The following is a 56,269-nucleotide window of genomic DNA, read 5'->3' as shown; positions in this document are numbered from 1 at the left end:
GGTGGCCGCACCGGGCAGCGCGCCCATCGCGTCGTCGACCAGCCCCGGGCGGTCGGTCAGCCAGCGCTCGGGGTCGGCGAGCAGCGCGGTGACGTCGGCGGCCGCGCCGGTCGGGTCGCTGACGGCCCGCCCGGCAGTGCCCAGGACGAGGGCCGCCGTCGTGACCGGCCAGAGGCAGCCGGCCGCCCACTCCAGGTCGTCGGCCAGCTCGGCGAGCGCGCGGTCGGCCGCCTCGTAGGCCGCGGCCGCGTCCTTCAGCGCGACGGCCCGCGCCGCGAACCGCACCGCGAGCGCGGTCAGTCCGCGCGGACCGTCCAGCGCCTCCAGCAGGGCGGCACCCACCCGCGCCACGCCCGCAGGGTCCAGGAGCGCGGAGGCCAGCAGGTCGGGGTCGGCGAGCACCAGGTGGCACGCCGCGCTGGTGCGGGCGAGCAGTTCGGCCAGGCCCGCGCTGCTCCGTCCCAGGGTGACGAGGTCGGCGAGCTCCGCCTCGACGCCGCCGGCCCCGCCGCTGACCGAGAGCTCGGGGGCGGTCACCACAGGCCCGCGCCGCTCAGCCGGGCCGGCACCGCGCGCCAGGCGTCGGCACCCGCCTCGGGGAGTTCGCCCAGAACCTCACCCACCTGCTCGAGCGCGTTCTCCCCGCGGGCGGCCCGCTCGGCCAGCCACGACCGGACCGCCCGCTCCGCCCGGGCGATCGCGGCGAGCCGGGCGCGCACCTCGTCGGCGTGCCGGCGCAGCAGCTCCGCGGCCCGCTCGATCGCCTCGGCCGCGGCGTCGACGTCCGCGCAGTCCCGCGCCTGCTGGCGCCGGTACGCCGTGGCGGCGTCGGACACCCACTGGGCCCGCCGGCCGTCGCGCCGGTGCTCCTCCCCCGCTTCCCGCACCTCCCGCGCACGCCGCACGAGCTCGGCCGCCAGCGCGTCGAGCGCCTCGGGGTCCCCGTACCGGATCACCGCCGCTCCTCCCCTGGTCCCGCGATCGAGGCGGAGACGTCGAGGCGGAGGCTAGGAGCGCGGGCGCACCCCGCGACGGGCTCCGGTCGGGCCTGTGGGAAGCCACCGGGGCTGTTGATGGATGCTGACCGGGTGACCGGCGAACCCGTTACCGACGCCCACGTGCAGGCCGTCCTGGACATCCCGCTCCACCGGTTCCTCGGGGTGGAGCTGCGCGACGCCGGGAACCCGGCGGCCGGCATCCGCTTCCCGGTGGGCCCCGCCGCGCAGAACCCGGCGGGGCTGCTGCACGGCGGCGTCGTCTACGCCCTCCTCGACGTCGCCTCGTTCCTGGCGCTGCTGCCCTCCCTCGGCGACGGCGAGCACGCGGTCACCCACGACGTCTCCGCCTCGCTGCTGCGACCGGTGGCCGCCGACTCCACCGTGGAGGTGACGGCGACCGTGCTGCGCCGCGGCCGGGCGGTCGCGTTCATGCGGGCGGAGGCCACCGTGGACGGCGTCCTCGTGGCGACCGGTCAGGTCACCAAGACCGTCGTCCCCCCTCGCTGAGGGGCCTCACCACAGCGAGAGCGACCGCCGGAAGATGCCGGCGAGGTCGTCCTCGGTGACGGCGCGCGGGCAGGTGGCCAGCAGCCGCTGCTGCTTCATCGCGCCGTCGACGAGGTCGGGGACGTCGCCCTCGCCGAAGCCGACGGCACCCACCCCGTTGGGGATGTCGATGTCGCGCATCAGGTCGGCGAGCACGGTGGGCAGGAACTCCGCCAGGTCCGCGGGGCGGTCGGCACCCGGCGCCAGCAGCTCGGCCGCCCGGACGTGCCGCTCCGGGGACGCCTCGAAGGTGAACCGGAAGGCCTCCGGCGCGGTGAGGGCGACCGACATCCCGTGCGGGACCATCGCCTCGTCGCCCGGGTAGTCCTTGGGGTGGAAGTCCTTCACCTGCCCGGCGATGGGATAGGCATTGGCGTGCGGGATGTGCACGCCGGCGTTGCCGAAGCCCATGCCGGCGAAGGTGGCCGCGATCGCCATGTCCGACCGCGCCTGGACGTCGTCCCCGTTGCGGACGGCGGTGCGGAAGGACCCGGCGAGCAGGGTGAGCGCCTTCTCCGACCACATGTCCGAGATCGGGTTGGAGCCGCAGTAGGGCACCCGCTCCTCGGGGGACTTGTGCTCGTAGGTGGTGTACCAGCGGGCGGTGTAGCTCTCCAGCGCGTGGCAGAGGATGTCCATGCCCGACGCCGCGGTCACGCCGGAGGGCTGGCTGCGGGTGAGGTCGGGGTCGATGACGGCCAGGGTGGGGCGCAGCCGGGCGTGGCTGATGCCGGTCTTCACCCGGGCCGAGATCACATCCATCACGCAGATCGTCGTGCTCTCCGACCCGGTGCCCGTCGTCGTCGGGACGGCGACCAGCGGCTTGAGCGGCTCCGACGGCGCCTGCCCCTTGCCGACCGGGACGTTGACGTAGTCCATCAGCTCACCGGGGTTGGTGGTGAGCAGGTTGATCGCCTTGGCCGTGTCGATGCTCGACCCGCCACCGACGGCGACGAACGCGTCCCAGGGACCCGACGACCGGGCCTCGTCGATGGCAGCGACCAGGCTCTGGTCGGTCGGCTCGACGTGGACGCCGTCGAACACCCGCGCCTCGATGCCGAACTGCGCCATCTGGTCGGCCACCCGCTGCGGGTGCCCGGTGGCCGCGACCCCCGGGTCGGTCACGACGAGGACCCGCCGCACGCCGTACCGGCTGAGGTCGAAGCCGATCTCGTCGGAGGCGCCGTTGCCGAACTTCAGCTGCGGAGCCCCGTAGGTGAAGACGGACTCGGGGTTGCCGGGCACGGTGCTGGTGGTCAAGGGGGCTCCCTGCGGCTCGGTCGGCGTCGGTTGCACCGAATGTTGCACGCCGGTTGTGGTCGGCACCACAGCGGCGAATAGTCCAGGTCACCGCCCCGCCCGTCGACGGACGGGCCCCTCGACCAGCCCGGAGGCCTCTGTGACCGACACCCCCGCGACCGCGCCCTACCTCGGTGAGCTCCTCAAGGACGCGCCCACCAACTGGGGCAAGTGGGGGCCCGACGACGAGGTCGGCGCGCTGAACTACCTCGGTCCCGAGCAGGTGCTCGCCGCGGTCAAGCTCGTGCGCTCGGGCAAGGTCTTCACGCTGCAGCGCCTCATCGGTGACCCCAAGGGCGACCCGGTGTGGCCCGGCCGCACCCCCGCCGTGCGCACCCAGGTGCTGGACGAGAGCGACTGGGACGAGGGGGGCAAGGGCGCCCAGTACCCCGGCGGCCTGCACTACGCCGACGACAAGATCGACGCCTACCTCCAGGGCTCCACCCAGTACGACGCCCTCGGCCACCTCTGGTACGACGGGAAGATCTACAACGGCTACGACGCCCGGACCACGGTCGGCGGGCTGGAGAAGGCCAGCGTCGCGCCGATCGCCGAGCGCGGCGTCGTCGGCCGTGCCGTGCTCCTGGACATGGCGCGCTTCCGCGGCAAGCCCACCCTCGACAAGGGCGAGACCTTCACCCACGAGGACCTCGTCGCCTGCGCCGAGGCGCAGGGCACGCCCATCCAGAAGCGCGACATCCTCGTCATCCGCACCAACTTCCTGCAGCTCTTCCACGAGCAGGGCGAGGCCTTCTACGAGGGCTTCAACGAGCCGGGGCTGGTCTACTCCCCCGAGCTGGTGCGGTGGTTCCAGGACATGGAGATCCCCAACCTGGTCACCGACACGATCGCCAACGAGGTCACCTTCGACCCCAACAACGGCGTCGCCCTGGTGCTGCACAACGCGCTGATGCGCAACCTCGGGGTCACCCTCACCGAGATCGCCGACCTCGAGAAGCTGGCCGCCGACTGCGCCGAGGACGGGCAGTACGCGTTCCTGTACGTCGCCGCCCCGCTGAAGGTCGCGAAGGCGGCCGGCACCCCCGTCAACCCCGTCGTCATCAAGTGAGGCCGCGGTCGTGACCGGCTACGACGACCGGCCCTGGCTGGCGCTCTACGGCGACCAGCCGGCCGACTACCCGATCGAGTACGACACCGCCCTGGACATGTTCCGGGCCGGGGTCGAGCGGGACCCGCTGGGCGTCGCGCTGCGGTACTTCGACGGGACGATCACCCGCCGGGAGCTCGACGAGCTCAGCGACGCGCTCGCCGTCGGCCTGCTCGAGCGCGGGTTCGGGCCGGGCGACCGGCTGGCGGTCTACCTGCAGAACGTGCCGCAGTTCGTGATCGCCATGGTCGCCGCCTGGAAGGCCGGCGGGATCATGGTGTCGATCAACCCGATGAGCCGGGCCCGCGAGCTCTCCTACCTGCTCGCGGACTCCGGGGCCACGGTGCTGCTGGCCCTGGAGACGCTCTACGACGAGGTCGCGCGCGAGGTCGTGCCGGACACCGACGTCCGCCTCGTCCTCACCACGAGCGAACTGGAGTTCCAGACGCGGGACGACGAGCGGCTCTTCGCCGGCATCAGCCGGCAGCGGCACGAGGGGACGACGGACTTCGCCGAGTTCGTCGCCGTCCACCGCGGCCGGGTGCCACCGCCGGTCGGCCTGCGCTCCGACGACGTGGCGTTCCTGACCTACACCTCGGGGACCACCGGCGTGCCCAAGGGCGCGATGAACACCCACCGGAACGTGGTCTTCACGGCACAGGTCTACCGCGACTGGGTGCACGCCGGCCGGGACGGCGCGATCTTCGGCGTCGCCCCGCTGTTCCACATCACCGGGCTGATCGGGCACATCGCGGTCAGCCTGCTGGTGCCGGCGCCGCTGGTGCTGGCCTACCGGTTCGAGCCCCAGGTCGTGCTCGACGCCTTCGCCGAGCACCGCCCGGCGTTCACCATCGGGGCGATCACCGCGTTCAGCGCACTGCTCAACGCCCCGGGCTTCACGCGTGACCACTTCGACTCGTTCACCTCGATCTACTCCGGCGGTGCGGCCATCTCGCCGACCGCCGAGCAGAACTTCCTGGCCGCCACCGGCAAGCAGGTGCACAACGCCTACGGCCTGACCGAGACGACCTCGCCGATGACGGTGACGCCGTTCGGGTCGCCGTCGCCGGTGGACCCGGTCTCGGGTGCGCTGTCGGTCGGTGTCCCCGCTCCGAACACGGTGGTGCGCATCCAGGACGACGACGGCCGCGACCTGCCCCTGGGCGAGATCGGCGAGATCGTCGCCGAGGGGCCGCAGGTCGTGGCCGGCTACTGGGGCAAGCCGGAGGAGACGGCGGCCGGCCTGCCCGGCGGTGCGCTCAAGAGCGGCGACGTCGGCTTCATGAACGACGAGGGCTGGGTGTTCATCGTCGACCGCAAGAAGGACATGATCAACGCCTCGGGCTACAAGGTGTGGCCGCGGGAGGTCGAGGACGTGCTGGCCGAGCACCCCGCCGTCCGCGAGTCGGCGGTGGTCGGCGTGCCCGACGAGAAGCGCGGCGAGACCGTGAAGGCGTTCGTCAGCCTCAAGCCAGGGGCGAGCACGACGTCGGAGGAGCTGATCGCGCACTGCAAGGAGCGCATGGCCGCCTACAAGTACCCGCGCAGCGTGGAGCTGGTCGACGAGCTGCCCAAGACGGTGACCGGCAAGATCCTGCGCCGGGAACTGCGGGGTCGGTGACGCCTCCGAGAAACGAGGGCGGTGCCGTTTCGGAAGCCCTCCCGGATCGCCCACCGGACGGCTAGCGTCCAGCTGCTCCTTCCCGGCCGTTCCCCCGGCTCGTCGATCCTGGCGGTGATGACGATGACCACCCCGCCCCAGCCCCCCGCCGGGGATGTCCCGGTCCCGGGGGTGGATGCCGCGGCACCCACCTTGGGCGCCCCCGGGGTGCGGCGGCCGTCGCCGGTCCCCCGGGATCCCTCGGCCGTCCGGCACGCGGCGCCGGCACGCGGGCGCTTCGTGCCGAGGCGGGCGACGGCTCCGACCTCGCCATCGACCCGCCGCGCCGCGGAGGCGGCGGCCCTCCGCCGGTTGCGTGCCCTGGGCGTGGTGACGGGCGGGCTCGGGTCCGCCGCGCTGGTCGCGCTGAGCGGGGCCGGCCTGCCCGCGGCCGGGTCCGCCGGCCTGCAGGTGGCGGCGGACGACCGGGCGGAGACGCGGATCTGGCTGCTCCCCCCTGAGGGAGGCAGCGGCATGGGGCCGCTTGTGATCCCGACCATCGGCGCTCTCCCACCCGGCGACGAGGACTGGTTCCTGCCCGGTGCTCCCACCGCCGGCGTTCCCCGCCCCGTACCGCCGGCCCCCGGGGACGCGGGAGGGCGGCCCGCGCCGCCGTCTCCGTCGCCGTCGCCGACCCAGACGCCGGAGCGATCCCACGACGACCCGGGCGAGCCGCTCGACGAGGAACCCGCCGGCGACCCGGTCCCCGCCGCCGTCGAGGCCACACCCTCCCCCGGCCCCACGTCAGCTCCGTCCGCGTCCCCGGACCCGGCGTCCTCGCCACCGCTGCCCGCCCCGGCACCCCTGACCACCCCGGCATCGCCGGCGGTGCCGCCACCCGGCGAGCCGCCCACCGAGCCCCCCTCACCGCCGTCCACCGAGCCACCACCCACCGAGACGCCCGAGCCACCACCCACGGAACCGCAGCCCACCGAGACCCCCGAGCCACCACCCACCGAGACGCCCGAGCCACCACCCACCGAGACCCCCGAGCCACCACCCACCGAGACCCCCGAGCCACCACCCACCGAGACCCCCGAGCCGGCCGTGGTCCTCGTGCCCGGTGCGCCGCTGGAGGTGCGGGATCCCGCGACGAGCGACCTGGTCCTCACCGTCACGGTGGAGGAGGTGCTGCCCGGCGTGAGCTGCGCCGACGCCGCCGTCGTCCCCAGCAACGGGTCGCTGGTCGCGGTCCGGATCACGGTGACCACCGGCGCCGACCTCTCCGCGTTGGGGAGCGAGCGCAGCGTGGCGGCCGGGGACTTCCGCCTGGTCGGGGACGACGGCACGGTCGTCGCCGGCGGCTCCCCGGCCGGGGTGTGCGACACCGGCGCGGCGCCCTTCCCGGCGGCTCCGCTCGGACCGACCCAGGAGCTCACCGGCACGGTGGTGCTGGACGTGCCCGGGCTGTCGGGGACCGTGCTCTACCGCCCGGGGTGGCTGGCCCCCGGAGACGAGTGACGACCGGGGGGCGGCGGGCGCCGCACTGCGGCAGGGTGGGGGCATGACGACGGAGCACGAGACGCCGCAGCCCCGCGACATCGCCCTGGAGCAGGAGTCGCCCGAGATGGCGGCATCCCTGGAGGAGCAGAGCGCGCCCCGCGAGGCCCCGCAGGGCGACGAGGGCGACGTCGAGGGCCACCCCTCCTAGGTGCGCCGGACGGCGGTCAGCTGCCGGGCCGGGATGCGGCCGGCCGCGACGTAGTACAGCGTCGTCCCCACCGCGAGCGGGGTGTCCCAGGGCGGGCTCACCGCGAGCCCGTCGGGGCCGCGCACCGCCAGCACGGTCGCCCCGAAGGCCTCGCCGAAGTGCCGCTGGCACTCGCCGAACGTCGCGTGCGGGAAGCCGGCCGGCACCGTCAGCGAGTAGGTGTTCCGCCCGCCGTGGGTCATCAGCTCGCTGTAGACCTGGGTGATGCCAGGGTCGTTGGCCTCCTCGGTGAGCAGGGACGGCATGTGCCACTGGACGCCCTGCACGCCGGCGCTGACGTAGCGCAGCGTGTCTCGCCGCTCGAGGTCGCGCAGCGCCGCGACGAGGTGGACCCCGGGGTGGGCGTGCTCGGCGGCCACCACGACGGCGAGCGTCTCGTTGTCATCCCGCACGTCGACGACCACCGTCCGGGCCCGCGGCACGCACGCCCGCTGCATGACGTCCTCGTGGGTGAGGTCGCCGCGGACGAAGTGCACCGCCGGCTGGTCGGGCATGGGGTTCTCCATGACGTCCTCCCAGGCGCACAGCGCGACCTGGGTCCGCCCCTCGGCGGTCAGCTCGGCGACGATCCGCTCGGTGCGCCCGGGCCAGTAGCCCAGCAGCACCACGTGGTCGGACAGGTCCAGGGGAACCACACCTCTCAGACGGCGGCCCCGCAACGACTGCAGGGCCTCGGACAGCCGGGTGAACAACAGGGTCAGGGTGACGATGCCGCCCACGATCACGTAGGCGCCGATGACCCGGCCGACGACGGAGCTGGGGAAGACGTCGCCGTAGCCCACGGTCGCGGCGGTGACGAGGAAGTACCACCAGTAGGTGCCCGGCGCGGTGATGTCGCTGCCCACGGGCTCGACCAGCGCCATCGCCAGCCAGCTGGAGAGGAAGACGAACACCGCGACCGCCAGCGGCAGCCGCCAGCCGGTCAGGCGCAGCCGGACGAACCGCGTGAAGCGGTGGAGGAGGAACGGCAACGGAGCTCCAGGGGCAGGGACCGGGACGACGCAAGCTACCGCGGCGCGCCCCGGGCAGTGCCGCACCGACCACGCGCCGCGACCAGCGCGATCAGCAGCCGCGCCGCCCCGGCGACGCACCGGACGACGGGCAGCATGCACCTGTTCGTCGTACGTTCGGGACCGTGACCGTCGACAGCCCTGACTTCTACGCCATCGATGACCTCCTCGAGCCGGAGGAGATCGAGATCCGCGACCGGGTCCGGGCCTTCTGCGACGCAGAGGTCACCCCGCACATCAACGACTACTGGGAACGCGCGGAGTTCCCCTTCGAGATGGCGCAGAAGCTCGCCGGGCTCGGCGTCGTCGGCGGCACCATCGAGGGCTACGGCTGCCCCGGCATGAGCAACGTCGCCGCGGGCCTGGTCGCCGCGGAGCTGGCGCGCGCCGACGGCAGCATCGGCACCTTCAACGGCGTGCACAGCTTCCTGGCGATGCAGTCGATCGCCGTCCTCGGCGACGAGGAGCAGCGCGAGCGCTGGCTGCCCGAGATGGTGCGTCTCGAGAAGATCGGGGCGTTCGGTCTGACCGAGCCCAAGCACGGCTCCGACGCCGTGGGCCTGGAGACCTCGGCCCGCCGCGACGGTGACGCCTTCGTGCTCAACGGGCAGAAGAAGTGGATCGGCAACGGCACGATCGCCGACTACGTGATCATCTGGGCACGCGGCGAGGACGGGAAGGTCGGCGGTTACGTCGTCGAGAAGGGCACGCCGGGCTACGAGGCGACGGTGATGACCGGCAAGACGGCGCTGCGCGCGGTGTGGCAGGCCGAGATCACCCTGACCGACGTGCGGGTTCCGGTCGAGAACAAGCTGGCCAACTGCCACTCGTTCAAGGACGTCTCCTCGATGCTCGACCGGACTCGCTACACGGTCGCCTGGCGGGCGCTCGGCCTGGCGACGGCCTCCTACGAGCTGGCCCTCGCCCACGCCCTGCGACGCGAGCAGTTCGGGCAGCCCATCGCCGGCTTCCAGCTGGTGCAGGACAAGCTCGCCCGCATGCTGGCCGAGATCACGTCGATGCAGCTGATGTGCTGGCGGCTGTCGAAGCTCGCCGACGCCGGCCGGATGACGGCCGCCATGGCGTCGCTGGCGAAGATGAACCACGCGGCCAAGGCCCGGGCGATCGTCGCCGACGCGCGGGACATCCTCGGCGGTGACGGGATCCTGCTCGACCACCACGTCGCCCGTCACCACGCCGACATGGAGGCGATCTTCACCTTCGAGGGCACCGACTCGGTGCAGGCGCTGATCGTCGGCCGGGCGATCACCGGGCTGTCGGCGATCAGCGGCCGGAAGCCCGAGCAGCGCTGAGCCGGTCGGCCGGCTCCGGCCGGCCGACCAGGGGGCCCGGGGTCAGCGGGCGGTGGTCAGCCGGCTGTCGACGGCGGTGAGGCGCGCGCACTCCGGGCAGCCGGTGCGGCCCACGCCGACGCGCTGCCACTTCTGCGTGCCCCAGACCTGGACGATGGCCCCGCAGACGGCCAGCTCCACCTCGCCGTCGAGCTCGGCCGGCGGGCGGTGGGCCTCCACGGCGTGCCACGGGTAGCTCGGTTCGGTGCGCGGCCCGCCGGACCAGCGGTCGGGACGGGCGAAACCCACGGCGTACGTGCTCACCTGCAACCAGTGCCCCACGTCACGGCCGGTCAATCACCACGATCGGGCGAAAGCGGCTCCCCGCCGACCGCCGTCGCCACCACGCTGCGCGACCGACCCGCCGGTGCCGCCGTCACCGGCGGTCACCCCGCCGGGGGACGGCGTTCGCGCGTTACCGTCGATGTCTCGCGCAGGAGGTGCACGTAGATGGATCCGATCAGCCTGCTGGTGGGCGCGGCGCTGCTCGGCGCCGGCTTCGTCGCCGGGCGACTGGGCCGGGGGCGGCGGAGCGCCCCGCCCGCACCGATGACCCCGCTCTGCGGCTGCGGGCACACGCTGAGCCAGCACGACACCGAGAGCAACACCTGCTACGCCGAGCTGCGGCGCGACACCTACGACAAGCGCGGTCGCTGGTCCGGTCACAGCTGGGTGCCGTGCACCTGCCGCCAGTACGTCGGCCCCCGGCCGATCGACGAGGTGTTCGTCCCGCGCGTGCTGCCGCCGAGCGACTGATCCCGCCTCCGGCCGGGCATGCACCCCCGGTGAGCACCCCGTCCGGGCGCCCTCGGGGCACCCGCACCGACGACCTGCTGGCCCTCACCGAGCCGGCCCGCGCACTGGTCAGCGCCGGCGCGCTCGCGGCCGGGTCCCCGCTGCTCCGGTTCGCCCCGCGCGGCGAGCCGCACCCGGTCGTCGTCCTGCCGGGCTGGCTGGCCTCCGACGCCTCCACCCGGACGCTGCGCCGCTGGATCGGCCGGCTGGGTCACCCCGTGGTCGGCTGGGACCTCGGCCGCAACCACGGGCCCCGGCCGGAGGTGGTGGACGGCGTCCGGGCGCTGGTGCAGCGGCTCGCCGACGAGCACGGCGGCCCGGTGAGCATCGTCGGCCAGAGCCTCGGTGGCATCTTCGCCCGTCGGTTGGCCGAGCGATCCCCGCAGCTGGTGCGGCAGGTGGTCTCGCTCGGCTCCCCGGTCGCCGGCGTGCCGTCCCGGCCGCGCCGCGCCGCCGTGGGCGCCGGCATGTACCAGGAGTACCGGCGCCTGCGTGCGGTGCGGGACGTGCGTCCCGCCCCGGCGCTGCCGGTGCCGAGCACCTCGGTGTACTCGCGCTGGGACGGCGTCGTCGACTGGCGCACCTGCCTGCAGCAGGAGGGGCCGATCAGCGAGAACGTCGCCGTGCACGCCAGCCACCTGGGCATGGGGCTGGACCCGGCCGTGCTGTGGGTGGTCGCCGACCGGCTGACCCAGCCCCGCGGCGCCTGGCGGCCGTTCCAGCGCCCGACCCGTCTCGGACTGCGCGCCTTCTTCCCCGCCGGGTGAGCGACGGGGCGCGGGCGGGGCCAGGGGCACTGGCCCCGCGCGCGGCCGGCCGGCTCAGCTGCGCAGGAGCTCCCCGAAGCGGGCGCTGGTCTCGTCGATCGCCGTCTGCGCGGCCGGCGAGATCGTGCCCATGTCGAAGAAGCCGTGGATCATGCCGTCGTAGCGCCGCACGTCGGCGGGAACGCCCGCGGCGCGCAACGCCTCGCCGTAGGCCTCGCCCTCGTCCCGCAGCGGGTCGTACTCCGCCGTGACGACCACCGCCGGGGGCAGGCCCGAGAGCTCGGCGCCGTGCAGCGGCGACAGCCGCGGATCCTGCGCGTCGTCCCACGCGCCGGCGTAGTGGCCGTAGAACCAGTCCATGGTGTCCTTCTCGAGGAAGTACCCCTTGGCGTTCTCGATGCGGGACGGGTACTCGCCCTCGGCGTCCACCGCCGGGTAGATCAGGAACTGCGCCGCCAGCGGCGTGCCGTCGGCGTGCAGCACCTGCGCCACGACGGCGGCGAGGTTGCCACCGGCGCTGTCCCCGGCGACGCCCAACCGCTGGTCGCCACCGAACTCGTCGAGGTGCGCCGCGATCCAGCGCGCGGCGGCCACCGCGTCGTCCGCCGCGGCCGGGAACGGGTGCTCCGGGGCCAGCCGGTAGTCGACGGCGACCACCACGGCGCCGCTCCCCCGGCACACGTTGCGGGCCATGTTGTCGTGGGTGTCGAGGTCTCCGATCACCCACCCGCCGCCGTGGAAGAAGATCACCGTCGGGAAGGGCCCCTCGCCCTCCGGGCGGTAGACGCGGGCCCCCAGGTCGCCCTCGGCGCCGGGGACGGTGCGGTCCTCGGTGCTCCCCACGGGCACCAGCTGCTCCGGGGTGCGGGCGCCGTGGGTGAGCGCCAGGTACAGCGCCCGCCCGGCCTCGGGGGTGCCTTCGTACATGGGCGGCATGCCGGCCTGCTCCATCATGGTCAGCATCGCGGCGATGTTCGGGTCGACGGGCACGGGCGACTCCTGTTCTGGGTGGATGGGGGGGGACGGTGCGGGCGGTCAGCGGTAGACGAGGGACGAGTCGTCGAGGTCGACGGCGGGCAGCGCCGTCCGTTCCTCCGCGTACTCCAGCAGGTGGGTCCAGGGCTCGCGGTCGCCCTGCTTGAACATGCGGCCCGCCGAGCGCATGACGTAGCCGGAGTTGAAGTTCTCGGGGTCGGCCCACGGACGCAGCGGCATGTCGGCGTCCTCGGGGCGCAGGGTCGGGACGACCACGGTGGCCCCGCGCTCCTGCATGTGGGCGAGCAGCCGGCAGACGAGCTCGCTGACCAGGTCCGCGCGCAGCGTCCAGCTGGCGCGGAAGTAGCCGAACACGTAGGCCATGTTCGGCACACCGCTGATCATCGTGCCGCGCCAGGTGACCCGCTGGGTGAAGTCGACCGGCTCGCCGTCGACGGTGAACGCGATGCCGCCGAAGAGGCTCAGGTCGAAGCCGGTCGCGGTGACGACGACGTCCGCCTCGAGCTCCTCCCCCGACGACGTCCGGATCCCCGTCTCGGTGAACGTCTCGATCGTGTCGGTGACGACCGAGGCGCGCCCTTCCCGGATGGCGGTGAACATGTCGCCGTCGGGGAGCAGCGCCAGCCGCTGCTGCCAGGGCCGGTAGCTCGGGTTGAAGTGCTTATCGATGTCGAACCCCTCGGGCAGCTGCGGGCGCATCGACTCGATGAGCAGCTCCCGCAGCTCGTCCGGCGCCTCGAAGGAGAGCCGGGTGATCTCGTCGCCCTCCGCGATGTAGGCCCGCCGGAGGATCTCGTGCGTCCACTCGTCCGGCACGTCCAGAGCGCGCAGGGTCTCGGCCAGCTCGTGGGTCTTGGGCCGGGCGAAGAAGAACGTCGGGGAGCGCTGGAGCATCGTCACGTGCGCGGCGGTGTCGGCCAGCGCCGGCACCAGCGTGGCCGCGGTGGCCCCGGAGCCGATGACGACGACGCGCTTGCCGGTGGTGTCCAGGTCGGCCGGCCACTGCTGCGGGTGCACGACCGCCCCGCGGAACCGGTCCATGCCCGGCCACTGCGGCCGGTAGGGCCGGTCGTGGTCGTAGTAGCCCTGGCACATCCACAGGAAGTCGGTCGTGAGGGCGAGCTGCTCGCCGGTGTCCTCACGCGTGACCTGGACGGTCCACCGGCGCTCCGCGGACGACCAGGACGCGGTCGTGACCCGGTGCCGGTACCGGATGCGCTCGCCCAGCCGGTCCTCGTCGATGACCTCGTCCAGGTAGGACAGGATCTCCTCCGACGTCGCGATCGAGGCACCCCGCCACGGCTTGAACCGGTACCCGAAGGTGAAGAGGTCGCTGTCGGAGCGGACGCCGGGATAGCGGTGCGTCCACCACGTGCCACCCCGGCTGTCGAGGGCGTCCAGGATGACGAAGCTCCGGTCCGGGAAGCGTTCCCGGAGGTGGTGCGCCGCCCCGATCCCCGAGATCCCCGCGCCGACGATCAGCACGTCCACGTGCTCGGTCGTCCCCGTCGTCACCGGCTGTTCCGCGATCGCCGTCATGCCCGTACTCCCCTTCGTGCGTGACCGGTATCACTCGCGAACGTAACGACGCGGAGCGGCTGTGAGCCATGACACAATCGGCCGCACCTTGATGTATTCGGCCAACCCCGTCCACGCCGCGGCCCGGGGCACGGGCAGCGCGGCGCTGCTGTGCGCGCTGGCCGAGGAGCACGGGCTGGCGCGCGGCCGCCTCCTCGGGACGGCCGGCATCCCGGCGGCGGCCCTGGACGACCCGGCTGCCGAGATCACCGCCGAGCAGGAGGTCCGGCTGGTCGCCGCGCTGGCCGCCGAGCTGCCCGAGCACGGCGGCCTGGCTGCCGGGGTGCGCTACCGCCTGGCCACGTACGGCATCTGGGGCTTCGCCCTCCTCTCCAGCCGCACGCTGCGCGAGGGGCACGAGGTCTCGATGCGCTTCCTCGACCTGACCTACGCGCTCACCCGGGTCAGCGCCCAGGAGGACGACGGCGAGCTCGCCCTCTTCTTCGACGACCTGGAGCTGCCCGAGCCGGTGCGCCGGTTCGTCCTGCTGCGCGACGCGTCGGCCGCGCTGCAGCTGTGGCGCGAGTCCCTGGGCCGCCCCGTCGTCCCCCTGCGCGTGGAGCTGCGGCTGCCGCAGCCCGCCGACCCGGCGCCGTACGACGCCGCGTTCGGGGTGCCGCCGCGGTTCGGCGCCGCCCGCTCGGTCCTGGTCTTCGACGCCGCGCTGCTCGACCAGCCGCTGCCGCAGGCGGCGCCCCTGACCGCCGCCCTGTGCGAGGCGCAGTGCCGGGAGCTGCTCGAGCGACGGGTCTCCCGCCGCGGGCTGAGCGGTCAGGTCCGCGACCTGCTGCTCCGCCGCCCGCAGGAGATGCCCGGCCAGGAGGCCGTCGCCGCCGAGCTGCACATGAGCGTGCGGACGCTGCGCCGCCACCTCGAGGAGGAGGGGACGAGCTTCCGCGCCGTCGTGGACCAGACCCGGCGGCACCTCGCCGAGGAGCTGCTCGTCACCGTGGGGCTGAGCGTCGAGCAGGTCGCCGAGCGCATCGGCTACTCGGAGGCCTCGGCCTTCGTCCACGCCTTCCGGCGCTGGACCGGGGTCAGCCCGCGGCGCTGGGCGCGGTCGGCCCGCGCCGACGCGCACACCTGAGGCGCCCGCCGGCCCTCGGACGACCTGCCCGGCGGCTCAGGTCCACGCCTCCCCGGCGGCCAGCACGACCAGCGCCACCGTCGTGCCGACCTCCACCAGGGCGCCGAACACGTCACCGTTGACCCCGCCGAGCCGCCGGTCCGCGTGCCGGGTCAGCAGACCGGTCGCGGTGAGCGCCACCGCGACCGCGGCGACCGACCACGCCGCCTCCGCGGCGGATCCGCCCGTCGCCGGCACCGCCGCGGCCACCGCGACGACCAGCACCGCGGTCGCGACCACCCGCACCGCAGCCGAACCCGCGCCGGCCACCAGCACCCCCAGCGAGGACCCCGCTGCCGGTCGCCGCGCCGCCGCGTGCAGCACCGCCACCCTGCCGGTGACCGTCGCGAGGACGACGGCGAGCACGCCCTCACCCCGTGTGGCCCCGCCGAGGACGGCCGCCAGCGCGGCGACCTGCACCAGCACGGTGCAGGCGATCGCCGCGACGGCGAAGGCGCCCACCTCCGGGCGCCGCATGATGGCCAGCGCCTGCTCGGCCGGTCGCCCGCTGCCGAGGCCGTCGGCGAGGTCGGCGGTCGCGTCCAGGTGCAGCCCCCGCGTGAGCAGGGCGAGCGCCACGACGACCAGCGCCGCGGCCAGCAGCGGCGACCCCTCCGCGCCACCGCGCCAGACGGCCAGCCCGGGGAGGGAGGCGAGCCCGCCCAGCACCAGGCCGACCACCGGCAGCCAGCGCAGCACACCCGCCCCCGGGGTGCGCGCCCGTTCCGGCACGGGCAGCACGCTGAACAGGCCCAGCGCGGCGAGCAGCCCCCCGCTGCCCGCCACCGACCGCGGTGCCGCGCTCACCGCAGCCGCTGCGGGAGCCCGGCGGTGACCAGCCAGACCCGCTGGGAGGCGGCGGCGACGCGGGCGTTGAGGATGCCGAGCTCGTCGCGGTAGCGGCGGCCCGAGGCGGTGGCCGGGACGACTCCGGACCCGACCTCGTTGCTCACCGCGACCACCCGGCGGCGGGTGCCGGACCAGGCGTCCACGACGTCGTCGACCGCGGTGGCCAGCCGCGCATCGGCGCCCTCGGCCGCGGTCCAGACGCCGCAGTCGTCCATGACCCGGGCCAGCCAGGTGGAGAGGCAGTCCACGAGCAGCGGCGGCCCCGGCTCCCCCAGCACCCCGACGAGGTCGACGGTCTCGACGGTGCGCCAGGACGCCGGGCGGCGGTCGCGGTGCAGGGCCACGCGGTCGGCCCACTCGGGGTCACCGCCGTCGGCCGGCAGTCCGCAGGCCACGTACTCGACGCCCCTGGCGCGCGTCAGCAGCTGCTCGGCGTACCGCGACTTGCCCGAGCGCGCCCCGCCGAGCACCAGCACGCGGCGCGGTCGCCGCGGGATCACCGGACCCGCCCGGCGGTGTGCCGGGCGCGCAGCGCGGTGAGCAGCAGCTGCGCGGCGAGCACGGCGCCGATGCCCTCCCCCGCGCGCAGGCGCAGGTCGAGCAGCGGCTCGAGCCCCAGCTCGGTGAGCACCGCGGCGTGCCCGCGCTCGCGGCTGCGCTGGCCGGCGACCAGCGCCGGCTGCGCGGCCGGCTCCAGGCGCACCGCGACGACGGCCGCGACCGAGGTGACCAGCCCGTCGAGGACCACCGGCACCCCGGCCGCCGCCGCGCCGAGCGTGATCCCGGTGAGGACGGCCAGCTCCGGCCCACCGAGCGCCGCCAGGGCCGTCAGCGGCTCGTCGAGCGCCGGGCCGTGCTCGGTCCGCGCGCGGTCCAGGGCGCCGCGGACGACGGCCCGCTTGCGGTCGAGCATGGCCGCGTCGGCGCCCGCCCCCAGGCCGACGGCGTCGTCGGGGTCCAGGCCGAGCAGGCCGCAGGCGAGCGCGGCCGCCACCGTGGTGTTGCCGATGCCGACCTCACCGAGGCAGACCAGGCCGTCGGCGGCGAGCTCGTGCCCCAGCGCCCGCCCCTCCTCGACCAGCGCCTCGGCGACGGCCGGGGTGAGGGCGTCCGCGGTCAGCAGGTCGCCCTGGGCCTCCGGCGAGACCGCGTGGTGGGCGCGGACCCGCAACCCCGCCTGCCGGGCGGTCGTCGCACCGAGCGACTCACCGCTGCGGGTCGCGGCCAGCACGTCGGCGGTCACGGTGAGCGGGTAGGCGGAGACGGCGTGCGCGCCGGCGACGGGGTGGTCACCGGCCACGACCACGAGCGTGCCGGTGGCGGGCACGGGTCCGGGCAGGGCCAGCACGCGGTCGGCCGCGCGGTCGAGCACCCCGAGCGACCCGGGCACGGCGAGCAGGTCGTCTCCGGTGTCGCGCGCGGCCACCACGGCCTCCGGCCGCGGCCCGGCGAGGTGGCTGACCGGAGCGGCCGGGCTGTCGTCGGCCGGCCACCGCTCGTACAGGACGACGTCGTCCAGCGCGGCGCGGGTGGACCAGCCGTGCCGCACGAGGCCGGGCTCGGGCGGCCGCTCGTCGGGCCAGCCCAGGCACAGCCAGCCGAGGGTCTGCACGCCGTCGGGCAGGTGCAGCAGCTCGGCCAGGTCGGCCGGCTGGAAGAGCGTCACCCAGCCCATGCCGAGGCCGGCGGCGCGGGCGGCCAGCCACATGTTCTGGATGGCGCAGGCACAGCTCCACAGGTCGGCGTCCGGGAAGGTCGCGCGGCCCAGCACGCCGGTGGCGTGGGTGCGGCGGTCGCAGGCGACGACGACGCCCAGCGGCGCCTCGCGGACGCCCTCCAGCTGCAGGTCGAGCAGCCGGGCCCGGCGGTCGGGGGTGAGCAGCTCGGCCTGGCGCAGCCGCTCGCGGTCGGCGAGCACCGCCGCGCGGTCGCGGGTGGTCTGCTCGGTGACGACGACGAAGCGCCAGGGCTGCGAGTGCCCCACCGACGGCGCCCGGTGACCGGCCTCCAGGACCGACCGCAGCAGCTCCGGGGGCACCGGGTCGGGGCGGTAGCGGCGGATGTCCCGCCGCGCCCCGATGACCGTGTGCAGCGCCTCGACCGTGCCGGGGTCGAGGGCCCAGCCCGCCGGGTCCGCGGCCCGCTCGGCGGCATGGGTGCGATCGCCGATCACGGGGACCGGCCGGGGCCAGGTCATGCCTGCGACCTCCCTCAGGTGCTCCGCCTCCCGCCGGCACAACCCTCGCACGGTGGCGCGCCGATCCGGGCACCGGGCCGGATGATTCCCCCGGGCGGGGCCGGCGCTCCCGGTGCCCGCCCCACCCGCCGCCCGTCCCGCTGCACCGGCCCCGGCCGGACTCCCACGGAGGAGGAACCCGTGAGCCTCGAGGTCGTCCGACTCGACCCCACCCGCGACCAGTACCGCTACAGCTTCGGCGGCCCCGTCGAGCCACTGCTGCGGGTGCGGCCGGGCACCGTCGTCGAGCTGACCACAGAGGACTGCTTCGGCGGCCGGGTGACCGGCCCCGACGACCTGCCCAGCCGGGTCTGCGACTTCTCGCAGCTGAACCCGGTCACCGGCCCGATCCACGTGGAGGGCGCCGAGCCCGGTGACACCGTCGCCGTCCACTTCGTGGAGATCGCGCCGGCCCGCGACCGGGCCGTGTCCACGACGTTCCCGCACTTCGGCGCGCTGACCGCGACGCACAGCACGGCGATGCTGCACGACCCCCTCGAGGAGGTCGTGTGGGTCTACGAGGTCGACCGGGAGCGGGGCATCTGCCTGTTCCGCCCGCGCCGCGGCGGCCCGGAGGTGGAGCTGCCGCTCGACCCGATGCACGGGACGGTCGGCGTCGCACCGGCCGGCGGCGAGGTGTTCGCCAGCATCACGCCGGGCGCACACGGCGGGAACATGGACACCCCCGAGCTGCGCGCGGGGACGACGGCGTACTTCGGCGTCAACGTGCCCGGCGCGCAGCTGGCGATCGGGGACGGCCACTGCCGCCAGGGCGAGGGCGAGGTCTGCGGCACCGCGGTGGAGGCGGCGATGCGCACCGTCGTCGTCGTCGACCTGGTCAAGGGCGCGGCCACGCCGTGGCCGCGGCTGGAGACCGACGACTTCCTCATGTCCACCGGCTCCGCCCGCCCGCTGGAGGACGCCTACCGGGTGAGCCAGCACGACCTGGTGACCTGGGCCGCCGAGCTGACCGGCTGGGACACCCTCGACGCCTACCAGCTGGTAAGCCAGGCCGGCCTCGCGCCGACCGGCAACGTCGTGGACACCAACTACACGATGGTCGCCAAGCTGGCCAAGCGGTACCTGGGCCGCGACGGCGTCACCGTCGCCGACGGCGTGCACGACCGGCTGCGGCAGACCGCGTCGGCCTATCTCGCCCAGCGCTGAGGGGCGGCGTCAGGGGGCGGCGTAGCCCGACGGCCGGAGCTCGAGCCGGCCGTCGCGAGGGTCCTCGGAGAACAGCAGCGCGCCGTCGCGCCGGCTGTCCGCCGGCACGTAGTCGACGACGGCGGAGGCCTGCTCCGCCTTCCGGCCGTCCCGGGAGAGGGCACCCGACACCTGCACCTGCGCGGCGGTCCGGCCACCGCTGTTCTCGACCCGGAAGTGGACGGCGTAGCCGTCCCCCCGTGGCTCGACCGCCGTCACGGTGACCGAGAGGGCGGGGTCCGCACCCCGTCCGGTCACCGCCTGCTGAGCCAGGAACCCCAGCAGGGCCACGACCAGCAGACCGCCCAGGGCACCCAGGACGTACTCCCCCGCCGTCGTCCGCTCCTGCCGGGCGCTCCGGTCCCCGGACTCCGCCATTCGATCCCCTCCCACTCACAGGATGAGCCGCGCTGCCGCGGCTCCGATGCTGGCCGGGAAGGCCAGCACGACGCACTGGCCGACGACGACGGCGGGCCCCGCGCCGTCGAACCGGCCGAACGTCCAGAGCACGTAGCCGGCGACCAGCAGCGCCACGGCGTACCCGACCACCGTCAGGGTGAGGAACGACCGAACGAACCCGCCGGTGGACCGTTCCTGCCCGCTGAAGCCGACGGCATAGACGAAGCCGTGCATCACGGCCAGGCTCAGGACGACCAGGGCCAGGGTGCCGAGGGTGCTGGTCCTCGCGGCCATGAGGACGACCTCCTCGGTCGGCGCGATGTTCGCGGCGAAGACCACCGCACCGGCGAGCATGAGGAAGACCTCGTGCCCGTAGTGGCCCGGCTCCCGCCGCCGGCTGCCGAGCCCCAGCTGGCTCCGGGCGTACGACGCGCCGACGGCAGCCGGCAGGGCCTCGATCGCGACCACGGAGAACGCGTCCTCCCAGTTCTGGATCGGGTCGATGACGCCCAGCACCCCGAGCACCAGCGCCGTCGCTCCCGCGGCGACCAGGAGGGCGACGCCGGCGTCGGCCAGGTAACCCCCCACGCCGACGCCGCCGGGCCCGGTGCCGAAGTACCGGGAGAGGGCGATCACCAGGGCGACGGTCGCGGCCACCAGCAGCGCCAGCCGGTACCGCTCGACGGTGTGTGCCAGCCGCCACAGCTCCATCGTCATCATCAACGGCAGGGCGAACAGCAGCGCCCCACCGAACGCCCGGCCGACCCCCCTCGCCAGCTCGTGGTCGCGGGTGGCGGTCACCCCGCCCCCGCTCCGCCCGCACCGGGGCCGGCAACCGGGCTCGTCGCCTCCCCCACGACCGGCTGCGGGGGAGGTGGCTCCGGTCGCCCCTGGGCGCGGGCGAAGGCGTGCGCGATGGGGACGTCGGTCGACGAGTGCGCCAGGATCGAGGCGAGGACGACCAGCGCCACGAGGTGGAACATCGCGTCTGCCCCGGGCACCCCGGCGTCGAGGACGAACCCGGCGAGCAGGAGGAGGACGGCGGTGGAGAGCACGGTCCGGTTCGCCAGCCCGGAGAAGAGCACAGCGGCGAACAGCAGCAGCGCGAAGGCGAGGAGGAGCTCCACGGCCGTCCCCTACCCCCGGTCCCGCCCGTCGACCTCATGACGGTTTCCGGACGAAAGCCCCGGTAGGCGTGAGGGGGCGTTGCGGCGAGCAGCAGCACCTCTCGCTCGACGCCCTCCGGCTGGGGACGACCGGCGGCGGCGCGGGAGCGCCGACCGGTGGCAGCCGACCGGGCCGTCACAGGATCGTCGGGTCGACCCCCGTTGCCCCGTGGGGAACGCCGGGTAGCGATCCCTGCCATGGACCGGGACGCCGAGCAGCACCGCCCCTCCCGCCCGCGCGCCGAGGCCGCCGACGGGGTCGGCCGGTTCGGCGTCCGCGCCCTGCTGGGGTGGGCCGCGCTGCTGGTCGGCGCCGTGCCGTTCCTGCTGCTCCTGCTGCTGGTGCAGCAGGAGTGGTCGCCGCTGGCCTCGCTGGACGGCGAGGTGGCCGCCGACCTCAACGCGGTGGTGAGCGACTCCCCCGCGCTGGTCCGGGTGCTCCAGGCGGTCACCGACCTCGGCAGCAACGCGGCGGTGATCCTGCTGTTCACGCTGACCACCGCCTTCCTGCTGATCCGGGGTCAGCGCCGGCTGGCCGCTTTCGTCGTGACCACCGGCGTCGGGATGGCGATCCTGGTACCGCTGACCAAGGCGCTCATCGGCCGCGCGCGGCCGGTCGTGGCGAGCCCGGTCAACGAGCTGCCCTCCAACGCCAGCTACCCCAGCGGCCACGCGACGCTCTCGCTGGTGACCTTCGGGATGCTGGCGCTGCTCGTCCTGCCCGCGGTGCGCCGCCGCGCGCGGCCGTGGGTCGCGGCCGCGGCGTTGCTGCTGACCCTCGCCGTGGGCTTCACCCGGCTGGCCCTCGGTGTCCACTTCGTCACCGACGTCCTCGCCGGGTGGTTCCTGGGGGCGGGGCTGCTGGCGGTCACGACGGCGGCCTTCCGCGGCTGGCAGCACGACCACCGCCGGCGGACGGCGGCGGCGCCGGACCCCCTGGACGTCGACCCCCACGAGGTGCCGCACCTGGCCACCTCCGGCCAGTCCGCGCTACCGGACGGTCGTCGCACGGCGCTCCGGCTGATGGGCGCTGCCACCGCGCTCTCCCTGGTGCTGATCGCGCTGGGGCTGCTGGTCACCGCGGTGCTCGGCGACAGCCCCCTCGGCCGGTTCGACCGGGAGGTCGTCCGCACCGTCGTCGAGCTGCGCACCCCCACCTGGACCGACGTCGCCACCACGGTCGAGCGGCTGGCGGGGACACCCGCGTTCATCGCGGTGTCCCTCACCCTCGCCGTCGTGTCGCTCGCGATCACCGGCAGCCGGCGGCCGGTGCTCTTCGTCCTCGTCACCGTGCTCGGGGAGCTCGGCATCTACTTCGTCGTCTCGCGCACCGTGGAACGCGCCCGGCCGCCGGTGGCCGACCTGACGTCGGGTCTGGTGACCCAGGCGAGCTGGCCGTCGGGCCACGTGGCCGCCGCGGTGGCGCTCTACGGGGCACTTGCCGCGCTCGTCATCACCTTCGGCCGCGGCCGGTGGCGGTGGGCGGCGCTCGCCGTGCCCGTCCTGGTGGCCCCGGCGGTCGCGCTGGCCCGCATCTACACCGCGGCGCACTACCCGACCGACGTGCTCGCCGGGCTGGTCCTCGGCACCGTGTGGGTGCTGGTGTGCTGCCGCCTGCTCCTGCGCGGGGTGGCGGGCGAGGTGCGCTACCCCCGGTCCCGGGTGGCCGGTGAGCCGGCGGGCCGCTCGGTCGCCGTCACGGAACCGCGAGGCGGCTTGACCCTGTCGCGCTCCGGTCCGGGGTAGAGCCGTCCACCACGCCGGGCATCCACCGCGGGCCCTCCCCGCACCCGCCGACGTGGCTCGGCCCCGCAGGCGTCCGGCGACGCCAAAGCCGGTTGTGCACGACCGGATCGTCATCACATCGACACACCGCCCCTGGCGGTCCCGGGGTACTCCTGCCGCATGACCGACGTGACCTCCTTCGACGGCACCCGCCTGGCCCTCCACTCCTGGGGAGCCGAGGACGCCCCCCTCCTGGTCCTCGTGCACGGGTTGGGGATGTCGACCGACTCCTGGGGGGAGGTGCCCGAGCGGCTCGCCGCGCGCTACCGCGTCGTCGGGTACGACCTGCGCGGGCACGCGCAGAGCGGGGACGCGCGCTCGGGAAGCTACGGCCTCGCCGCGCACGCCCAGGACCTCTCCGCGGTGCTCGGCGCCGTCGTGCCCGAGGGGGGCGCCGCGGTGGTCGTGGCGCACAGCCTCGGTGGCGGCATCCTGCTTTCCCACGTGGACCGCTCCGGTGACGAACGCATCGGCGGGGTGGTGTTCGTCGGCTCGGGTGGCTCGGGCGTGACCGCTCCCGGGTTCCCGGCGCGGCGCCTCCCCCGGCGGGCACAGGCACAACTGCGGTCGACCTGGTTCTCGCTGCTGCGCACCGGCGCGCGGCTGGGCCGGCGGATCCGGCCGGTGCGCACCGTGTCCGACCGGGCCATCCGGCGCTTCGCCTTCGCCCCGGGCGAGCCGGTCGAGCTCGTCGAGCGGGTCCGTGACGACTTCCTGAGCACCCGGCCGCTCGCGCTGGCCGGCACCACCCTGGCCAGCCTCTCGCACAACGGCGTGGAGTTGGCGCCGTCCCTGCGGGTGCCCACGCTCCTGGTGCACGGCAGCCGGGACCCCGAGGTCCCCCAGGATGAGATCGACGAACTGCTGTCCGAGCTGCCCGACGGCGAGCTCGTCACGGTCCCCGGCGCCGGCCACATGCTCCCCCTGACCAACCCCGACGTCGTGGTCGACCAGGTGTCCCGGTGGGCCCAGCGGGTCGCCGGTCGCCAGGACGCGGCGGCTCAGCCGTCGACGGCCACCTCGATCACCGGGTAGCCGGCGGCGCCGTCCGGCGCGACCGGGGTCCGCTGGTCGGTCTGCACCTCACCGCCTCCGTCGGTCGCCCGGGCGGCGATGCGGTGCCGGCCGGGCGTCGCGTCCCACGGCAGGTACCACTGCCGCCAGCAGTCGACGTCGAGCGACTCGGCGAGCTCGGCCTGCTGCCAGGGCCCGTCGTCGATCCGGACCTCGACCCGCTCGATCCCACGGGTCGGTGCCCAGGCGACACCGGCGATCGGCCGCCGCCCGGGCTCGACCGCGGCACCGGAGCGTGGCACGTCGATGCGCGCCTGCGTCTTGACCGGCCCCTCCTTGGCCCAGCCGCGGGGGATCCAGTAGCCGTCGACGCCCCAGTCGGTGAGCTCGATGGCCGAGAGCCACTTGGTCGCCGACACGTAGCCGTAGAGGCCGGGCACCACGAGCCGGGCGGGGAAGCCGTGCTCGGCGGGCAGCGGCTCGCCGTTCATGGCGACGGCGACCATGGCCTCCTCGACGTCGAGGGCGGTGAGCACCGGGAAGCCCGCGGTGTAGCCGTCGACGGAGCGGCCGACGAGCTGGGTGGCCCCCTGCTGCAGACCGGCCCGGTCCAGCAGCGCCCGGAGCGGAACGCCCTGCCAGCGGGCGTTGCCGACGAGGTCCCCGCCCACCTCGTTGGAGACGCAGACCAGCGTCACGTCGGCCTCGATCTGCGGGAGCGCCATCAGCTCGGCGTAGGTCAGGCTGAACGGCCGGTCGACCATCCCGCGGATCTCCAGCCGCCAGTCGTCGGGGTCGACGGTGGGCACGCGCAGCGCCGTGTCGATCCGGTAGAACTCCGCGTTCGGGGTGAAGAGCGGGGTGAGCCCCGGGATCTCCAGGTCCGCCTCGGCGGGAACCGGCCCGGCCGGCCGCGCCGGCACGGGGAGCCGGATGGCGGCGCGCAGGCTGTCGAGACGCTCGCGCCCGGACAGCAGGTAGCCGCCGACGCCGGCGAGGACGCCGAGCAGGGTGGCGCCGCCGGTGACGGCCAGGAAGCGACGGCGGTCGAGCGAGCTGAGGACCGGTGCGCCGGCTCTCGGCTCCGCGAGCAGTGCCCGGCTGGGCAGCGCCCGCAGCAGCACGTAGAGCACGGCGACGCCGGCGGCGGCGCCGATCGCGCCGACGAGCGCGCTGAGGAGCCCCGGGGTGCGGTCGTCGGTCAGTGCGACCACGACGCCCAGGGCCGCGAACAGGGCGATGCCGCCGGCGGCCAGGGCGAACCGCCGCCGGGCGAGCAGCCCCAGGCCGGCCCCGAGGAGTGCGGACACGACCAGGATGCCCCCGATCAGCACCGGCTTGTCCGCCGTGCCGAGGGTGGCGATGGCCCACTGCTCCAGCCACCCGGGCACGCTGTCGATGACCGTGTCGCCCACCGCGATGATCAGCGAGGGCGCCCGGGGGATCGCCCCCGCGGCCAGTTCCTCCACGCCGAGCGCGACGGCGACCGCGGCCAGGCCGGCCGCTGCGGCGCCGCCGCGGCTCGACGGCCGGGTGCCACCCGGGGCTCCTGCTGCGCGCGCCGCGTCGTCCACCACCCCCGCCCGATGTCCCGGTTGCCGTCACCGGACACCGCCGTGGCCGAGATCGACGCCGAACCGTCACGAACCCTCAGCCCGGGGTCGTTGCGGTCCCGTGACGCCCGGTATCGCCGGGACAGGGGCGGGTAGTCCCGGCGCCGGCGCGTCCCGCCCCCATCGGCCGGCACGGTCCACGGAGCCGGGAGGCCGCGAGAACGAGGAGGGGACGCCAGGTGAAACGGTGGCTGACCTGGACGGCGCTCGCGGTGACCGGTCTGCTCCTCACCCTCCTCGCGTACGGCACGTTCGTCGAGCCGCGGCTGATCCTCGACACCGAACGCGAGGACGTGGCGCTCCCGCGGCTCGGCCACGAGTGGACCGGCACCGAGGTGGCGCTCGTCGCCGACCTGCAGATCGGCATGTGGCTGGCCAACGTCGGCATGGTGGAGCGCGCCGTCGACCGGATCGTCGAGGAGCAGCCGGACGTCGTCCTGCTCGGCGGAGACTTCATCTACGGCGAGGACAGCCCTCCGGGGCCGAAGGTGGACGCGGTCATGGAGATCCTCGCCCCGCTCGTGGACGCCGGGATCCCGACCTACGCCGTCCTCGGCAACCACGACTACCACGCCGGCGGAGCCGACGAGATGACCCGCGCCCTGGAGGACGCCGGCATCCCGGTGCTGCAGAACGAGGCGCTGACGATCCCCGGGCCCGACGGCGCCGAGCCGCTGTACCTGGTGGGCATCGGCCCGGTGCGACCCGGTCTCGCCGATGCCGAGGCGGCCCTGGCCGGGGTTCCGGAGGATGCGGCGCGGCTGGTGCTGATGGACAACCCGCTGAGCTTTCCCGAGCTGCCGGCGGGCTCCGCTCCGCTGGCCGTGGCCGGGCACACCCACTGCGGCCAGATCGCCCTGCCCTTCTCCGACCACTGGTCCTGGTTGGAGGTGACCGCGGAGGAGAAGATCGTGGCCGACGCGTGGGGAAGGCAGGGCTACGGGGCGGAGGGCAACCGCCTCTTCGTCACGTGCGGGCTCTGCTTCAGCGTCGTACCGGTGCGGATCAACGCGCCCCCGCAGGTGGTCTTCTTCGACCTCCGGCGCGGGGAGGGCTGAGTCCGCACTGCCCCGCGCCATCGGCACGTCCCGCAGCGGATCAGGGCCGGCGGCCGGCGAGCCCGATCGCTCCCCAGCCGCGCAGCGGCCGGCCGACGACGTCGGACGCCACCTCCAGGGCCCGCCTCCGCAGGCTCCGCGCGCGCCACTGCACCGGGTCGACGCGCTCGCTGCGGCCCACGTCCTCGTCGAAGTGCGCATCCAGCAGGGCGGCCACCGACGGATCGTCGGCCACCAGGCACACCTGCTCGTTCAGCGCGAGGGACCGGGTGTCGAGGTTCGCCGTGCCCAGCATCGCGACCGCGCCGTCGACCGTGACGACCTTCGCGTGCAGCAGCGACGGCTGGTACCGCCAGATCTCGACCCCGGCATCGAGCAGCGGCTGGAAGTCCAGCTCCCCCTGGAGGTGTACCGACGACCGCTCGACGCGGGGTCCGGCGACCAGCACCTGCACCTGGACGCCCCGCTCGGCGGTGGCGACCACCAGCTCGCGGAGCCAGCGCGGCAGCCGGATGTAGGGGGTGGTGACACGGACGCGCCGGCGCGCCGACCGCAGCAGCGCGGCGACGGCCACGGCGGCCTCGCTCCAGCCCGGCTGGGACGGCGGCCGGATGACCTGGACCGCCGTGCCGCCCGCCGCGGCGAGCTCGGGGAACCGGTCGTCGTCGGACACCAGTCCCCCGGGGAGCCGGACCTGGGCCTGCATCCACGTCTGGAGGAACGCCGACCGCAGACCGGCGACCGCGGGGCCCTCGACGCGGACGGCGGTGTCCCGCCAGCTCCCCGGGTGCCGACCGTCCCCGGTCCACGTCGTGTCCACCCCGGTGCCGCCGGTGAACGCCACCGTCTCGTCGCAGAGCAGCACCCGCCGGTGCGTGCGCAGGTTGAAGACGCTGATGCGCGCGGTGTGGAGCGGCCGGTAGAAGAAGACGGTGCACCCGGCCTCCCGCAGCACCCGGAGGTCGGCCCGGTCGATCTGCTTGGCCCCGTAACCGTCGAGCATGATCCGCACCCGGACGCCGTCCCGGGCCCGGTCGGCGAGCGCCCCGGCCATCTGGTGGGAGATCTCACCGCCGCGCCAGGAGAACCACAGGAGGTCGACGGTCCGCCGCGCCGCGGCGACGGCCGCCAGCAGCGCCGGGAACGTCTCGTCGCCGTCCTTCAGGACGTCGACCCGGTTGCCCTCGGTGAACGGAACGCCGACCAGCGCCTCGAGCACCCGCCGGGGGCTCGCCTCCGTGGCGGCGCTCGCGGCCCGACGGCCGCGCTCCCCCGATCGCACCCCGGCCGGGGCCACCCCGTCCACCGCACGTCCGGCAGGCACGCAACGCTCCTCTCGATCCGCACGTCGGTCGCCGACGGGGTGTCCGGGAACGCTGCGGCTGAACCGCGCCCCCGGGGACCGTCAACGGATCGACACCGTCAGGCGCGGGAGCTACCCGCGCCCCGCCGCGACGGCGACCGCCCGCAGACGCTCGTCGAGGAGGTGGTCGACCATCCGTGACCGGCTGTCGATCGTGACCAGCAACGTGGCCTCCAGATCGGCGAGCTCCTCCTGACGCCGCCGCACCTCGGCGAGTTCGCGTTCCGCGTCCCGCCGGATGCCGCGGCAGCAGTGCAGGTCCCCGTCGATGGCGGCGATGCTCCTGGTGGAGGGTGGGGACCCGACGGGGCGCGACAGGACGGGCTGGGACATGGCTTCCTCCGGCGGTACGGGCGGCGACTGCATCGGGTGGCGCGTCGTCGGATTGCCCTCCCGGGTGCCGGCCGGCACGGGCGTCGCCCCGTCTGACACAGAGCTGCAAGGCGATCGCAACAGAGCCGGCGGGGGTGGTCCGAGGAGGAGGGCTCGGCGGCCGTCCCCGCGGGCCGCGTCGACGTGCGGCACCAGCAGCCAGGACGGCTGATCAGCCCGCTCGACCGGCCGCCAGCGCCCTGGTGGCCGAAGATGCGCACGTGCCCGGCGCCCGGTGCCGGGGCGAGAACCGCGGGACGGGCACCCATGGATCGGAGGACGCACGGTGCGGACGGGACGGCTTCGGTGAGACGGTGGTCGAGACGAGGGTCGGGCGAGATGCCGAGGAACCCTCCCGACGCGCCCGCGGTCCCGGCCGACGCGCGGGCGGGCAGCGGTCACGTCCCCGCCGCGCTGCCCACCGCACCGGCGTGGGCGGTGCGGACCCTCGTCATCAGCGCTGCCCTGCTCGCGCTGGCCGGGATCGGCTGGCTGCTGTTCTGGTTCCTGCTGCGGCTGCCGCTCCTGACGGTGGCCATCGCCGTCGCACTGCTGCTGACCGCCATCGTGGAACCGATCGCCCGGTGGCTCTGCCGGGGACTCCCCCGTGCGCTCGCCGCGCTGCTGTCGGTCCTGTTCCTGCTGGGCGTCATGGTCGGCGTCGGCTTCCTCATCGGGTTCCGTGCCGCCGACCAGCTGCAGAACCTCACCCGGCCGCTGGCCGCGGGGATCGACCGCATCCGGGTCTGGCTGATCGAAGGGCCGCTGGGCCTGGATCCCCAGCAGGTGACCGAGGCCCGCAACGCCGTGGTGGACCGCATCTACCAGTTCGCGCCCGAACCGACGGCCGCGGCCAGCATGGCGCTCTACGGCCTGGCCGCCGTCCTCCTGGTGCTCTTCCTGACGTTCTTCCTGCTCAAGGACGGCGCATCGATGTGGGCCTGGGCGCTGCGGCTCGCCCCCGATCGGCGGCGCGCCCAGATCGACGGCGCGGGGCGTTCGGCGTGGACGGTGCTGTCGCAATACGTGCGCGGGATCATCATCGTGGCGCTCATCGACGCGGTGGGCATCGGTGCCGCGCTGCTGGTCCTGGGCGTCCCGCTGTGGGCGTCCCTGACCCTGCTGACCTTCATCGGCGCCTTCGTCCCGCTGTTCGGGGCGACGGTGAGCGGGGCCGTGGCGGTGCTCGTCACCCTCGTGACCAACGGCTTCACCGACGCCGTGATCGTGCTGATCGCCGTCCTGGTGGTGCAGCAGGTCGAGGGGAACATCCTGCAACCGATCATCGTCGGGCGGACGCTCCGGCTGCACCCCGCCGTGATCCTCGTCGCGGTGACCGCGGGCACGATGCTGTGGGGGCTGCCCGGTGCGCTGCTGGCCGTTCCGCTGGTGGCCGTCGCCTACCGGGTCCTCGGCTACCTGCGCGAGCACCCGGTCGCACCCCCGGCTCCCGCACCGGCCGCCCTCCCCCGGCAGCCGGCACCGGGCGCTCGCTGATCTCGCCGGCGGGCGCCGGGCGTTTCAGCCGGCGGGCTGCGGCACGGCCTCGACGTCCCGCGCCGCGATGGCGATCTCCCCCCCGAGGTCGGTGAAGAAGGCCTCGGGGTCGTCGACCAGCACGTCGGCGGCGATGCCGAAGACGGCCTCGAAGCGGTCTCGGGAGACCCGGCCGACCGTGCCGGTCACCCGCTGGACGTCTCCCACCTCCAGGTCGCCCGGCGGGGTGGCCGTGATCACGCCGACGGTGTTGCCCGCCCCGTCGGCGAGCCGGAAGGCCGCCCCCACCTCGCTGACCGCGACGACGTCGGAGACCTCGGCCACCACGGTGACGTCCCGGCCGATCAGGGCTGCCGGATCCTGGAACACGCCGGCGGGGTCCTCGACCGGCCGCGGTGGCGCCTCCGCTCCGGGCGTCGCGCCGTCGTCGGAGTCCGCGCCGCCGTCGTCGGACGGTGGCGGAGTCGGCTCCGACGACGGTTGGGACCGCTCCTCCAGCGCCCTGACGCGCTCGCGGAGGGCGGTGATGTCGTCCCGCAGCTCCTCCAGCTCCTCGGCGGCTCCCGGGTCGGTCGACGGCTCCGGCGCCTCGTTCCCGCAGCCGGTCAAGCCCCCCACCGCCAGGGCGAGGGTCAGCACGGTCCCGGGGACGACCGCTCTCCTCCCGGGCCGCGTTCCCTGGTGGCTGCGCATGCCTCCTCCTTCCCCTCGGCCGGTGTGCCGACGCCGCTCGGACCGGCTGCCGGCCACCCACCAGCCTGCACCCCTGGAGCGGACCGGGCCCAGCCTCCGTTACCCGTTCGACACGACGCCCGGAGAACCGGTGGCGCGGGCGGGTGAGAACGCTCGCGCTGCCGGTGGTCCTTCTGCCAGGGTCGGGGCATGGCACGACGAGGCGCGAGTCAGCTGGTCGAGGAGCTGGGAACCCTCCTCCTGGGGGCCCCGCTGCCCCTGTCGGTGCGCTGCTGGGACGGCTCCGAGACCGTCGTCGACGGAGCACCCACGCTGGTCGTGCGCCACCGACGTGCCCTGCGCCGCCTCGTCCACGCGCCGGGCGAGCTCGGGCTCGCCCGGGCCTACGTCAGCGGCGACCTCGACGTCGAGGGCGACCTCTACGCCGTGCTGAGCTTTCCCGACGACCTGCCCGCCCGGCCGGAGCTGCGCCTGGACCGGCGGGCGCTGGCCCGGCTGGCCGGCCCGCTGCTCCGGCTCGGGGTGCTGGGACCGCCGCCCGCGCCGCCGGCAGAAGAGTCCCGCGTGCGCGGCATCCGTCACTCGCTGTCGCGGGACCGGAAGGCGATCAGCCACCACTACGACGTCGGCAACGACTTCTACCGCCTGCTGCTGGGGCCTTCGCTGGTCTACAGCTGCGCCTACTTCCCCGACCCCGGTGCGACGCTGGAGGAGGCGCAGGAGGCGAAGCTGGACCTGGTCTGCCGCAAGCTCGGGCTCGAGCCGGGCATGCGGCTGCTCGACGTCGGCTGCGGCTGGGGCTCGCTCGCCCTGCACGCGGCGTCCCGCTACGGCGTCTCGGTGGTCGCCGTGACGATCTCCGAGGCCCAGGCCGACCTGGCCCGCCGGCGGATCGCCGACGCCGGGCTCGCCGACCGCGTCGAGGTCCGGCTGCAGGACTACCGCGAGGTCGCCGACGGGCCGTTCGACGCGATCGCCTCGGTCGGGATGGCCGAGCACGTGGGCCGCGCCCAGCTGCCGTCGTACGCGTCCGGGCTGCACGAGCTGCTGCGCCCCGGCGGCCGGCTGCTCAACCACGCGATCGCGCGCGGCCCCGCGGCCGGCCCCGACCGCCCCGACCCGGGCTCGTTCCTCACGCGGTACGTCTTTCCCGACGGGGAGCTCCAGCCGCTGGCCACGCACGTCCAGGTGCTGGAGGAGGCCGGCTTCGAGGTGTGCGACGTCGAGGCGCTGCGCCGGCACTACGCGCTCACCTGCCGGGCCTGGGTGCGCAACCTCGAGGACCACTGGGACGAGGCCGTCCGGCTCGCCTCCCCCGGCCGGGCCCGGGTGTGGCGGCTGTACCTCGCGGGCTCGGCCCTGGCCTTCGAACGGCACCGCGTCGGGGTGAACCAGGTGCTGGCGGTGAAACCGGGCGGGGAGAACCGGCTTCCGCTGCGCCGCCCGGACTGGGCCGGGGCCACGGTGCCACCCGCCGGGAACGACGCGGGCTCGTGACCGGGAGCCGTCGCGCCGACCACCCCTCCGGCCCTGCCCGCGCGTGCGGGGAGACGACCCCGGACCGGTCGACGGGGACGCGGCACGCACGACGACCGGGGTCGCCCGTAGCGTGAGGGCATGAGTCGCGCGCACCCTGAGCTCCGCCTCCCCCCTCCGCTGCCCGAAGGCGGCCTGCGGGTCGTGGCCCTGGGTGGTCTCGGGGAGATCGGTCGCAACATGACCGTGCTGGAGCACGCCGGCCGGCTGCTGATCGTCGACTGCGGAGTGCTGTTCCCCGAGGAGCACCAGCCCGGGGTCGACGTGATCCTCCCCGACTTCACCGCCATCCGGGACCGCCTCGACGAGGTGGAGGCGATCGTGCTGACCCACGGTCACGAGGACCACATCGGCGGTGTCCCCTACCTGCTGCGCGAGCGTCCCGACATCCCCCTGGTCGGCTCCCGCCTCACCCTGGCGTTCATCGAGGCCAAGCTGAAGGAGCACCGGATCCGGCCGGTCACCCGCCAGGTGCGCGAGGGGGACCGGGCCTCGTTCGGGCCCTTCGACTGCGAGTTCGTCGCCGTCAACCACTCCATCCCGGACAGCCTCGCCGTGGCGGTCCGCACCGGCGCCGGCCTGGTCCTGCACACCGGTGACTTCAAGATGGACCAGTTCCCGCTCGACCGGCGGATCACCGACCTGCGCGCGTTCGCCCGGCTCGGCGAGGAGGGCGTGGACCTCTTCCTCACCGACTCCACCAACGCCGACGTGCCGGGCTTCACGACGTCCGAGGCCGAGCTCACCCCGGCGATGGAGACGGTGTTCCGGACCGCGCCCCGGCGGGTGATCGTCTCCAGCTTCGCCAGCCACGTGCACCGCATCCAGCAGGTCCTGGACGCCGCCCACGCCCACGGCCGCAAGGTCGCCTTCGTCGGCCGCTCCATGGTCCGCAACATGGGCATCGCCAAGGACCTCGGCTACCTCACCGTGCCGCCCGGCCTGCTGGTCGACATGAAGGAGCTCGAGAAGCTCCCCCCGGAGAAGGTGTGCCTGGTCTGCACCGGGTCGCAGGGCGAGCCGATGGCGGCGCTGTCCCGCATGGCCAACCGCGACCACGTCATCCGGATCACCGAGGGCGACACGGTGCTGCTGGCCAGCTCGCTCATCCCCGGCAACGAGAACGCCGTCTACCGCGTCATCAACGAGCTCACCCGGTGGGGCGCCAACGTCGTGCACAAGGGCAACGCCAAGGTGCACGTCTCCGGGCACGCCAGCGCGGGCGAGCTCTCCTACGTCTACAACCTCGTGCGGCCGCGCAACGTCATGCCGGTGCACGGCGAGTGGCGGCACCTCAAGGCCAACGGGGACATCGCGGTGCGGACCGGGGTCCACCCGCGGGGCGTGGTCATCGCCGAGGACGGCGTCGCCGTCGACCTGCTCGACGGCAAGGTGCGCATCACCGGGAAGGTGCCCGCCGGCAACGTCTACGTCGACGGCGCCACCGTCGGAGGCGCCACGGAGGCCCACCTGCGCGACCGGCGCACGCTGGCCCAGGAGGGCGTCATCACCGTCGTGGCCATCGTGGACGCCGACACCGGCGCGCTGGCCGAGGAGCCGGACTTCCTGGCCCGCGGCTTCGTGCACGACGAGACGACGTTCGACGAGGTCGTGCCCCTGATCGAGAAGGCGCTGGCCAAGGCGGCCGAGGAGGGGGTCGGCGGAGCCGTGCAGCTGGAACAGCTGATCGCGCGGGCCGTCGGCCGGTGGGCGGACCGGAGCTACCGGCGCAGCCCGCTGATCATCCCGATCGTCATCGACGCCTGAGCAGGAGGTCAGCCCCGGCGTCAGCACACGGAGGCCGAGGAATGGCAGCTCGGTCACGCCCGCAGCCGGGCGCCGCGCCGGCGCCCTGGGAGGACCGGGTCCTCGGCCTGCTGCTCGGGGGCGCCGTCGGGGACGCCGTCGGTGCCCGGTTCGAAGGCTCAGCCCGGGTGCCGGCCGACGAACTCCACCGGTCGCTCACCTCCGACGGGGTGCTGCGCTGGACCGACGACACGGCCCTGCAGGTGGCGCTCGCCGATCACCTCGCGGATCTCGGTCCGGACGACCTCGACCAGGACGCCCTGGCGCTGGCCTTCGCCCGGACCTGGGATCGGGAACCGTGGCGCGGATACGGGGGCAACCCCCCGCGGATCTTCGCCGCCGCGCTGGCCGGTCGGGACTGGCGCCCGGTGGCCCGGGAGTCGTTCGACGGCTCCGGCTCGCTGGGCAACGGCGGCGCGATGCGGGCCGCGCCGGTGGGCACGCTGAGCGGCGGACCGGCGCGGGTGGCGGAGGTGGCGAGGCGGAGCGCAGAGATCACCCACGCCCATCCCGTCGGGCGGGACGGTGCCGTCGCGATCGCGGTGACGGTCCACCACCTGCTCGCCGCTCCCCGGGGAGCGCCACCGCCGGTCGACGAGGTGCTGGCGGCGTGCCGCCGGCACCTCGCGACCGCTGAGCTGGAAGGCGCCGTGGCCGCGGCCGCATCGGCTGCCCGGGCGACCGGGCCCGAGCAGGCGGCGGCGACGACCGGGAACGGCATCACGGCCCACGAGGCGGTGGGGGCCGCTCTGTGCGCCGCACTCCCCCGGCTCGAGGACCCGGTGGCTGCCGTCACCTTCGCCGTGCGGATGGGTGGGGACACCGACACCATCGCGGCGATGGCCGGATCGATCGCCGGCGCCTTCGCCGGCGCCCGGGCGATGCCGGAGCACCTGCTCGCCCGGCTGGAGGGCCGGGAACGGATCGAATCGGTGGCCCACCGGCTCGCCACCCGAACCCGGGGGCCCGTCGATCCGGGCTGAGCGCTCCCGACGTCGGCGACGACCTCCTGCGCCCCAGGGGGCAGCGGTCACCCACCCGTCCGCGCGCACGCGCACGATGTCCGGGTCGGCAGCGTCGGCCGCCGCCACAACCGACCACGGGCCGGGTCAGGAACCGCGCCGCATGCGGTGTCGGGTCCGCGCCGGCGCGGAGGCCGGCAGCGAGGCGATGATGTCGGCGAGGCTGCAGGACGCGAGGCTCTCCCGCCACGCAGAGTGGGCCTCGGCCATCTTCACCGCGAGGACGCAGGCGCGGGCACACTCCTCGGGGGGCAGAGCCCCGGTCCCGCGCCGTCGGATCTCCCGGCAGACGTACGGGGAGACCGCTCCGTCGACGGCCTCGACGACGTCGAGCAAGGTGATCTGCTCCGCCGGTCTCGCCAGCTCGAACCCACCCCGGGGGCCGGTGCTCGCGCGCAGGACGCCCGCCTTGACCAGCGACTGGAGCTGCTTGGCCAGCGAGGCCGGCGGGAGGTCGTAGTACTCGGCCAGTTGCGCGGCCGTCGCGGAGGCGCCCCGCTCGAGCTGCGCGAGCGTCGTCGCGCAGTGCAGGAGCCATTCCGTGCTCGCCGGCAGCCTCACGGACGGGAGCATAACAAGGATATTGCGGGGGACTTTTCTCCGCGATATGGTCCCGCCGAGCCCGGAGAACGAGGGAGGAATCATGCGGGTCGCGGTTGCCGGCGCCACGGGCAACATCGGCGCCAGGGTCGTGAGGGTGCTGGAGGACGCCGGCCACGAGGCCGTCCGCGTCAGTCGGTCGTCCGGGGTCGACCTGCTCACCGGCGAGGGTCTCGACGAGGCCCTGACCGGGGTGCAGGCCGTCGTGGACGTCACCAACTCGGCAGCCACCGAGGTGGACGAAGCGCTCACCTACTTCGGCTCGGCCACCCGCAATCTCCTGGCGGCCGAGGATCGCGCCGGTGTGCGACACCACGTGCTGCTCTCGATCGCCGGCCTGCACCGCGTCCAGGGGAACGCCCACTACGCAGGCAAGCGACTCCAGGAGCGCCTCGTGGAGGAAGGTCCCGTGCCGTGGACGATCGTGCCGGCGACCCAGTTCCACGACTTCCCGGCCATGGTCGCCGGCTGGACGGAGAAGAACGGGGTCGCCACCGTGGCGCCGCTCCTGCTGCAGCCCGTGGCACCCGACGACGTGGCGAGCATCCTCGTGGAGCTGGCGGTCGGTGAGCCGAAGGGACGTTACGTCGACGTCGCCGGACCGGAACCACAGGACCTGGTCGACATGGTCCGCCGCACCAACGACGTGCTGGACCGTCAGGTGAAGCTCCGCCCCAGCTGGTCGACGGTGTTCGGCCCCGAGATGGCCGGCGAGGTGCTCCTCCCCGCGGACGGCGCGCGCATCGCACCCACGACCTTCGACGACTGGCTCGCCGCACAGCGGTGATCCAGCCGGTCCGACCGGACGACCGCGCCTGCCTGGTCGTCCGATCACGTCCACGCCGTGGTCGAGCGCCGCGGCAGGTAGCCGGAGGCCGGACATGCATCCCCGTGCTCAGCGCATCGCCCTGTGCCTGGTCGTGGCCGCGGTCGCGCCGTACACGGCGCTGAAGATCCTGTGGCTCACCGGCAGCACGGTCGGAGTGGAGAGCTCCGCCGGGGCAGCAGAGCTCCACAGCACCCGCGTGGTCGTCGGCAACGTCGTCACCATCCTGCTCGAGCTGATGGCCGTCGGTTTGGCGATCGCGCTGGTCCGTCCGTGGGGGCGGCGCGTCCCCGGGTGGATCGTGGTGGCGCTCGCGGGCGGAGCGACCGGCCTGCTGGCTCCGATCCTCGTCGGGCTCCCCCTGGGCGGTGCGCTGCAGGTGGTGGGGACAGGCGAGCTGCACACCGACGGGATGGACCATCTGAGCCCGTGGGTGTTCGCGCTGACGTACGGCGGATTCGGCCTGCTCGCCATCGGCATCGCAGTCCTCGCCTGGTGTTACACCCTCGGTCGGTGGGGGCGCGTTCTCAGCTACCCCCCGCCTCGTCCGCGAGGCTGGGCCATCGCCGTCGGTGCCCTGAGCATGGTGCCCTTCGGTATGGCCATGACCTGCTGGGGTCTGTTCGGCCCCGGGGCGAGCGGTCCCCGAGGCATGGATGCCCTGTCCCAGCGGACCGTCCTCGCCGTGACCGGACTGCTCGCGCTGGTCGGGTGGGTGGTTCCGCTCGTGAGGCGAGGAGCTCTCCGACCCCGCACCGCCTGGGTGCTCACGTGGGTGGGATGCACGACCGCCGCGCTGCAGGGTCCGACCCAGGTGCTGCTCGCCCACCAGGGTGATCCGGGCCCAGCGATGATCCTGATGGCGCTCGTGACGCTCACGGGAAGCGTGGCGTACGGACTCGCCGTCGTGCACGAGCGTCTCGCCGAGATCAGCCTGGAGACGGGTCTCCGGAGGAGAGCCCCCTGACATGCGGGGCTTCCGGCCGGCCCAGCTGCCTGGACGACGGTGGCACCGCCTGACCGGAACTGACGTCCCCGGGCAGCACACCTAGTCCGGCAGGGCGATGGGGCCGATCTCGGCGAACACGTCGCCGGGGCCCGGGTTCTGCTCGTGGGTGCCGCCGCCGAAGTGCCGCATGATGCCCCAGACCGCGTTGAGGGAGGTCTGCACCGCGCCCTCGACCCAGGCCGGCGTCCACGACACGTCGTCACCCGCCAGGAAGATCCCTCGCTGCTCGGGCGGGAGGTCGTCCTGCACGAAGTGCGCGTACATCCGCTGGTTGTACCGGTAGTGCCCGGGCAGGGCGCCCTTGAAGGCGCCGAGGAAGTTCGCGTCCGCCTCCCACGAGACGGTGATGGGGTCACCGATGATGTGCTGGGCGATGTCGACGTCGGGGTAGATCTTCCTCAGCGCGCCGAGCGCGAGGCGCACCCGCTGGTCCACCGGGTAGGGCAGCATCTTCAGCGCGTCGCTCATCCACGAGTACGTCAGGCAGATGACGCCGGGCTGGTCGTCGCCGTGGTCGAACAGGTAGGTGCCGCGGGTCAGCCGGTCGGTGAGCGTCATGCTCATGACGTCGCGGCCGGTCCTCGGGTCCTTGTCCTTCCAGAAGGGCCGGTCGACCATCACGAAGGTCTTCGACGACTGCATGTACCGGGTGCGGTCCAGCGCCGTCCACATCTTCTGGGAGAAGAGGCTCTCGTCGCAGTCGATCTGCGTCGTCAGCAGCCAGCTCTGGCAGGTGACGAGCACCGCGGGGTAGCGGCGGACGTGGCCCCAGGCGTCCGTGACGGCGAAGCGCCCGTCCGCGTCCCGGGCGATCGCGGCGACGCCGGCGCGCGGCCCGCCGGAGTGCAGCTTCGCCAGCGTCGTCCCGGCCGGCCAGTGGGCGAGCTGGGACGGCGCGTGGTTCCACAGCCCCCACGGCACCTGCTCCACGCCACCCACGACGAAGCGCTGGTCGTCGTCGCAGTTCGTCATCACGACGCGGAAGATCTCGAGCATCGAGTTCGGGAAGTCGGAGTCCCACCCGCCGGTGCCGAACCCCACCTGGCCGAAGACCTCCCGGTGGTGGAACGAGAGCCGGGAGAACGCCTCGGAGCTCGCGATGAAGTCGTAGAAGGTGCGGTCGTCCCACAGCGGGACCAGCTCGTCCCAGAGCGACTTCAGCTTCGTGACGTCGCGCGCCCGGATCGCGTCCTGGATCTCGTCGAAACCCACGGTCCCGAGAGCGTCGGCCCACGCCGCCGCGACCTCCCGGAACAGCGGCGGCAGCGCCTCGGACGACTCGGCGTAGTGCGTCTCGCCCTCGATGTCGATGACCGTGCTGCCCGACGCCGACGTCAGCGGGTTGGGGAACGGCCTGGTCTCCAGGCCGAGCAGGTCGACGTAGCGGTAGAAGGCGGTCGACGACACGGGGAACCGCATGCCACCCAGCTCGGCGACGATCTCCGCGGGGGCGCCCTCGAACCGCGCCGACCGCAGCCGCCCGCCCATCTGCGACGACTCGTAGAGGACCGGCTTGAGCCCGAGCTTCATGAGCTCGTAGGCGGCGACCAGACCGGAGATCCCCGCACCGACGATGGCGACCTCCTCGCCGCGCCGCTCGGGTGGGATCTCGCCGATGCCGACCGGGTGCGTGATCCAGTCGTCGAACGCGAACGGGAAGTCCGGGCCGAAGATCGTGACCGGCGGCCGGTCCTCGTCGCGAGCGGCCTCACGGTCCGGACCGATCGTCACGGCGTCCTCCTCCTCACCTGCACCGGCTGCTCGCGGCTGGTGTCCAGGCGCGCGGTGTCGCACCCTACGGGGGCGCCCGGTGCGGCCCGCCACGCTCAGGCGAGCAGGGCGGCCATCCGCTCGCGGAGCGCGGTCGCGGCCGAGTAGGGCCGGACCATCACGGTCAGCTCGGTGAGCACGCCGTCGCGGCCGCGCAGGACGTCCACGCCCTGGAGGACGCGGCCGCCGACCCTGGTGTCGAAGGCGAGGACGTGCCCGTCGTCGCCCGCGTAGGAGGCGGTGTAGCGGAAGTCCTCGAAGACCGACATGACGCCGGTGAGGATCGCGCGCAGCGGTCCGGTGCCGCGGTAGGGCTCGTGGACGATCGGCGACAGGAAGACGCAGTCGTCGGTGAACAGCCGCACCGCGGCATCGACGTCGCGGTTCTCGACGGCCGCCCGGAAGGCGGCGAAGGGGTCGGTCGGCACGGTCATCCCTCTCAGTCCATCGTCGCGGTGCGGACCCGCACCACCGCAGGCACCCTCCCACCAGCGCCTCGTCGGGGACCACCACACCGCGGTGGCGGCCCCCGACGAGGACGTCCGGCGACCGCCCGGAGCGGTGCCGGGCACCGGCGCGAGGTCTACGGCAGCACCTTGTCGATCTCCGGGGCAAGCAGCTCGCGAGCCCGCTCGGCGGTGATGACGTCGGCCGGGTCCGGCTCGATGACCTCTCGGGAGGCGCCGTCCTCGTACACGTGCTCGCCGATCATCCGGGCGCGCGCATCGTAGGGCCAGACGAAGGCAAGGGTGCGCTTGAGCAGGTACATCTCACCGGGGTCGTCCCCGGGCCGCACGTTCGAGAACGCGCTCTCCCCGAGCATGGGGGCGGGCACGAACCCGTAGAACTCGACCTCACCGGAGAACCCGTGGTCGTTGACCGCGAGGTCGTTCTCGCCCACCCACATCACCAGGGCGTTCGCCGCCGCGAGCGACTCGTAGAAGGCGGTGACCTCGGGCATTCCGTCGAGGATGATCGACTGCCCGCCCTCGTGGAGGCGGTAGTGGGGGTGCTCGACGGTCATGTCCGGCGCCAGCAGCTCCTTGTACCGGCCGGAGACCTCCAGCAACCCGTGCATCCGGTAGTTCTTCAGGATCGCCCGGTGGTGGGGGTTGTCGATGGTGGAGACGAGCTTCTCCAACTCGCGTGCATGGGCGGACAGCGCGTCCTCGTAGCGGCTCACTGGATCTCCTCGGGTGCAGCGGTCTAGGTGGGGGGGATCCTGGGCCGCGCCGCTCGCATCGGTCCATGACGCAGATGGGCCGCCATCGAAAGCGATCGGTTAACAGCGCAGGTCAGAACCGGCCTCGACGTGAGCTGGGCCACTACTGTGTCGGCAGGAGGAGTCACCGTGGACCTCAACCTGCACCTCGTGCGCCACCTCGTCGCCGTCGTCGACGACGGGCACTTCGGTCGTGCGGCCGAGCGGCTCTACCTCAGCGCGCCCGCGCTCAGCCAATCGGTGCGCAAGCTCGAGCGGGCGCTCGGCGTCCCGTTGCTGGACCGCTCCGCCCACCCGGTGCGCCCGACGCCGGCCGGGGAGGGCTTCCTGGCCGAGGCGCGGGAGGCACTCGCCGCCGCCGACCGGGCCGTCGCCGCCGTGATGGCCCACCGCCGCCGACAGGCAAGCACGCTACGGCTGGGCTTCATGACCGCGCCGGCGGGTTGGCGGATCCGTCAACTGCTCGACCAGCTGGCCCGCGAAGTGCCGGAGGTGTCCGTCGACCTCGTGGAACTTCCATGGGCCCAGCAAGTCAGCTCCGTACGAGAGGGCGTCGTCGACGCCTCGCTGGTGCGACTGCCGTTCTCGGATACCCGAGGCCTGCGCTTCGACCCGGTACACCTGGAGAAGCGGGTCGTGGCCCTCCCGGCCCTGCACCCGCTCGCAGTGCGCCCGGCCGTGGAACTCCGGGACCTCGACGGCGAACCCCATGTGACCGACGAGGACGCCGACCCCGCGTGGGTGCGTTGGTGGGCCTGCGATCCACGCCCCAGCGGAGTCGCCGTCCGCTACGGCCCCTCCGTCCGCACCATGGATGCACTGCTCGAGGTGGTCGCATCCAGGCAGGCCATCGCGATCACCGGGGAGTTCGTGGCCGCAAGCTACCGCCATCCCGAGGTGGCGTTCCTCCCGGTCCTCGATGCGGAGTCAGCCATGCTGGCCCTCTGCACCCGAGCCACCGACCCCTCACCGCTCGTAGCGGCCTTGCGGCGGGCGACGAGCTCGGTGCGTGACGCGGACGCGTCGCTCCGTCCGACATCGGCCTGACCGGCTCTGCCCGACGGTGCAGCCTCGGGGAAGCCGACGGACCGGGAACGATCGAAGCCCGCGACCGGCGGGCGGGCCGGTCACGGGCTCGTGTCTGCTCCCCCGATTGGACTCGAACCAATAACCCTGCGATTAACAGTCGCATGCTCTGCCAATTGAGCTACGGGGGATCAGCGGTGCGAACCGCTGGCCCGACGAGAGTACCCCACGCGCCGACGCCCCCCGCACGCGGCTCACGAGGGGCGAAGCGTTGTGCACCACAGGTACGGTGGCCGTCGTTCACCGCATGTTCACTCTGGAGGTTTCCGTGGCCAAGCTGTCGTTCCTCGCCGGATTCGGGGCTGGCTACGTCCTCGGGTCGCGGGCCGGCCGCGAGCGCTACGAGCAGCTCCGGCGCGCCTGGGAGCAGGCCAAGGACGACCCGCGCCTGCAGAGCCTCGCGGGCATGGCGCAGGCCAAGGCCGACGACGCCGTCTCCACGCTGAAGGCCCAGCTGGGCAGCGAGGCCCCTCGCTGATCCGCGCGCCGGCTCAGTCCGGCAGCTCGGCGGCCAGCACCTCGGCGAGCTTCTGCCGTGCGGTCTCCCTGGCACCCGGGTCGTCGCGGTCGGCGTCGTCGTCGAACACCACGGTCCACTCCCGGACGGCCTGACCGGGCACCCGGCGGGCGACCAGCAGCAGCCCTCCCCGGTCCGGCAGCGGTACGCGCCGGCTGGTGACGATGGTCTGGTCCACCCGGCGCCGCACGACCGCGGGGAGGTCGCCGGCGTCCGCGAGCACGTGCCGCACCACCGGCAGCCGCGACTGCACACCCGGCTCCACCTCGGCGAGCGGCGTGACCGTGAAGGAACCGCCGCCGTCGGCGGTCGCGGCCCAGCGGGCGTGCCCCACCTCGTGCCACGGCAGCACCGTGTCCCCGGCGGCCGGGCCGATCACCCGCAGACCGCGGGAGGTGGCCACCAGCCAGCCGGCCCCGCGGGCGAGCACGCCCCAGGCGAGCACCCGCTCGTCGGGGTCGGCCACCGCGGCCCGCACCTCCTCCGGCGGGCGGGCGAACCGGCGCCGCAGCTCGGCCAGCAGGCTCATGCCAGGCCGCCCATCGCACGCTTGCGCAGCGAGATCGCCAGCTGCTCGAGATCCATCAGCTGCTTGAAGGCCTTCATGTACTCGTCGCCGGAGTCGACCGGGTTCGTCCGTTGCAGCCGGCCCTTCAGGGCGGTGATCTCGCGGACGGTCGCCATCTCCTGCACCCGCGCGAGGAGCGCGTTGACGTAGCCGGCGTCGCACTCGCCGCTCACCGAGCGCATCGGCTCCACCGCCAGCGCCGTGAGCAGGGCGCGGGCGCTCTCCCGCTCGCAGTGCGCGGCGACCTCGTCCAGCCAGGCCGGCCCGGTGACGGTCACGGCAGCCACACCCCCGGCCGCGGCGATGGCGGCCACCACGGCGGCGTAGTCGGGGTCGGTGTAGGCGTTCGGGGGGATGGCGTCGAACTCGGGGCCGGCGAGCTCGGGCGCCTGCAACGCGGCCTTCACCGCCTCCCGCTCCACGGCGACCGCGGCGTCGTCGGGGGTGCGCTGGGGCGCGCGGGGGCGGCCCCGGGAGGGCGCTCCTCCCCCGTCACCGGTCGCCCGGCGCACGCGCTCGAGCACCTCTGCCTCGTCGGTGTTGCCGATCATCCCGGCGAGTTCGCGGGCGTAGGCGGGGCGCAGCGCGTGGTCCTTGATCTGGGCCACCAGCGGCACGGTCTTCTCCAGGGCGGCGACCCGGCCCTCCACGGTGTCCAGGTCGTAGCCGGCCAGCGTGGTCTTGAGCACGAAGGCGATCAGCGGGGTGCGGCGGGCAACCAGGTCGCGGACGGCGGCGTCGCCGTGCTCCTGCCGCAGCTCGCACGGGTCACGCCCCTCCGACTCGACCGCGACGAACGTCTGACCGACGAAGCGCTGGTCCTCGGCGAAGGTCTTCATCGCCGCCGCCTGGCCGGCCGCGTCGCCGTCGAAGGTGTAGACCACCTCCCCGCGGAACTCGTCCTGGTCCATCAGCAGCCGCCGCAGCACCCCGATGTGCTCGGCGCCGAAGGCGGTACCGCACGAGGCCACCGCCGTCGTCACCCCGGCCAGGTGGCAGGCCATGACGTCGGTGTAGCCCTCGACGACGACCGCCTGGTGCCGCTTGGCGATGTCACGCTTGGCGCGGTCGATGCCGTAGAGCACCGAGCTCTTCTTGTAGAGCGGTGTCTCCGGGGTGTTGAGGTACTTGGGGCCGGGGTCGTCGTCCATCAGCTTGCGGGCACCGAAGCCGATGACGTCGCCGGTGATGTCGCGGATCGGCCACACCAGCCGGCGGTGGAAGCGGTCGATCAGGGTGCCCCGGGAGGACTCCTTCGCCAGCCCGGCCATGACCAGCTCCTGCTGGCTGAAGCCCTTGGCTCGCAGGTGGCGGGTGAGCCCGTCCCAGCCGCCGGGTGCGTAGCCGCAGCCGAAGTCCAGCGCCGCCTGCCGGTCGAAGGCGCGGTCGGCGAGGAACTGCCGGGCGGGCGCGGCCTCCGGCGTGCCGAGCTGCTCGGCGTAGAAGGCGGCCGCCGCGGTGTTGGCCGCGACCAGCCGCGCCCGCTGCCCGACCGAGGCCCGGTCGGGGCCCGCGGTGGGGCGGCCGCCGTCGTCCTCGTACTTCAGCTCGATGTTGGCGCGGTTGGCCAGCAGCTCGACGGCCTCGGTGAACGACAGGTGGTCGATCTCCTGGACGAAGCGGATGACGTCGCCACCGACCCCGCAACCGAAGCAGTGGTAGAGCCCGCGGCTCGGCGTCACCTGGAACGACGGCGACTTCTCGTCGTGGAACGGGCACAGCCCCTTGAGGCTCCCGCCACCGGCGCGCTTGAGCTGCAGGTGCTCGCCGACGATCTCGTCGATCTTGCTGCGGTCGCGCACCAGCGCGATGTCCGCGGCGCGAATGCGCCCCCGGCCGGCCATCAGGCGACCGCCGCCGCTGCCGTGACCCGCCGGCGGATCACGTGCTCCCACCACAGCAGGAACAGCTGCTGGTCCAGCGGCAGGGCGCCGTCGAGGGTGATCGCGGGCCGCGGGGTCCAGCCCGGCGTGGTGCCGCTCTCCGCCACCTGACGCCCGTGCAGCAGGAACCGGTGGGTCCCCTTCCAGCGGGAGGCGGGCCGCACCTCGACCGTCGCCCCCTCCAGGTCGATCGCCCAGGTGCCCCTCCAGCTCGACGTCTGCCGGGCACGCAGCCGGGCGGTGCCCTCCGGGTCACCCGACCGGTGACCGGTGAGCTCGCGCTTGCGCCGGGCGTACTCCCAGGTGTCGCCGTCGACCGCCACCGTGGCGGCCTCCGTCCACGTCGCGGGGCGCAGCGTCGCCACGACCCGGCCGTCGCGCAGCACCGGCAGGACGCCCTTCGGCGCGCCCTGCGTACCGGCCCTGCCCAGTTCGAGCACCGTTCCTCCCTCAGCCGATGCCGGGCGCGCCGGCGATGCTCTCACCGGTCACGCGGTAGAGCAGGTAGGCAGCAGTCTCCCGCAGGATGTAGCGGAACTGGGTGGCGCGGGTCTGCACCGCCGGGCCCTGGCGGGTCGGTGAGCTCTCCGCCTCGATCCCCGCGTCCTCGGCCATCCGCTCGGCGCGCATCGCGTGCCAGGGGTCGGTGACCAGCACGGCACGCTCCCAGCCGCGCTCGTCGAACGCCGCGCCGACCACGCGCATGCTCTCCAGGGTGTCCACACCCTCGGGCACCGCGAGCAGCGACTCGGTGGGCACCCCGGCCGCCGCGAGGTAGTCGCGCCCGGCCTCCGCCTCGGTGAACTGGTCGCCGGCCGCCTTCCCGCCGACGGTCACGATCACCGGTGCGACGCCCTGCTCGTACAGGGCCCGCGCGTGCTCCAGCCGGGCCGCGAAGATCGACGACGGGACGCCGTTGTACTGGGCCGAGCCCAGCACCACGATCGCGTCGGACTGCGGCCGGGCGTCCTGCCGCGCCGTCCACCAGATGGCGAGCGCCGTGGAGGCCACCAGCAGCACGGCGGCCAGGACCCCGGCCCCGACCACCCGCGACAGCAGACTCCGCACACCCACCCGTCATGGGTACCACGCGGGGACGACGGCGCGCGGCGGCCCGGGACGGGGCACCGGCGCGCCGCCTCGCGTCGCGCCGGCGGCTCGCCGCGCTGCCGGCGCCCCGCGACCGCACCACGGGGAGGCGCGTCCACACACCCCCCTATATGAGAATGATTCTCGTTATGGGTACGGTCACGTCGTCCGATCCCCGAACGACAGGAGCACCCGTGCCTCCCCTCCCCTCCCTCCGCGCCGCCGCCCTGGCGGCCGCCGTACCCCTCGCCCTGGCCACCGGCTGCGCGTCGACCGACGGCGGTGAGCCGGCGTCGGCCAGCAGCGCGCCGACCGCGTCCGGACCGGCGGAGCTGGGCGCCAGCTCGCCGCGCCTGGCCCTGACCTACGACGGCGGCCTCCTGGTCCTGCACGGCGAGACGCTCGAGGTGCTCGCCGACGAGCCGCTCGAGGGCTTCAACCGGCTCAACGCCGCCGGCGACGGCCGACACTTCCTCGTGTCGACCCAGCAGGGCTTCCGCCTGCTCGACGGCGGCGCCTGGGCCGAGCCGCACGGCGACCACGAGCACTACTACGCCGCCGACCCGGAGCTGACCGACGTCGTCCTCCCCGCCGAGAAGCCCGGGCACGTCGTCGCCCACGCCGGGCGGACCGTGCTGTTCGACGACGGCACCGGGGAGGTCACCGCGTTCGACAGCGCCGACCTCGCCGACCCGGACCGCGAGGTGCGCGAGTTCGCCACGCCGGCGGCCCACCACGGCGTCGCGGTGGAGCTCGAGGACGGCACGATGCTCGTCTCCGACGGCACGGAGGAGGAGCGCTCCGGGGTGCGCATCCTCGACGCGGACGGGGACGAGATCGCCGCCCGGGACGACTGCCCCGCCGTGCACGGCGAGACGGTGGCCGCCGACGAGGCGGTCGTCATCGGCTGCCAGGACGGCGCCGTCCTGTACGCCGGCGGCGAGCTGGTGAAGATCGAGAGCCCGGACGAGTACGGCCGCATCGGCAACCAGTTCGGCACCGAGAACTCGCCGATCGTGCTCGGTGACTACGAGCGCAGCGCGGAGGACCGCTCCAGCACCGTGGCGCTGATCGACACCACCACCGCGCAGCTGCGCCTGGTCGACCTGCCGGCGCCGTACTGGTACCGCTCCTTCGGCCGCGGGCCGAACGGCGAGGGGCTGGTCCTGACCTACGACGGCGCGCTGCAGGTCATCGACCCGGTGTCCGGCACCGTCACGGACTCCATCCCGGTCACCGGGCCGTGGGAGGAGTCGGAGAACTGGCAGGACCCGCACCCGCAGGTCTTCGTGGTCGACGGCATCGCCTACGTGACCGAGCCCGCCACCCGGGAGATCCACGCCGTCGACGTCGAGGGCGGCGAGGTGTGGAAGTCGGCGCAGCTGGAGGTCACGCCCAACGAGCTCGCCGGCGTCTCCGGGGACGTCGAGGCGCACGGCGCGCACGAGGAGGACCACGAGCACGACGAGCAGGGCGAGTGATCCGGCCGGCGGCCCTGCCGGCCGGCCTCGTCGCGGCCGGCCTGCTCACCGCCCTGGCCGGCTGCGGGGACGCGGCGAACGGCGCCGACGACGCACGGCTGGACGTCGTGGTCACCTCCTACCCCCTCGCGTACGTGAGCGAGGAGGTAGGCGGACCGCACGTGGAGGTCACCAACCTGGTCCCACCCGGCGGGGACAGCCACCGGCTGGAACCGGCGCCCCGGGACGTCGCGGTCCTCGGCGAGGCCGACGTCGTGGTCCACCAGTCGGGCGGCCTGCAGCCGGCGGTCGACGCCGTCCTCGAGCAGGAGCGCCCCGAGGACGTCGTCGACGCCGCCGCCCTGGCGGACCGGGGTGCCGATCCGCACTTCTGGCTCGACCCCACCCGCCTCGCCGACCTCGGTCACCGCCTCGCGGGCGAGGTCGCCGAGGCGGACCCCGGTCACGCCGACGCCTACCGAGAAGGCGCCGAACGGCTGGCGGCCGCGCTCCAGGAGATCGACCGGGAGTACGCCGACACCCTCGCGCCCTGTCGCGGGGCCACCCTGCTCGCCTCGCACGAGGCGTTCGGCTACCTCGCCGACCGGTACGGCCTGCGGCAGGTCGGGGTGGCGGGGCTGGACCCGCACGTCGAGCCCTCGCCCAGCCGGTTGCGGCAGGTCGCGGAGGAGGTCACCGGCACCGGCGCCCGGACGATCTTCTTCGAGGCCACCGCCGGGGACCGCGTCGCCCGGACCCTCGCGGGCGACCTGGGGCTGGCCACCGACGTGCTGCACCCGGTCGAGCGGGTGCAGGCGGAGGAGACCTATCCCGAGCTCATGGCGGCCAACCTGGCGGCGCTGCGTCGCGGGCTCGCCTGCGACGGCTGACGGCGGGCCCGGGCCCCTGCACCGCAGCCGCCGTGCAGGGGCCCCCGGGCCGAGCTCGCGAGGCGTGGGGGCTCCGGGATCCTCTCTCAGGCGCCCGCGCGTCCTCCGCCGAGCGCGGCGCGCCCGGCCTCCAGCCGCGCCACCGGCACCCGGAACGGCGAGCAGGAGACGTAGTCCAGGCCGACCTCGTGGAAGAAGTGCACCGAGTCGGGGTCGCCGCCGTGCTCGCCGCAGATGCCGAGCTTGAGGTCGGGCCGGGCCGCCCGGCCGCTCTCGGCGCCGATCCGCACCAGCCGGCCGACGCCGTCCCGGTCCAGCGACTCGAACGGCGAGATGCCGAAGATCCCCTTGTCCAGGTACTGGTGGAAGAACGCGGCCTCGACGTCGTCGCGGGAGAAGCCCCACGTCATCTGGGTGAGGTCGTTGGTGCCGAACGAGAAGAACTCGGCGTGCTCGGCGATCTCGGCGGCGGTCAGCGCCGCGCGGGGCACCTCGATCATGGTGCCGATCAGCGGCCGCAGGTCGACGCCGCACTCCTCGCAGACCTCGGCGAGCACCCGCTCGGACTCCTCGCGGATGGCCTCCAGCTCCTGCACCGCCCCCACCAGCGGGATCATGATCTCCGGCCGCGGATCGCCCCCGGCCTGCTTCCGCTCGCAGGCGGCCTCGGCGATGGCCCGCACCTGCATGGCGAACAGCCCGGGCACCACCAGACCGAGCCGCACCCCCCGCAGGCCCAGCATCGGGTTGGACTCGTGCAGGCGGCGGACCGCGGTCAGCAGCCGCAGATTGCCCTCGTCGGGTTCGCCGCGCTCCTCGGCCAGCGCGACCCGTACCGACAGCTCGGTGAGGTCGGGGAGGAACTCGTGCAGCGGAGGGTCCAGCAGCCGAACGGTGACCGGCAGCCCGTCCATCGCCTCGAAGATCTCCAGGAAGTCCTGCTTCTGCAGCGGCTCCAGGGCGTCCAGGGCGGCCTGCCGTTCCTCGTCGCCGTCGGCCAGGATCAGCTTCTCGACCAGCTTCCGGCGGTCGCTGCCGAGGAACATGTGCTCGGTCCGGCACAGGCCGATCCCCTGGGCGCCGAACCGCCGGGCACGGGCGGAGTCCTCGGGGGTGTCGGCATTGGTGCGGACGTCGAGCCGCCGCTTCTCGTCGGCGTGGGTCAGGATCCGGTGGACGCTCCTCACCAGGTCGTCGGCGTCATCGTGCTCCGGGTCGAGCTCGCCCTCGAAGTAGCGGACCACCGACGAGGGCTCCACCGGCACCTCGCCAAGCCACACCTTGCCGGTGGAGCCGTCGATGGAGATGACGTCGCCCTCGCGGACGACGGTGCCGTCGGGCGCGGTGAACTCCTTCGCCCTGGTGTCGACCCGCAGCTCCTCGGCGCCGCAGACGCAGGTCTTGCCCATGCCCCGGGCGACGACGGCGGCGTGCGAGGTCTTGCCACCGCGGCTGGTCAGCACCCCCTCGGCGGCGATCATGCCGGAGAGGTCGTCGGGGTTGGTCTCCCGGCGGACCAGGACGACCTTCTCACCACGGTCGGCCCACTGCGCCGCTGCCTCCGAGCTGAACACGGCCCGGCCGACGGCCGCACCGGGCGAGGCGTTCATGCCCTGGGTCAGCTGCTGGGCGTCGCCCCCGGAGACGAACCGCGGGAACATCAGCTGGGCGAGCTGGTCACCGGTGACCCGGCGGACCGCCTCGTCCATGTCGATGAGCCCCTCGTCGACCAGCTGGGTCGCGATGCGGAACGCCGCCCCCGCCGTCCGCTTGCCGACACGGGTCTGCAGCATCCAGAGCTTGTTGCGCTCGATGGTGAACTCGATGTCGCAGAGGTCGCGGTAGTGCGACTCCAGCCGCGACATCGTTGCCATCAGCTCGTCGTAGGCGCCCTTGTCTATGGTCTCCAGGTCCGCCAGCGGCACGGTGTTGCGGATGCCGGCGACGACGTCCTCCCCCTGCGCGTTCTGCAGGTAGTCCCCGTACACGCCCTGCTCGCCGCTGCCCGGGTCGCGGGTGAACGCCACGCCGGTGCCGGAGTCCATGCCCAGGTTGCCGAACACCATGGCGCAGACGTTCACGGCGGTGCCGGCGTCGCTGGGGATGCGCTCGCGACGGCGGTAGATGATCGCCCGGTCGGAGTTCCAGGAGTCGAAGACGGCGTTGATCGCGAGATCCATCTGCTCCCGCGGGTCCTGCGGGAAGTCCTGGCCGGTGTGCTCGCGCACGATGGCCTTGAACCGGACGACGACGTCGCGCAGGTGCTCGGCGTCGAGATCCAGGTCCAGATCGGTGCCCTGCTCCTCCTTGGCCGCGTCGAGGGCGTCGTCGAAGAGCGCGCCGTCGATGCCCAGCACGGTCTTGCCGAACATCTGGATCAGCCGGCGGTAGGAGTCCCAGGCGAAGCGCTCGCTCCCCGACTGCGCCGCCAGACCCTGGACGGAGTCGTCGTTGAGGCCGACGTTCAGAACCGTCTCCATCATCCCCGGCATGCTCGCCGCGGCACCGGACCGGACCGACACCAGCAGCGGGTCGACCGGATCGCCGAGGGTCTTCCCCATCGACTTCTCCAGCGCCGCCAGGTGCCCGCTGACCTGCTCGTCCAGCTCCGGCGGGGTGCTCCCGTGCTCCAGGTAGTACCGGCAGGCGTCCGTGGTGATGGTGAAGCCGGGCGGCACGGGCAGACCCAGGTTGGTCATCTCGGCCAGGTTGGCGCCCTTGCCGCCGAGCAGGTCCTTCTGGTCCCTGCTGCCCTCGCTGAAGTCGTAGACCCACTTCCCGTCAGCCACCCGTACCTCCGCATCCGTCAGCCCTCCGGGGCCGATCCGCCAGAGGAGACAATGCCGCGCGGAGCAGACGTCCTAAACGTCCACCCCGCCGACGTCCGTCGATCCTGGCGTACAAGAGCAGCCGGCGCGAGCCCTGGCCGCGGTGGCGCCGGTCGGGGTCAGTCGATCCCGCAGATGCGCGGGCCGTCCTCGTTGACCACGGCGAGCTGTGCCGATCCGCCGTCGTCCCAGCGGACGGTCACCTGCTGCACCCGGGCGCCCTCGCCCGGGTCGTCCTCGACCTCGACGATCTCGGCGTCCCCCGGGCGCGAGTACTCGGCCTCCATGCCGGTGCCGTCCAGCCGACCGCGCTCGTCCTCGCACAGCAGCCCGTACGCCGTCTCGGTGTCCCCGTTCGCGAGCGCCGCCAGGAACACCCCGGTGACCTCGGTGGCCTGGTCGGCGGGCCCGCCCCGGACCAGGTATAGGACGCCGACCATGCCGACGGCCACCACCACGGTGCCCACCAGGCCGCCGATCAGCCAGCCCTGCCGGGCGCGCGGCGTGCCGGTGTGCAGCGGCGCGGGGTCGTCGTCGTAGAGGAAGGGGCCCTGCGTCATCCGCCGCTCGTCTCCAGTTCTGCGCCCACGGGTGGGCGGGGGTCGTCCCGGTCGGCGAGCCAGCCCTCGGGAAGGGCGACGGGGCGGGGGGTGCTCGTCCGGCCGCGCGGCGCACCGAGGACGGCGGTCGGGTACGGCTGGTCGGGGATGCCCGCGAGCAGCCCGGCCAGCTCGTCGAGGCTGCTGACCATCGCCAGCGCCCGGCGCACGTCCCCGCCCACGGAGAAGCCCTTGAGGTACCAGGCGACGTGCTTGCGGAAGTCGCTGCAGCCGTGGCGCTCGCCGTGCTCCTCGGCCAGCAGCGTGGCGTGCCGGTGCATGATCGCCGCGACCTCGCGGAACGTCGGCAGCGCTCGCCGCGCCTGCCCCGCGAAGGCGGCGGCGAGGTCGCCGAACAGCCAGGGCCGCCCCAGGCAGCCGCGGCCGATCACGACGCCGGCGCAGCCGGTCTCGGCGACCATGCGCAGCGCGTCGTCGGCCTCCCAGATGTCGCCGTTGCCGAGCACCGGGATGTCGACGGCCTCTACGAGCCGCGCGATCGGTGCCCAGTCGGCGGTGCCGCTGTAGAGCTGGTCGGCGGTCCGGCCGTGCAGCGTGATCGCCGCGGCGCCCTCGTCCTGGGCGATGCGGCCGGCGTCGAGGTAGGTGACGTGGTCGGCGTCGATGCCGATGCGGGTCTTGATGGTGACCGGCACGTCCTTCGCGGCGCGCACGGCCTCCCGGACGATGTCCCGCAGCAGCACGCGGTGCCACGGCAGCGCCGAGCCGCCGCCCTTGCGGGTCACCTTCGGCACCGGGCAGCCGAAGTTCAGGTCGATGTGCGCCGGTCGGGTGCCGGCGACGCCCTCGTCGACGAGCATCTCCACGGCGCGGCCGACGGTCGCCGGGTCGACGCCGTACAGCTGGACGGAGAAGGCGTCCTTCTCGTCGGCGGTCGCGCGGATCATCCGCAGCGTCTTGTCGTTCCGCTCGACCAGCGCCCGCGTGGTGATCATCTCGCAGACGTAGAGGCCGGCCCCGAACTCACGGCACAGCGTGCGGAAGGCCGGGTTGGTGATGCCGGCCATGGGCGCGAGGACGACGGCGGGGTCGACGGTGAGCGCACCCAGCCGCAGCGGCGGCAGGGGCGCCGTCGTCGTCGGCTCGAGCGTGGCGGTCACGGCACCCAGAGTAGGCGGCGACCGCCGTCACTCGGACCTCCGCCGCCCGGCCGGGTGAGCCGCCAGCAGGCTCGAGCCGCCTGGTCGCCCGTCCAGCCGCGCCACGACCCGGGTCGACGGTCGGCGGCGCGACTCGAGCCGCACGCCGTCCCCAGGCCGGCGCCGGTCCACAGACCGGGCAGGGCGCGTCCCGGAAATGGCTGGCTGCCCGACGGTCGTCCCGTGACCACGCACCTGCACGTCCCGCTCGCCGTCGACGAACCCGCACGGCGGCGCCTGGGCATCTTCACCACCGCCGACCTCGCCGCTCGGGGCGTGACCGAGCGCGAAGTCCGGACGGCGACCCGAACGGGCGCGTGGGTGCGACTGCGCACCGGTGTCTTCGTCAGCGCCGCGGACCTCGCCGAGGTGGAGCGCACCGATCGTCGACCGGGCCTGGAGGCGCTGGCCGTCACGACCGCCCTGGCCCGTCCGTCCGCCGTCCTCAGCCGGGACAGCGCGGCCTGGGTGTGGGGGCTGCCCCGCCCGTTCCCGGCTCCGGTCGCCGTGCACCTGACCGATCCGCACCACTGGCGCCGGGGACGCGGCTGGCTGATGACCCGGGCTGCGCTGCCCGACGACGACGTCACCGTCCGCGGCGCCTACCGGGTGACGACGGTGGCACGCACGCTGGTCGACGTCGCCAGGGCCTGGCCGGAGATCCACGCCGTCGCCGCCGTCGACGCCGCCCTGCTGCGCGGCCTGACGACCCACGACGACGTGCGCCGCGTCATCGACCGGCAGGTGAACGTGCCCGGGATCCCGCGTGCCGGCCGCGCGCTGGGCCTCGCCGACGGCCGGGCCGAGTCGTGGCTGGAGACCTGCGGCCGGCTGACGTTCGCCGCGCTCGGGCTGCCGCCGTTCGTACCGCAGGTGGAGCTGCGTGTCGACGGTCAGCTGGTGAAGGTGGTCGACGGCTGGTACCCCGGGGCCGCGGTGGCGGTGGAGTTCGACGGCCGGATCAAGTACCGCCGACCGCAGTTCGGCCGCACCGCGGAGCAGGAGCTGTGGGAGGAGAAGCGCCGGGAGGATCTGCTCCGCTCGGTCGGGGTGCGGTTCCTCCGAGTCTTGTACGAGGACCTCAACGGGGGGCGTCGACGACTGGACCGGTCGGCACGGCGGCTGCTCGCCGTCCCCGGCCCCGAGGTGCGGGAGTTCCTGGCGGTGCCGCGGCCCGCGGGCCGCGCGCGCGGTCACGACGCTGGGGACGACGGATGGCTCGCCCGGGTCGAGGACGGCGTCGGCCGACCGGGTTGAGCCGCACCGGCGCCCCGGAAGCCGCGCCGTGGCGCGGCGCACCGGTCGGCCGTGCGGGTTGACCCGCCGCACGGCCGACCGGCTTCACCGGTGGGACGACACGAGCTCAGAACGGGTAGACGCGCGGCTCCACCTGCATGCTGATCCAGCGCAGCTCGGTGAATGCCTCGATGCCGGCGAGCCCACCGAACCGCCCGTACCCACTGTCCTTCACACCACCGAAGGGCATCTGCGCCTCGTCGTGCACGGTGGGCGCGTTGATGTGGCAGATGCCGGACTCGATCCGCCGGGCGACCTGGAACCCGCGTGCGGCGTCGCGTGTGAAGACGGCGGCCGACAGCCCGTAGGCGCTGTCGTTGGCCGCGGCGACCGCCTCCTCCTCGCTCGCGACCCGGGTGATCGTGACGGCCGGGCCGAAGATCTCCTCGTGGAAGATCTCCATGTCCGGCGTGACGTGGTCGAGCACCACGCCGGGCATGATCGTGCCCTGCGGCTCGCCCTTGGTCAGCACCTTCGCGCCCTTGGCGACGGCGTCGTCCACCAGTCGCTGGATGTGCTCGACGGTGCTCGTGCCGATGACCGAGCCGAGGACGACGTCGCCCGTGCGCGGGTCGCCGATCGGCAGCGACTCCACCCGGGCGACCAGCTTCGCGACGAACTCCTCGGCGATCGACTCGTCGACGATGATCTTGTCGGTCGACATGCAGACGTGGCCCTGGTTGACGAAGCCGCCGAAGGTCGCCCCCTGGACGGCGGCGTCGATGTCGGCGTCGTCGAGGACCAGGAGCGGGTTCTTGCCCCCCAGCTCGAGCAGCGCCGGCACGAGGTGGCGCGCGCAGACCTCGCCGATGATGCGGCCGACCCGGGTGGAGCCGGTGAAGTTGAGCCGGCGGACCGCCGGGTGGGCCACCATCGCCTCGGTCACCTCGGCGGCGTCCTCCGGGGCCACGGTGATGACGTTGACGACGCCGTCGCCGAGGCCGGCCTCGATCAGGATCTCCCCGAGCAGCATGTGCGTGGCCGGCGAGAGCTCCGAGCACTTGAGGACGACGGTGTTGCCGGCGGCGAGCGGGAAGGCCACCGCGCGGGTCGACAGGATGACCGGCGCGTTCCACGGCGCGATGCCGATCACCACGCCCGCCGGCTGGCGGATGCCCATGCTCAGGCTGCCGGGGACGTCCGAGGGGATCACCTGCCCGCCCACGTGCGTGGTGAGACCCGCGGCCTCCCGCAGCATGCCCGCGGCGAGGTGGACGTTGAAGTGCCCCCAGCCCGCGGTCGCGCCGCACTCGGCGGCCATCCGCTCGACGAAGCGGTCGGTGTTCACCTCGAGGAGGTCGGCAGCCTTCAGCAGCAGCCGCCGGCGCTCGCCCGGCGTCGTCGCCGCCCACTTCTGGAACGCCGATGCCGCGGCGTCGACGGCCCGGACGGCGTCCTCCACCCCGGCGGCCGGCGAGCGCGTCACGGCCTCGCCGCTCACGGGGTTGGCGCGGTCGAAGGTCCGGCCGCTGGTGGCCGTCCGCTTCTCGTCACCGATGAGCAGGCTGGTCTCGAACACGGGGAACTCCTCCTACTGGGTCGCGGGGTGAGGGGGCCTCCGGCGTCGGTCAGCAGCCGGGGAGCCGGGCCGCGAGGTAGGACTCGACCTGGTCCAGCGCGACGCGCTCCTGGCTCATCGAGTCGCGCTCCCGGATGGTCACGGCCTGGTCCTCGAGGGTGTCGAAGTCGACGGTGAGGCAGAACGGCGTCCCGACCTCGTCCTGGCGCCGGTACCGACGGCCGATGGCGCCGGCGTCGTCGAAGTCCACGTTCCAGTTCCGCCGCAGCGCAGCGGCCAGGTCGCGGGCCTTGGGCGAGAGGTCGGCGTTGCGCGACAGCGGCAGGACGGCGGCCTTCACCGGCGCCAGGCGCGGGTCGAGCTTGAGCACCGTGCGGGTGTCGACGCCGCCCTTGGCGTTCGGCGCCTCGTCCTCGGTGTAGGCCTCGACGAGGAACGCCATGAGCGAGCGGGTGAGCCCGGCCGCCGGCTCGATGACGTACGGCGTCCAGCGGGTGTTGCTGGCCTGGTCGAAGTAGGACAGGTCGGTGCCCGAGTGCTGGGTGTGCGTGGACAGGTCGAAGTCGGTGCGGTTCGCGATCCCCTCCAGCTCACCCCACTCCGAGCCCTGGAAGCCGAAGCGGTACTCGATGTCGACGGTGCGCTTCGAGTAGTGCGACAGCTTCTCCTTCGCGTGCTCGTAGTGCCGCAGGTTGTCCGGGGAGATGCCCAGGTCGGTGTACCAGCGGGTGCGCTCGTCGATCCAGTACTGGTGCCACTCCTCGTCGGTGCCCGGCTCGACGAAGAACTCCATCTCCATCTGCTCGAACTCGCGGGTGCGGAAGATGAAGTTGCCCGGGGTGATCTCGTTGCGGAACGACTTGCCGATCTGGCCGATGCCGAACGGGGGCTTCTTGCGCGCGGCGCCCATGACGTTGGCGAAGTTCACGAAGATGCCCTGCGCGGTCTCCGGGCGCAGGTAGTGCAGCCCCGACTCGTCCTCGACCGGGCCGAGGTAGGTCTTGAGCATCATGTTGAAGTCGCGCGGCTCGGTCCACGCGCCCTTCGTGCCGCAGTTCGGGCAGGCGATGTCGGCCAGCCCGTTCTCCGGGAGCCGGCCCTTCTTCGCCTCGAACTCCTCCTCGAGGTGGTCGGCGCGGAACCGCTTGTGGCAGCTCTGGCACTCGGTCAGCGGGTCGGTGAAGACCCCGACGTGGCCGGAGGCGACCCACGTCTGGCGCGGCAGGATCACCGAGGAGTCCAGGCCGACGATGTCGTCGCGGCTCTGCACGACGGTGCGCCACCACTGGCGCTTGATGTTCTCCTTGAGCTCGACGCCCAGCGGGCCGTAGTCCCAGGCGGAGCGCGTGCCGCCGTAGATCTCCCCGGACGGGAACACGAAGCCCC

Annotated in this window: 54 protein-coding genes and 1 tRNA gene (2 of these 55 cut by a window edge); 24 read left to right on the top strand and 31 right to left on the bottom strand. The window is 74.1% G+C overall.

The genetic code is table 11. The features are described from left to right. Both ACI79K_RS05510 and ACI79K_RS05505 read right to left on the bottom strand, forming a co-directional pair. Window positions 1–537: the 5' portion of an alpha/beta fold hydrolase gene (locus tag ACI79K_RS05510; RefSeq protein WP_456599160.1), read on the bottom strand. 864 nt of this gene lie to the left of the window's left edge; 537 of the gene's 1,401 nt are visible here — the first part of the coding sequence; the start codon lies at window positions 535–537; its stop codon lies off the left edge, out of view. Beyond that, window positions 534–956 (bottom strand): hypothetical protein, encoded by a 423-nt coding sequence (locus ACI79K_RS05505; protein WP_456588972.1) that lies wholly within the window; start codon window positions 954–956, stop codon window positions 534–536. Before ACI79K_RS05505 ends, ACI79K_RS05510 begins: the two co-directional genes overlap by 4 nt. 132 nt (window positions 957–1,088) lie before the next feature. Between ACI79K_RS05505 and ACI79K_RS05500 the strand changes: the two genes are divergently transcribed. Beyond that, window positions 1,089–1,505, top strand: a complete 417-nt coding sequence (locus tag ACI79K_RS05500) for a PaaI family thioesterase (RefSeq protein ID WP_456588971.1) — start codon at window positions 1,089–1,091, stop codon at window positions 1,503–1,505. Between the two features lie 6 nt (window positions 1,506–1,511). Here ACI79K_RS05500 and ACI79K_RS05495 read toward each other — a convergent pair whose 3' ends face one another. Beyond that, window positions 1,512–2,804 carry a hydroxyacid-oxoacid transhydrogenase gene (locus ACI79K_RS05495; RefSeq protein WP_456599159.1) on the bottom strand — a complete coding sequence of 431 codons (1,293 nt, stop codon included), beginning with the start codon at window positions 2,802–2,804 and terminating at the stop codon, window positions 1,512–1,514. 139 nt (window positions 2,805–2,943) lie between these two features. Between ACI79K_RS05495 and ACI79K_RS05490 the strand changes: the two genes are divergently transcribed. The 4 genes from ACI79K_RS05490 (at window position 2,944) to ACI79K_RS05475 (ending at window position 7,262) form a co-directional block, all read left to right on the top strand. Then, window positions 2,944–3,912, top strand: coding sequence for a cyclase family protein (locus ACI79K_RS05490; protein ID WP_456588969.1), 969 nt, complete (start codon window positions 2,944–2,946; stop codon window positions 3,910–3,912). A 10-nt stretch (window positions 3,913–3,922) separates the two neighbouring features. Continuing rightward, entirely contained in the window at window positions 3,923–5,572 is a 1,650-nt protein-coding gene (locus ACI79K_RS05485) for an AMP-binding protein (RefSeq protein ID WP_456588968.1), read from the top strand. Window positions 5,573–5,941: 369 nt separating this feature from the next. After that, the gene (locus tag ACI79K_RS05480) at window positions 5,942–7,072 is read left to right on the top strand and encodes a hypothetical protein (protein ID WP_456599158.1); all 1,131 of its coding nucleotides are present in this window, start codon (window positions 5,942–5,944) and stop codon (window positions 7,070–7,072) included. Between the two features lie 43 nt (window positions 7,073–7,115). Next, a complete protein-coding gene (locus tag ACI79K_RS05475) occupies window positions 7,116–7,262 on the top strand; it encodes a hypothetical protein (protein ID WP_456588966.1) in 147 nt (48 codons plus the stop codon). Here the strand turns inward: ACI79K_RS05475 and ACI79K_RS05470 are convergent. Then, a complete protein-coding gene (locus ACI79K_RS05470; protein ID WP_456599157.1) occupies window positions 7,259–8,293 on the bottom strand; it encodes an NAD-binding protein in 1,035 nt (344 codons plus the stop codon). The genes ACI79K_RS05475 and ACI79K_RS05470 overlap by 4 nt on opposite strands. Before the next feature lie 164 nt (window positions 8,294–8,457). Between ACI79K_RS05470 and ACI79K_RS05465 the strand changes: the two genes are divergently transcribed. Continuing rightward, window positions 8,458–9,645, top strand: coding sequence for an acyl-CoA dehydrogenase family protein (locus ACI79K_RS05465; RefSeq protein WP_456599156.1), 1,188 nt, complete (start codon window positions 8,458–8,460; stop codon window positions 9,643–9,645). 42 nt (window positions 9,646–9,687) lie between these two features. Here the strand turns inward: ACI79K_RS05465 and ACI79K_RS05460 are convergent, their stop codons facing one another. After that, entirely contained in the window at window positions 9,688–9,948 is a 261-nt protein-coding gene (locus ACI79K_RS05460; RefSeq protein WP_456588963.1) for a hypothetical protein, read from the bottom strand. Window positions 9,949–10,134: 186 nt separating this feature from the next. On the opposite strand from ACI79K_RS05460, the gene ACI79K_RS05455 reads away from it, so the two are divergent. After that, window positions 10,135–10,440 carry a hypothetical protein gene (locus ACI79K_RS05455; protein WP_456588962.1) on the top strand — a complete coding sequence of 102 codons (306 nt, stop codon included), beginning with the start codon at window positions 10,135–10,137 and terminating at the stop codon, window positions 10,438–10,440. A 29-nt stretch (window positions 10,441–10,469) separates the two neighbouring features. After that, window positions 10,470–11,246: an esterase/lipase family protein gene (locus tag ACI79K_RS05450; RefSeq protein ID WP_456599155.1), complete on the top strand. Its 777-nt coding sequence runs from the start codon at window positions 10,470–10,472 to the stop codon at window positions 11,244–11,246. 54 nt (window positions 11,247–11,300) lie between these two features. Here the strand turns inward: ACI79K_RS05450 and ACI79K_RS05445 are convergent, their stop codons facing one another. Both ACI79K_RS05445 and ACI79K_RS05440 read right to left on the bottom strand, forming a co-directional pair. Beyond that, a complete protein-coding gene (locus ACI79K_RS05445; RefSeq protein ID WP_456588960.1) occupies window positions 11,301–12,236 on the bottom strand; it encodes an alpha/beta hydrolase in 936 nt (311 codons plus the stop codon). Between the two features lie 45 nt (window positions 12,237–12,281). After that, window positions 12,282–13,781, bottom strand: coding sequence for a flavin-containing monooxygenase (locus ACI79K_RS05440; RefSeq protein WP_456588959.1), 1,500 nt, complete (start codon window positions 13,779–13,781; stop codon window positions 12,282–12,284). 61 nt (window positions 13,782–13,842) lie between these two features. Here ACI79K_RS05440 and ACI79K_RS05435 point away from each other — a divergent pair, with 61 nt between their 5' ends. Continuing rightward, window positions 13,843–14,907, top strand: a complete 1,065-nt coding sequence (locus ACI79K_RS05435; RefSeq protein WP_456599154.1) for an AraC family transcriptional regulator — start codon at window positions 13,843–13,845, stop codon at window positions 14,905–14,907. Between the two features lie 36 nt (window positions 14,908–14,943). Here the strand turns inward: ACI79K_RS05435 and ACI79K_RS05430 are convergent, their stop codons facing one another. The 3 genes from ACI79K_RS05430 to bluB are packed head-to-tail and all read right to left on the bottom strand — an operon-like array spanning window position 14,944 to window position 17,992. Further along, window positions 14,944–15,753: an adenosylcobinamide-GDP ribazoletransferase gene (locus ACI79K_RS05430; protein ID WP_456599153.1), complete on the bottom strand. Its 810-nt coding sequence runs from the start codon at window positions 15,751–15,753 to the stop codon at window positions 14,944–14,946. After that, window positions 15,750–16,295, bottom strand: a complete 546-nt coding sequence (locus tag ACI79K_RS05425; protein ID WP_456588956.1) for a bifunctional adenosylcobinamide kinase/adenosylcobinamide-phosphate guanylyltransferase — start codon at window positions 16,293–16,295, stop codon at window positions 15,750–15,752. The genes ACI79K_RS05430 and ACI79K_RS05425 overlap by 4 nt, the downstream gene beginning before the upstream one ends. Next, on the bottom strand, window positions 16,292–17,992 hold the full coding sequence (bluB, locus tag ACI79K_RS05420; RefSeq protein WP_456599152.1) for a 5,6-dimethylbenzimidazole synthase: 1,701 nt from the start codon (window positions 17,990–17,992) through the stop codon (window positions 16,292–16,294). Before bluB ends, ACI79K_RS05425 begins: the two co-directional genes overlap by 4 nt. Before the next feature lie 180 nt (window positions 17,993–18,172). Here bluB and ACI79K_RS05415 point away from each other — a divergent pair, with 180 nt between their 5' ends. After that, window positions 18,173–19,198 (top strand): acetamidase/formamidase family protein, encoded by a 1,026-nt coding sequence (locus ACI79K_RS05415; protein WP_456599151.1) that lies wholly within the window; start codon window positions 18,173–18,175, stop codon window positions 19,196–19,198. 9 nt (window positions 19,199–19,207) lie between these two features. Here the strand turns inward: ACI79K_RS05415 and ACI79K_RS05410 are convergent, their stop codons facing one another. From ACI79K_RS05410 to ACI79K_RS05400, 3 genes are read right to left on the bottom strand one after another with little or no spacing between them, the layout of a single operon-like run. Then, window positions 19,208–19,615 (bottom strand): TIGR02588 family protein, encoded by a 408-nt coding sequence (locus ACI79K_RS05410; protein WP_456599150.1) that lies wholly within the window; start codon window positions 19,613–19,615, stop codon window positions 19,208–19,210. A 15-nt stretch (window positions 19,616–19,630) separates the two neighbouring features. Continuing rightward, on the bottom strand, window positions 19,631–20,437 hold the full coding sequence (locus tag ACI79K_RS05405; protein ID WP_456598393.1) for a TIGR02587 family membrane protein: 807 nt from the start codon (window positions 20,435–20,437) through the stop codon (window positions 19,631–19,633). Continuing rightward, the gene (locus ACI79K_RS05400; RefSeq protein ID WP_456588951.1) at window positions 20,434–20,763 is read right to left on the bottom strand and encodes a hypothetical protein; all 330 of its coding nucleotides are present in this window, start codon (window positions 20,761–20,763) and stop codon (window positions 20,434–20,436) included. Before ACI79K_RS05400 ends, ACI79K_RS05405 begins: the two co-directional genes overlap by 4 nt. 237 nt (window positions 20,764–21,000) lie before the next feature. On the opposite strand from ACI79K_RS05400, the gene ACI79K_RS05395 reads away from it, so the two are divergent. Beyond that, window positions 21,001–22,548 (top strand): phosphatase PAP2 family protein, encoded by a 1,548-nt coding sequence (locus ACI79K_RS05395; RefSeq protein ID WP_456599149.1) that lies wholly within the window; start codon window positions 21,001–21,003, stop codon window positions 22,546–22,548. Window positions 22,549–22,707: 159 nt separating this feature from the next. Next, window positions 22,708–23,622 (top strand): alpha/beta fold hydrolase, encoded by a 915-nt coding sequence (locus tag ACI79K_RS05390; protein WP_456588949.1) that lies wholly within the window; start codon window positions 22,708–22,710, stop codon window positions 23,620–23,622. On the opposite strand, the gene ACI79K_RS05385 is transcribed toward ACI79K_RS05390, so the two are convergent. After that, on the bottom strand, window positions 23,589–25,175 hold the full coding sequence (locus ACI79K_RS05385) for a sulfite oxidase (RefSeq protein WP_456599148.1): 1,587 nt from the start codon (window positions 25,173–25,175) through the stop codon (window positions 23,589–23,591). The two genes, ACI79K_RS05390 and ACI79K_RS05385, sit on opposite strands and share 34 nt — an antisense overlap. A 218-nt stretch (window positions 25,176–25,393) precedes the next feature. Here ACI79K_RS05385 and ACI79K_RS05380 point away from each other — a divergent pair, with 218 nt between their 5' ends. Further along, complete coding sequence (locus ACI79K_RS05380; protein ID WP_456599147.1) at window positions 25,394–26,272, top strand: metallophosphoesterase; 879 nt, start codon at window positions 25,394–25,396, stop codon at window positions 26,270–26,272. Window positions 26,273–26,312: 40 nt separating this feature from the next. Here ACI79K_RS05380 and ACI79K_RS05375 read toward each other — a convergent pair whose 3' ends face one another. Together ACI79K_RS05375 and ACI79K_RS05370 are read right to left on the bottom strand one after the other, a co-directional pair. Further along, window positions 26,313–27,596: a phospholipase D-like domain-containing protein gene (locus tag ACI79K_RS05375; RefSeq protein WP_456588946.1), complete on the bottom strand. Its 1,284-nt coding sequence runs from the start codon at window positions 27,594–27,596 to the stop codon at window positions 26,313–26,315. A gap of 111 nt (window positions 27,597–27,707) precedes the next feature. Next, a complete protein-coding gene (locus tag ACI79K_RS05370) occupies window positions 27,708–27,968 on the bottom strand; it encodes a hypothetical protein (RefSeq protein WP_456588945.1) in 261 nt (86 codons plus the stop codon). A gap of 378 nt (window positions 27,969–28,346) precedes the next feature. Between ACI79K_RS05370 and ACI79K_RS05365 the strand changes: the two genes are divergently transcribed. Further along, window positions 28,347–29,504 (top strand): AI-2E family transporter, encoded by a 1,158-nt coding sequence (locus ACI79K_RS05365; RefSeq protein ID WP_456599146.1) that lies wholly within the window; start codon window positions 28,347–28,349, stop codon window positions 29,502–29,504. A 24-nt stretch (window positions 29,505–29,528) separates the two neighbouring features. On the opposite strand, the gene ACI79K_RS05360 is transcribed toward ACI79K_RS05365, so the two are convergent. Next, window positions 29,529–30,197, bottom strand: coding sequence for a hypothetical protein (locus ACI79K_RS05360; RefSeq protein ID WP_456599145.1), 669 nt, complete (start codon window positions 30,195–30,197; stop codon window positions 29,529–29,531). A gap of 189 nt (window positions 30,198–30,386) precedes the next feature. On the opposite strand from ACI79K_RS05360, the gene ACI79K_RS05355 reads away from it, so the two are divergent. The 3 genes from ACI79K_RS05355 (at window position 30,387) to ACI79K_RS05345 (ending at window position 34,522) form a co-directional block, all read left to right on the top strand. Next, window positions 30,387–31,694 carry a class I SAM-dependent methyltransferase gene (locus ACI79K_RS05355; RefSeq protein WP_456599144.1) on the top strand — a complete coding sequence of 436 codons (1,308 nt, stop codon included), beginning with the start codon at window positions 30,387–30,389 and terminating at the stop codon, window positions 31,692–31,694. A 120-nt stretch (window positions 31,695–31,814) separates the two neighbouring features. Next, entirely contained in the window at window positions 31,815–33,500 is a 1,686-nt protein-coding gene (locus ACI79K_RS05350; RefSeq protein ID WP_456599143.1) for a ribonuclease J, read from the top strand. Window positions 33,501–33,541: 41 nt separating this feature from the next. Continuing rightward, window positions 33,542–34,522 (top strand): ADP-ribosylglycohydrolase family protein, encoded by a 981-nt coding sequence (locus tag ACI79K_RS05345; protein ID WP_456599142.1) that lies wholly within the window; start codon window positions 33,542–33,544, stop codon window positions 34,520–34,522. 126 nt (window positions 34,523–34,648) lie between these two features. On the opposite strand, the gene ACI79K_RS05340 is transcribed toward ACI79K_RS05345, so the two are convergent. After that, complete coding sequence (locus ACI79K_RS05340; RefSeq protein WP_456588939.1) at window positions 34,649–35,122, bottom strand: RrF2 family transcriptional regulator; 474 nt, start codon at window positions 35,120–35,122, stop codon at window positions 34,649–34,651. Between the two features lie 82 nt (window positions 35,123–35,204). Here ACI79K_RS05340 and ACI79K_RS05335 point away from each other — a divergent pair, with 82 nt between their 5' ends. Then, complete coding sequence (locus ACI79K_RS05335; RefSeq protein ID WP_456599141.1) at window positions 35,205–35,948, top strand: SDR family oxidoreductase; 744 nt, start codon at window positions 35,205–35,207, stop codon at window positions 35,946–35,948. 94 nt (window positions 35,949–36,042) lie between these two features. Beyond that, window positions 36,043–36,954, top strand: coding sequence for a hypothetical protein (locus tag ACI79K_RS05330; protein WP_456599140.1), 912 nt, complete (start codon window positions 36,043–36,045; stop codon window positions 36,952–36,954). Between the two features lie 81 nt (window positions 36,955–37,035). On the opposite strand, the gene ACI79K_RS05325 is transcribed toward ACI79K_RS05330, so the two are convergent. The 3 genes from ACI79K_RS05325 to ACI79K_RS05315 all read right to left on the bottom strand — a co-directional run bounded on the left by ACI79K_RS05325 (window position 37,036) and on the right by ACI79K_RS05315 (window position 39,949). Continuing rightward, a complete protein-coding gene (locus ACI79K_RS05325) occupies window positions 37,036–38,727 on the bottom strand; it encodes a flavin monoamine oxidase family protein (protein ID WP_456599139.1) in 1,692 nt (563 codons plus the stop codon). Window positions 38,728–38,822: 95 nt separating this feature from the next. After that, window positions 38,823–39,200: a nuclear transport factor 2 family protein gene (locus ACI79K_RS05320; RefSeq protein WP_456599138.1), complete on the bottom strand. Its 378-nt coding sequence runs from the start codon at window positions 39,198–39,200 to the stop codon at window positions 38,823–38,825. Between the two features lie 149 nt (window positions 39,201–39,349). Then, window positions 39,350–39,949 carry a hypothetical protein gene (locus tag ACI79K_RS05315; protein ID WP_456599137.1) on the bottom strand — a complete coding sequence of 200 codons (600 nt, stop codon included), beginning with the start codon at window positions 39,947–39,949 and terminating at the stop codon, window positions 39,350–39,352. Between the two features lie 168 nt (window positions 39,950–40,117). On the opposite strand from ACI79K_RS05315, the gene ACI79K_RS05310 reads away from it, so the two are divergent. Continuing rightward, the gene (locus ACI79K_RS05310; RefSeq protein ID WP_456599136.1) at window positions 40,118–41,035 is read left to right on the top strand and encodes a LysR family transcriptional regulator; all 918 of its coding nucleotides are present in this window, start codon (window positions 40,118–40,120) and stop codon (window positions 41,033–41,035) included. 97 nt (window positions 41,036–41,132) lie between these two features. Here ACI79K_RS05310 and ACI79K_RS05305 read toward each other — a convergent pair. Beyond that, window positions 41,133–41,205, bottom strand: a tRNA-Asn gene (locus ACI79K_RS05305). A gap of 137 nt (window positions 41,206–41,342) precedes the next feature. Between ACI79K_RS05305 and ACI79K_RS05300 the strand changes: the two genes are divergently transcribed. Continuing rightward, window positions 41,343–41,552 (top strand): hypothetical protein, encoded by a 210-nt coding sequence (locus tag ACI79K_RS05300; protein ID WP_456588930.1) that lies wholly within the window; start codon window positions 41,343–41,345, stop codon window positions 41,550–41,552. Between the two features lie 13 nt (window positions 41,553–41,565). Here ACI79K_RS05300 and ACI79K_RS05295 read toward each other — a convergent pair whose 3' ends face one another. From ACI79K_RS05295 to ACI79K_RS05280, 4 genes are read right to left on the bottom strand one after another with little or no spacing between them, the layout of a single operon-like run. Further along, window positions 41,566–42,120 carry a hypothetical protein gene (locus tag ACI79K_RS05295; RefSeq protein ID WP_456588929.1) on the bottom strand — a complete coding sequence of 185 codons (555 nt, stop codon included), beginning with the start codon at window positions 42,118–42,120 and terminating at the stop codon, window positions 41,566–41,568. Then, window positions 42,117–44,003 carry a DNA primase gene (dnaG, locus tag ACI79K_RS05290; RefSeq protein WP_456599135.1) on the bottom strand — a complete coding sequence of 629 codons (1,887 nt, stop codon included), beginning with the start codon at window positions 44,001–44,003 and terminating at the stop codon, window positions 42,117–42,119. Before dnaG ends, ACI79K_RS05295 begins: the two co-directional genes overlap by 4 nt. Further along, entirely contained in the window at window positions 44,003–44,482 is a 480-nt protein-coding gene (locus tag ACI79K_RS05285) for a hypothetical protein (protein WP_456588927.1), read from the bottom strand. The genes dnaG and ACI79K_RS05285 overlap by 1 nt, the downstream gene beginning before the upstream one ends. A gap of 10 nt (window positions 44,483–44,492) precedes the next feature. Next, window positions 44,493–45,116, bottom strand: a complete 624-nt coding sequence (locus ACI79K_RS05280; RefSeq protein ID WP_456588926.1) for a YdcF family protein — start codon at window positions 45,114–45,116, stop codon at window positions 44,493–44,495. A gap of 209 nt (window positions 45,117–45,325) precedes the next feature. On the opposite strand from ACI79K_RS05280, the gene aztD reads away from it, so the two are divergent. Beyond that, complete coding sequence (gene aztD / locus ACI79K_RS05275) at window positions 45,326–46,612, top strand: zinc metallochaperone AztD (protein ID WP_456599134.1); 1,287 nt, start codon at window positions 45,326–45,328, stop codon at window positions 46,610–46,612. Further along, entirely contained in the window at window positions 46,609–47,481 is an 873-nt protein-coding gene (locus ACI79K_RS05270) for a metal ABC transporter substrate-binding protein (protein WP_456599133.1), read from the top strand. Before aztD ends, ACI79K_RS05270 begins: the two co-directional genes overlap by 4 nt. Before the next feature lie 86 nt (window positions 47,482–47,567). Here ACI79K_RS05270 and ppdK read toward each other — a convergent pair whose 3' ends face one another. The 3 genes from ppdK to dusB all read right to left on the bottom strand — a co-directional run bounded on the left by ppdK (window position 47,568) and on the right by dusB (window position 52,029). After that, window positions 47,568–50,270 (bottom strand): pyruvate, phosphate dikinase, encoded by a 2,703-nt coding sequence (gene ppdK / locus ACI79K_RS05265; protein ID WP_456599132.1) that lies wholly within the window; start codon window positions 50,268–50,270, stop codon window positions 47,568–47,570. A gap of 158 nt (window positions 50,271–50,428) precedes the next feature. After that, window positions 50,429–50,869, bottom strand: a complete 441-nt coding sequence (locus ACI79K_RS05260; protein ID WP_456588922.1) for an Rv0361 family membrane protein — start codon at window positions 50,867–50,869, stop codon at window positions 50,429–50,431. After that, window positions 50,866–52,029: a tRNA dihydrouridine synthase DusB gene (gene dusB / locus ACI79K_RS05255; protein WP_456599131.1), complete on the bottom strand. Its 1,164-nt coding sequence runs from the start codon at window positions 52,027–52,029 to the stop codon at window positions 50,866–50,868. The genes ACI79K_RS05260 and dusB overlap by 4 nt, the downstream gene beginning before the upstream one ends. 222 nt (window positions 52,030–52,251) lie before the next feature. On the opposite strand from dusB, the gene ACI79K_RS05250 reads away from it, so the two are divergent. Then, window positions 52,252–53,325 carry a type IV toxin-antitoxin system AbiEi family antitoxin domain-containing protein gene (locus ACI79K_RS05250; RefSeq protein WP_456599130.1) on the top strand — a complete coding sequence of 358 codons (1,074 nt, stop codon included), beginning with the start codon at window positions 52,252–52,254 and terminating at the stop codon, window positions 53,323–53,325. A 106-nt stretch (window positions 53,326–53,431) separates the two neighbouring features. On the opposite strand, the gene ACI79K_RS05245 is transcribed toward ACI79K_RS05250, so the two are convergent. Both ACI79K_RS05245 and ACI79K_RS05240 read right to left on the bottom strand, forming a co-directional pair. Then, window positions 53,432–54,883 carry an aldehyde dehydrogenase gene (locus ACI79K_RS05245; protein WP_456599129.1) on the bottom strand — a complete coding sequence of 484 codons (1,452 nt, stop codon included), beginning with the start codon at window positions 54,881–54,883 and terminating at the stop codon, window positions 53,432–53,434. Between the two features lie 49 nt (window positions 54,884–54,932). After that, window positions 54,933–56,269: the 3' portion of a glycine--tRNA ligase gene (locus ACI79K_RS05240; protein WP_456588918.1), read on the bottom strand. Its footprint extends 61 nt past the window's final position; only the last 1,337 of its 1,398 coding nucleotides appear in the window; its start codon lies beyond the right edge, outside the window; it ends in the stop codon at window positions 54,933–54,935.

Source organism: Blastococcus sp. SYSU DS0616, from assembly GCF_054051015.1.
Note: the sequence above shows the minus strand (reverse complement) of the source record. Positions and strands in the feature narration are given on the sequence as shown.

Bases quoted from the DNA above. Each gene is read 5' to 3' on its own strand.
- dnaG (WP_456599135.1), bottom strand. From the start codon at position 44,003: ATGGCCGGCCGGGGGCGCATTCGCGCCGCGGACATCGCGCTGGTGCGC.
- ACI79K_RS05365 (WP_456599146.1), top strand. From the start codon at position 28,347: ATGCCGAGGAACCCTCCCGACGCGCCCGCGGTCCCGGCCGACGCGCGG.
- ACI79K_RS05455 (WP_456588962.1), top strand. From the start codon at position 10,135: ATGGATCCGATCAGCCTGCTGGTGGGCGCGGCGCTGCTCGGCGCCGGC.
- ACI79K_RS05350 (WP_456599143.1), top strand. From the start codon at position 31,815: ATGAGTCGCGCGCACCCTGAGCTCCGCCTCCCCCCTCCGCTGCCCGAA.
- ACI79K_RS05260 (WP_456588922.1), bottom strand. From the start codon at position 50,869: ATGACGCAGGGCCCCTTCCTCTACGACGACGACCCCGCGCCGCTGCAC.
- ACI79K_RS05410 (WP_456599150.1), bottom strand. From the start codon at position 19,615: ATGGCGGAGTCCGGGGACCGGAGCGCCCGGCAGGAGCGGACGACGGCG.
- bluB (WP_456599152.1), bottom strand. From the start codon at position 17,992: ATGACCTGGCCCCGGCCGGTCCCCGTGATCGGCGATCGCACCCATGCC.
- ACI79K_RS05390 (WP_456588949.1), top strand. From the start codon at position 22,708: ATGACCGACGTGACCTCCTTCGACGGCACCCGCCTGGCCCTCCACTCC.
- ACI79K_RS05440 (WP_456588959.1), bottom strand. From the start codon at position 13,781: ATGACGGCGATCGCGGAACAGCCGGTGACGACGGGGACGACCGAGCAC.
- ACI79K_RS05370 (WP_456588945.1), bottom strand. From the start codon at position 27,968: ATGTCCCAGCCCGTCCTGTCGCGCCCCGTCGGGTCCCCACCCTCCACC.
- ACI79K_RS05345 (WP_456599142.1), top strand. From the start codon at position 33,542: ATGGCAGCTCGGTCACGCCCGCAGCCGGGCGCCGCGCCGGCGCCCTGG.
- ACI79K_RS05475 (WP_456588966.1), top strand. From the start codon at position 7,116: ATGACGACGGAGCACGAGACGCCGCAGCCCCGCGACATCGCCCTGGAG.
- ACI79K_RS05360 (WP_456599145.1), bottom strand. From the start codon at position 30,197: ATGCGCAGCCACCAGGGAACGCGGCCCGGGAGGAGAGCGGTCGTCCCC.
- ACI79K_RS05295 (WP_456588929.1), bottom strand. From the start codon at position 42,120: ATGAGCCTGCTGGCCGAGCTGCGGCGCCGGTTCGCCCGCCCGCCGGAG.
- ACI79K_RS05335 (WP_456599141.1), top strand. From the start codon at position 35,205: ATGCGGGTCGCGGTTGCCGGCGCCACGGGCAACATCGGCGCCAGGGTC.
- ACI79K_RS05395 (WP_456599149.1), top strand. From the start codon at position 21,001: ATGGACCGGGACGCCGAGCAGCACCGCCCCTCCCGCCCGCGCGCCGAG.
- ACI79K_RS05320 (WP_456599138.1), bottom strand. From the start codon at position 39,200: ATGACCGTGCCGACCGACCCCTTCGCCGCCTTCCGGGCGGCCGTCGAG.
- ACI79K_RS05355 (WP_456599144.1), top strand. From the start codon at position 30,387: ATGGCACGACGAGGCGCGAGTCAGCTGGTCGAGGAGCTGGGAACCCTC.
- ACI79K_RS05330 (WP_456599140.1), top strand. From the start codon at position 36,043: ATGCATCCCCGTGCTCAGCGCATCGCCCTGTGCCTGGTCGTGGCCGCG.